General features: G+C 57.7%; 50 protein-coding genes (1 of these 50 running past the window's edge). 26 read left to right on the top strand and 24 right to left on the bottom strand.

What is annotated here, in order from left to right:
• Position 1 precedes the first annotated feature (1 nt).
• The 6 genes from ACNA0I_RS02285 to ACNA0I_RS02260 all read left to right on the top strand — a co-directional run bounded on the left by ACNA0I_RS02285 (position 2) and on the right by ACNA0I_RS02260 (position 6,434).
• On the top strand, positions 2–685 hold the full coding sequence (locus ACNA0I_RS02285) for an RraA family protein (RefSeq protein ID WP_415804439.1): 684 nt from the start codon (positions 2–4) through the stop codon (positions 683–685).
• Positions 686–696: 11 nt separating this feature from the next.
• Positions 697–2,079, top strand: a complete 1,383-nt coding sequence (locus tag ACNA0I_RS02280; RefSeq protein ID WP_415804438.1) for an amidase — start codon at positions 697–699, stop codon at positions 2,077–2,079.
• 30 nt (positions 2,080–2,109) lie between these two features.
• Positions 2,110–3,144: a TRAP transporter substrate-binding protein gene (locus tag ACNA0I_RS02275; RefSeq protein ID WP_415804437.1), complete on the top strand. Its 1,035-nt coding sequence runs from the start codon at positions 2,110–2,112 to the stop codon at positions 3,142–3,144.
• Positions 3,145–3,167: 23 nt separating this feature from the next.
• On the top strand, positions 3,168–3,818 hold the full coding sequence (locus ACNA0I_RS02270; protein WP_415804436.1) for a TRAP transporter small permease subunit: 651 nt from the start codon (positions 3,168–3,170) through the stop codon (positions 3,816–3,818).
• Between the two features lie 9 nt (positions 3,819–3,827).
• Entirely contained in the window at positions 3,828–5,117 is a 1,290-nt protein-coding gene (locus ACNA0I_RS02265) for a TRAP transporter large permease (protein ID WP_415804435.1), read from the top strand.
• 135 nt (positions 5,118–5,252) lie between these two features.
• Positions 5,253–6,434 carry an MFS transporter gene (locus ACNA0I_RS02260; RefSeq protein WP_415804434.1) on the top strand — a complete coding sequence of 394 codons (1,182 nt, stop codon included), beginning with the start codon at positions 5,253–5,255 and terminating at the stop codon, positions 6,432–6,434.
• 4 nt (positions 6,435–6,438) lie between these two features.
• Here the strand turns inward: ACNA0I_RS02260 and ACNA0I_RS02255 are convergent, their stop codons facing one another.
• Together ACNA0I_RS02255 and ACNA0I_RS02250 are read right to left on the bottom strand one after the other, a co-directional pair.
• A complete protein-coding gene (locus tag ACNA0I_RS02255) occupies positions 6,439–7,674 on the bottom strand; it encodes a type II toxin-antitoxin system HipA family toxin (RefSeq protein ID WP_415804433.1) in 1,236 nt (411 codons plus the stop codon).
• The gene (locus tag ACNA0I_RS02250) at positions 7,674–7,979 is read right to left on the bottom strand and encodes a helix-turn-helix domain-containing protein (RefSeq protein WP_415804432.1); all 306 of its coding nucleotides are present in this window, start codon (positions 7,977–7,979) and stop codon (positions 7,674–7,676) included. The genes ACNA0I_RS02255 and ACNA0I_RS02250 overlap by 1 nt, the downstream gene beginning before the upstream one ends.
• Positions 7,980–8,124: 145 nt before the next feature.
• Between ACNA0I_RS02250 and ACNA0I_RS02245 the strand changes: the two genes are divergently transcribed.
• Entirely contained in the window at positions 8,125–8,934 is an 810-nt protein-coding gene (locus ACNA0I_RS02245; RefSeq protein ID WP_415804431.1) for a helix-turn-helix domain-containing protein, read from the top strand.
• 88 nt (positions 8,935–9,022) lie between these two features.
• Complete coding sequence (locus ACNA0I_RS02240; protein ID WP_415804430.1) at positions 9,023–9,373, top strand: DUF1330 domain-containing protein; 351 nt, start codon at positions 9,023–9,025, stop codon at positions 9,371–9,373.
• Positions 9,374–9,403: 30 nt separating this feature from the next.
• On the opposite strand, the gene ACNA0I_RS02235 is transcribed toward ACNA0I_RS02240, so the two are convergent.
• Positions 9,404–10,300: a LysR family transcriptional regulator gene (locus ACNA0I_RS02235; protein ID WP_415804429.1), complete on the bottom strand. Its 897-nt coding sequence runs from the start codon at positions 10,298–10,300 to the stop codon at positions 9,404–9,406.
• Between the two features lie 103 nt (positions 10,301–10,403).
• Between ACNA0I_RS02235 and ACNA0I_RS02230 the strand changes: the two genes are divergently transcribed.
• Complete coding sequence (locus ACNA0I_RS02230; protein WP_415804428.1) at positions 10,404–11,825, top strand: CoA transferase; 1,422 nt, start codon at positions 10,404–10,406, stop codon at positions 11,823–11,825.
• A gap of 45 nt (positions 11,826–11,870) precedes the next feature.
• A complete protein-coding gene (locus ACNA0I_RS02225) occupies positions 11,871–12,857 on the top strand; it encodes a Bug family tripartite tricarboxylate transporter substrate binding protein (RefSeq protein WP_415804427.1) in 987 nt (328 codons plus the stop codon).
• A 38-nt stretch (positions 12,858–12,895) separates the two neighbouring features.
• On the opposite strand, the gene ACNA0I_RS02220 is transcribed toward ACNA0I_RS02225, so the two are convergent.
• A complete protein-coding gene (locus tag ACNA0I_RS02220; RefSeq protein ID WP_415804426.1) occupies positions 12,896–13,972 on the bottom strand; it encodes a tartrate dehydrogenase in 1,077 nt (358 codons plus the stop codon).
• Positions 13,973–14,069: 97 nt separating this feature from the next.
• Between ACNA0I_RS02220 and ACNA0I_RS02215 the strand changes: the two genes are divergently transcribed.
• The 3 genes from ACNA0I_RS02215 to ACNA0I_RS02205 all read left to right on the top strand — a co-directional run bounded on the left by ACNA0I_RS02215 (position 14,070) and on the right by ACNA0I_RS02205 (position 17,422).
• A complete protein-coding gene (locus tag ACNA0I_RS02215; RefSeq protein WP_415804425.1) occupies positions 14,070–14,981 on the top strand; it encodes a LysR substrate-binding domain-containing protein in 912 nt (303 codons plus the stop codon).
• 138 nt (positions 14,982–15,119) lie between these two features.
• Positions 15,120–16,106 carry a ketopantoate reductase family protein gene (locus ACNA0I_RS02210; RefSeq protein WP_415804424.1) on the top strand — a complete coding sequence of 329 codons (987 nt, stop codon included), beginning with the start codon at positions 15,120–15,122 and terminating at the stop codon, positions 16,104–16,106.
• Positions 16,107–16,393: 287 nt separating this feature from the next.
• Positions 16,394–17,422: a glycosyltransferase family 9 protein gene (locus tag ACNA0I_RS02205; RefSeq protein ID WP_415804423.1), complete on the top strand. Its 1,029-nt coding sequence runs from the start codon at positions 16,394–16,396 to the stop codon at positions 17,420–17,422.
• Here ACNA0I_RS02205 and ACNA0I_RS02200 read toward each other — a convergent pair.
• From ACNA0I_RS02200 to ACNA0I_RS02185, 4 genes are all read right to left on the bottom strand, one after another.
• Entirely contained in the window at positions 17,393–18,910 is a 1,518-nt protein-coding gene (locus ACNA0I_RS02200; RefSeq protein ID WP_415804422.1) for a tripartite tricarboxylate transporter permease, read from the bottom strand. The genes ACNA0I_RS02205 and ACNA0I_RS02200 overlap by 30 nt on opposite strands.
• A 22-nt stretch (positions 18,911–18,932) precedes the next feature.
• A complete protein-coding gene (locus tag ACNA0I_RS02195) occupies positions 18,933–19,448 on the bottom strand; it encodes a tripartite tricarboxylate transporter TctB family protein (protein ID WP_415804421.1) in 516 nt (171 codons plus the stop codon).
• 15 nt (positions 19,449–19,463) lie between these two features.
• Positions 19,464–20,537 (bottom strand): Bug family tripartite tricarboxylate transporter substrate binding protein, encoded by a 1,074-nt coding sequence (locus ACNA0I_RS02190; protein ID WP_415804420.1) that lies wholly within the window; start codon positions 20,535–20,537, stop codon positions 19,464–19,466.
• 158 nt (positions 20,538–20,695) lie between these two features.
• Positions 20,696–21,892, bottom strand: a complete 1,197-nt coding sequence (locus tag ACNA0I_RS02185; RefSeq protein ID WP_415804419.1) for a pyridoxal-phosphate-dependent aminotransferase family protein — start codon at positions 21,890–21,892, stop codon at positions 20,696–20,698.
• Between the two features lie 206 nt (positions 21,893–22,098).
• Here ACNA0I_RS02185 and ACNA0I_RS02180 point away from each other — a divergent pair, with 206 nt between their 5' ends.
• The 5 genes from ACNA0I_RS02180 to ACNA0I_RS02160 all read left to right on the top strand — a co-directional run bounded on the left by ACNA0I_RS02180 (position 22,099) and on the right by ACNA0I_RS02160 (position 28,611).
• Positions 22,099–22,875: a GntR family transcriptional regulator gene (locus ACNA0I_RS02180; RefSeq protein WP_415804418.1), complete on the top strand. Its 777-nt coding sequence runs from the start codon at positions 22,099–22,101 to the stop codon at positions 22,873–22,875.
• 31 nt (positions 22,876–22,906) lie between these two features.
• Positions 22,907–25,936 (top strand): FAD-binding and (Fe-S)-binding domain-containing protein, encoded by a 3,030-nt coding sequence (locus ACNA0I_RS02175; protein ID WP_415804417.1) that lies wholly within the window; start codon positions 22,907–22,909, stop codon positions 25,934–25,936.
• Positions 25,903–26,487, top strand: a complete 585-nt coding sequence (locus ACNA0I_RS02170) for a dihydrodipicolinate synthase family protein (protein ID WP_415804416.1) — start codon at positions 25,903–25,905, stop codon at positions 26,485–26,487. Before ACNA0I_RS02175 ends, ACNA0I_RS02170 begins: the two co-directional genes overlap by 34 nt.
• Positions 26,488–26,502: 15 nt before the next feature.
• Positions 26,503–26,853 carry a GFA family protein gene (locus tag ACNA0I_RS02165; protein ID WP_415804415.1) on the top strand — a complete coding sequence of 117 codons (351 nt, stop codon included), beginning with the start codon at positions 26,503–26,505 and terminating at the stop codon, positions 26,851–26,853.
• 84 nt (positions 26,854–26,937) lie between these two features.
• Positions 26,938–28,611 (top strand): ABC-F family ATP-binding cassette domain-containing protein, encoded by a 1,674-nt coding sequence (locus ACNA0I_RS02160; protein WP_415804414.1) that lies wholly within the window; start codon positions 26,938–26,940, stop codon positions 28,609–28,611.
• A 43-nt stretch (positions 28,612–28,654) separates the two neighbouring features.
• Here ACNA0I_RS02160 and ACNA0I_RS02155 read toward each other — a convergent pair whose 3' ends face one another.
• Positions 28,655–29,479 carry a TauD/TfdA dioxygenase family protein gene (locus tag ACNA0I_RS02155; RefSeq protein ID WP_415804413.1) on the bottom strand — a complete coding sequence of 275 codons (825 nt, stop codon included), beginning with the start codon at positions 29,477–29,479 and terminating at the stop codon, positions 28,655–28,657.
• Positions 29,480–29,568: 89 nt separating this feature from the next.
• Here ACNA0I_RS02155 and ACNA0I_RS02150 point away from each other — a divergent pair, with 89 nt between their 5' ends.
• Positions 29,569–30,537, top strand: a complete 969-nt coding sequence (locus ACNA0I_RS02150) for a Bug family tripartite tricarboxylate transporter substrate binding protein (RefSeq protein WP_415804412.1) — start codon at positions 29,569–29,571, stop codon at positions 30,535–30,537.
• Between the two features lie 89 nt (positions 30,538–30,626).
• Here the strand turns inward: ACNA0I_RS02150 and ACNA0I_RS02145 are convergent, their stop codons facing one another.
• The 5 genes from ACNA0I_RS02145 to ACNA0I_RS02125 form a co-directional block, all read right to left on the bottom strand.
• The gene (locus ACNA0I_RS02145) at positions 30,627–32,315 is read right to left on the bottom strand and encodes an FAD-binding oxidoreductase (protein ID WP_415804411.1); all 1,689 of its coding nucleotides are present in this window, start codon (positions 32,313–32,315) and stop codon (positions 30,627–30,629) included.
• A 7-nt stretch (positions 32,316–32,322) separates the two neighbouring features.
• Entirely contained in the window at positions 32,323–35,526 is a 3,204-nt protein-coding gene (locus ACNA0I_RS02140; protein ID WP_415804410.1) for an FHA domain-containing protein, read from the bottom strand.
• Between the two features lie 29 nt (positions 35,527–35,555).
• Positions 35,556–36,536, bottom strand: a complete 981-nt coding sequence (locus ACNA0I_RS02135) for a response regulator (RefSeq protein WP_415804409.1) — start codon at positions 36,534–36,536, stop codon at positions 35,556–35,558.
• Positions 36,533–38,260 carry a DAHL domain-containing protein gene (locus ACNA0I_RS02130; RefSeq protein WP_415804407.1) on the bottom strand — a complete coding sequence of 576 codons (1,728 nt, stop codon included), beginning with the start codon at positions 38,258–38,260 and terminating at the stop codon, positions 36,533–36,535. Before ACNA0I_RS02130 ends, ACNA0I_RS02135 begins: the two co-directional genes overlap by 4 nt.
• Positions 38,261–38,340: 80 nt before the next feature.
• Positions 38,341–39,357: a cytochrome-c peroxidase gene (locus ACNA0I_RS02125; RefSeq protein WP_415804406.1), complete on the bottom strand. Its 1,017-nt coding sequence runs from the start codon at positions 39,355–39,357 to the stop codon at positions 38,341–38,343.
• A gap of 455 nt (positions 39,358–39,812) precedes the next feature.
• Here ACNA0I_RS02125 and ACNA0I_RS02120 point away from each other — a divergent pair, with 455 nt between their 5' ends.
• From ACNA0I_RS02120 to ACNA0I_RS02105, 4 genes are all read left to right on the top strand, one after another.
• Positions 39,813–40,319, top strand: a complete 507-nt coding sequence (locus ACNA0I_RS02120; RefSeq protein ID WP_415804405.1) for a DUF1097 domain-containing protein — start codon at positions 39,813–39,815, stop codon at positions 40,317–40,319.
• 9 nt (positions 40,320–40,328) lie between these two features.
• Entirely contained in the window at positions 40,329–40,841 is a 513-nt protein-coding gene (locus ACNA0I_RS02115) for a DoxX family protein (protein WP_415804404.1), read from the top strand.
• Positions 40,842–40,932: 91 nt separating this feature from the next.
• Positions 40,933–42,159 carry an alpha/beta hydrolase gene (locus tag ACNA0I_RS02110; protein ID WP_415804403.1) on the top strand — a complete coding sequence of 409 codons (1,227 nt, stop codon included), beginning with the start codon at positions 40,933–40,935 and terminating at the stop codon, positions 42,157–42,159.
• A gap of 32 nt (positions 42,160–42,191) precedes the next feature.
• Entirely contained in the window at positions 42,192–43,106 is a 915-nt protein-coding gene (locus ACNA0I_RS02105; RefSeq protein ID WP_415804402.1) for a LysR family transcriptional regulator, read from the top strand.
• 20 nt (positions 43,107–43,126) lie between these two features.
• On the opposite strand, the gene ACNA0I_RS02100 is transcribed toward ACNA0I_RS02105, so the two are convergent.
• Complete coding sequence (locus ACNA0I_RS02100; RefSeq protein WP_415804401.1) at positions 43,127–44,095, bottom strand: Bug family tripartite tricarboxylate transporter substrate binding protein; 969 nt, start codon at positions 44,093–44,095, stop codon at positions 43,127–43,129.
• A gap of 69 nt (positions 44,096–44,164) precedes the next feature.
• Positions 44,165–45,040 carry a fumarylacetoacetate hydrolase family protein gene (locus tag ACNA0I_RS02095; protein ID WP_415804400.1) on the bottom strand — a complete coding sequence of 292 codons (876 nt, stop codon included), beginning with the start codon at positions 45,038–45,040 and terminating at the stop codon, positions 44,165–44,167.
• A gap of 227 nt (positions 45,041–45,267) precedes the next feature.
• Here ACNA0I_RS02095 and ACNA0I_RS02090 point away from each other — a divergent pair, with 227 nt between their 5' ends.
• Entirely contained in the window at positions 45,268–45,987 is a 720-nt protein-coding gene (locus ACNA0I_RS02090) for a FadR/GntR family transcriptional regulator (protein ID WP_415804398.1), read from the top strand.
• A 41-nt stretch (positions 45,988–46,028) separates the two neighbouring features.
• Here the strand turns inward: ACNA0I_RS02090 and ACNA0I_RS02085 are convergent, their stop codons facing one another.
• From ACNA0I_RS02085 to ACNA0I_RS02060, 6 genes are all read right to left on the bottom strand, one after another.
• On the bottom strand, positions 46,029–46,547 hold the full coding sequence (locus ACNA0I_RS02085) for a GNAT family N-acetyltransferase (RefSeq protein WP_415804396.1): 519 nt from the start codon (positions 46,545–46,547) through the stop codon (positions 46,029–46,031).
• A gap of 95 nt (positions 46,548–46,642) precedes the next feature.
• Entirely contained in the window at positions 46,643–49,006 is a 2,364-nt protein-coding gene (locus tag ACNA0I_RS02080; RefSeq protein ID WP_415804395.1) for a TonB-dependent siderophore receptor, read from the bottom strand.
• A 180-nt stretch (positions 49,007–49,186) separates the two neighbouring features.
• Complete coding sequence (locus tag ACNA0I_RS02075; RefSeq protein ID WP_415804394.1) at positions 49,187–50,161, bottom strand: FecR domain-containing protein; 975 nt, start codon at positions 50,159–50,161, stop codon at positions 49,187–49,189.
• 7 nt (positions 50,162–50,168) lie between these two features.
• Positions 50,169–50,717, bottom strand: coding sequence for a sigma-70 family RNA polymerase sigma factor (locus ACNA0I_RS02070; RefSeq protein WP_415804393.1), 549 nt, complete (start codon positions 50,715–50,717; stop codon positions 50,169–50,171).
• Between the two features lie 64 nt (positions 50,718–50,781).
• Positions 50,782–52,893, bottom strand: coding sequence for a TonB-dependent receptor (locus ACNA0I_RS02065; protein ID WP_415804392.1), 2,112 nt, complete (start codon positions 52,891–52,893; stop codon positions 50,782–50,784).
• 50 nt (positions 52,894–52,943) lie between these two features.
• Entirely contained in the window at positions 52,944–53,924 is a 981-nt protein-coding gene (locus tag ACNA0I_RS02060) for a CobW family GTP-binding protein (protein ID WP_415804391.1), read from the bottom strand.
• Between the two features lie 314 nt (positions 53,925–54,238).
• On the opposite strand from ACNA0I_RS02060, the gene ACNA0I_RS02055 reads away from it, so the two are divergent.
• Positions 54,239–55,366 (top strand): aminotransferase class V-fold PLP-dependent enzyme, encoded by a 1,128-nt coding sequence (locus ACNA0I_RS02055; RefSeq protein WP_415804390.1) that lies wholly within the window; start codon positions 54,239–54,241, stop codon positions 55,364–55,366.
• A gap of 199 nt (positions 55,367–55,565) precedes the next feature.
• A complete protein-coding gene (locus ACNA0I_RS02050; RefSeq protein ID WP_415804389.1) occupies positions 55,566–56,207 on the top strand; it encodes an HD domain-containing protein in 642 nt (213 codons plus the stop codon).
• A 99-nt stretch (positions 56,208–56,306) separates the two neighbouring features.
• On the opposite strand, the gene ACNA0I_RS02045 is transcribed toward ACNA0I_RS02050, so the two are convergent.
• Positions 56,307–57,269, bottom strand: coding sequence for a GlxA family transcriptional regulator (locus ACNA0I_RS02045; RefSeq protein ID WP_415804388.1), 963 nt, complete (start codon positions 57,267–57,269; stop codon positions 56,307–56,309).
• 58 nt (positions 57,270–57,327) lie between these two features.
• Positions 57,328–57,671 carry the 3' portion of a TetR/AcrR family transcriptional regulator gene (locus ACNA0I_RS02040; protein WP_415804387.1) on the bottom strand. It continues 280 nt past the right edge of the window, so only the last 344 of its 624 coding nucleotides appear in the window; the start codon falls outside the window, past its right edge; it ends in the stop codon at positions 57,328–57,330.

The raw sequence follows: 57,671 nt of genomic DNA, 5'->3' as shown, positions 1-57,671 counted from the left end.
GATGTATCAGATCAATCCGTTGCCCGAACAGGTGGCGCCCGAGGATTTGGCGCTATTGCTGCAGGCCGAGCCGGCCACGATTGGGCACTTTCAGGCTAGTGGTATTTTGCGCGCGGATATCCGCGCGCATCAGCAGGACACGCGTGTAGCAGGGACAGCCGTGACGGTGCGTATGCCCGGTGTCGACGGCGGCATTTTGCACTACGCAATGGGGTGCGTGCGTCCTGGGGATGTGTTGGTGATTGATCGTTGCGGTGAGTCCGTGACGGCGGCACTCGGAGGTGCCATGGCGTTTGCGGCACGTCAGGCTGGTGTGGCGGCGATCATCGTCGACGGATTGGTCACGGATCTGGGAGAGCTACGTCAACACGGGGTGCCCGTGTGGTCAAAAGGCCCTTCGGCCGTGACGACCCGTGTGCTGGGGATAGAGGGCGCATTCTGCGACACGATCAGCTGCGGAGGTGTCACTACGCAGCCGGGCGACGCGGTACTGGCAGATGAAAACGGCGTCCTGATCCTGCGTCCGCATGCCTTGCGCGCTGCTGCCCAGCGCGCCATTGCGTTTCAGTTGCAAGAGCAGGCCACTCTGACTCGTCTGCGTAGTGGCGAGAAATTTCCCGATATCGTGGGCTCGCGCGCCGTGCTGGATCAAGCCATTGCCGCAGCCACTGCCGCACAACATTAACGAGATCAGTCATGAGTATTGACTTGAATGTAGCCAAACTGGCGCAGCGTATTGAACGTCGCGAGATCAGCGTCGAATCGGTGGTGCGAGCCTATCTGTCGCGCATCGATGCATTAGACGGCTGGTTGCACGCGTATGTCGATGTCTATGCCGACGAGGCACTGGATGCTGCTCGCGCGGCAGACTTGCAGTTGCGCGCGGGCGTCTATCTGGGGCCTCTGCACGGTGTGCCGATCGCGCTCAAGGACATCATCGACATTGCTGGCCAGCCTACTACGATAGGCTCGCCGATTCATGCACAGAATGTCGCGCAAAAGTCCGCGCGATTGGTCGAGCAACTGCGCCGAGCGGGCGCCATTGTGTTGGGAAAAACACATATGGTGCAGTTCGCGATGGGCGCTTGGGGGCCCAACGAGCACATGGGCACGCCGCGTAATCCTTGGGATGACGAGGTGCATCGTATTCCCGGCGGCTCGAGCAGTGGCTCGGCCGTGGCGGTCGCAGGCTGTCTGGCACCTGTGGCGATCGGCACGGATACTGGCGGCTCGGTGCGCGTGCCGGCCAGCTATTGCGGCATTACGGGATTCAAACCCACCGTGGGTCGTGTTGCGACCGATGGTGTCGTGACCTTGAGTCATACCCTGGATAGCGTGGGCGTGTTTGCACATAGCGCAGCCGATGCGCGTGTTGTGTTTGACTGTTTGGCTTCGGTACGGCCTGGGGAATGGGTTGAGCCCCTGGCCGCGTTACGGGTAGGTGTGGAGGGTTTGACATTGGGTCGCTTGCCCGACGCTTTTCTGGCGGACGTTCAGCCTAGCGTCCGTCAGGCCTACGAAGACGCGCTAGGCGTGTTTCAGTCATTAGGGGCAAAAATTGTCGTCGTGACGCCGCCCGCCAACCTCGATCAATTCAAGGCTGTCACAGGCGACATCATGATGACGGAGGGTGTTTTCTCGTTTGAACGCGAGATCACGGGCCTCGATTTACCGGTAGACAGTTCGGTCCGCCCGCGCTTGCTCGCTGGGCTGGAGGTGCCTGCTGTACGTTATCTCGCGGCATTGCGCGAACGTGATCGGCTCCAGGCCGACATGTTGCAGCGACTGCATGGTATTGCGGGGTTACTCACGCCCACCACGCTGACCACTGCCGTACCCCTGACGTCTGTCGATCACGGCCAGGCGCCTGTACAGTACACGCGCATCGGCAACTTGCTGCAGCTGTGCGGCGTCTCCGTGCCCAATGGCCGTGACGAGGCCGGCTTGCCCACCGGTTTGCAGATATTGTGTCCCGGCGGTGATGACCGATTGGCATTGTTCCTGGCCGAGACTTATCAACATCACACCGATTGGCATTTAGCAAGAGCAGAGCCGCAGCCTCCGGAGACGGCTCGCTGATCTGGCGTACGCAACCAACAAGGGGAAAACATGAAACGGATATTCATGGCGGCGCTGATGGCGGCCGTGGCGACTGCTGCTGTCTCGGCGGACCTGCCCGCGACGCATTTCAGGGTCATCGGCGGTGGCAGCCACAACTACACGTATTCAGCGGTCGAAAAGCCATTCTGGGAAAAGACCTTGCCCGAGGCTTCGCAGGGGCAGGTCACCGCGGAGCTGGCGGGCCTCTCCGAGAGTGGGCTGAAGGGGCCCGAGATCATTCGTCTGATGCGTGCGAACGCGTTGGACATCGGCATGGGTGTGTTCGCCTTTGTGAGCGGTGACGATGCCATGTTCGAGGGCGTCGACCTGCCGGGCATGGCGCCTGATATCGCCACGGCGCGCAAGATGGTACAAGCCTATCGTCCCGTGCTCGAGCAGCGTATGCGAGAGCGTCATGGCGTGCATCTGTTAGCGACGGTGCCCTATACCGCGCAGGTATTTTTCTGCCGTGAGCCTGTGAAGAGCCTCGCAGATCTCAAGGGACGCAAAGTGCGCACCCGAGGCAGCAACATGGCCGAACTTGTCAGTGCATTGGGGGCGGCGCCTGTGATGATCGCGTTTGCCGAGGTGATTCCCGCGCTGCAGACTGGCGTCGTGGATTGTGCCGTCACGGGCATCGGTTCCGGTAACGCGGCCAAGTGGTATGACGTTGCCAAGTATCTCTACAACCTGCCTATCGATTGGTCCATCGGTTTCTACGCCATCGGCGAAAAACGCTGGCAGCAGTTGGATCCGGCAGTACGGCAGCTGTTACAGGATCAAGCCTCGATACTCGAAAATCGGTTGTGGGAGCAGACTGCACTGGAAAACGATTACGCGATGGCGTGCAACACCGGCCAGGGCGAATGCCGCATACATTCACCCGCCGATATGCAGTCGAGCAGTCCCGTAGGGCCGGAGCGTGAGGCACTGCGCGCAGTCGCCTCTCAGGTGGCGGGTCAATGGGGCAAACGCTGCGGGCCAGATTGTGCAAAGGCCTGGAGCGACTCAGTAGGACACGCTTTGGGCGTCACGTTGCCTTGATGTCCGTCAAACAGGGAAATTCCATGTCATCTTCATCTCATGCTTCGGTGCGCTTGCTAGAGTGCATCGCCCGCGGTGGTGCCTGGATCAGCGGGCTGGGTCTGTTGGGCGCTTCGTGGTTGATTGTGGTCGATTTGATTGCGCGCAAACTATTGGGCGTATCGCTGGGCGGTGCTGACGAGATCGCCGGCTATGTGCTGGCTGTGGCGAGCGCCTGGGCCTTTCCGATTACGCTGCTGCGGCGCTCTCATATACGGGTCGACGTGCTCTATACCCATCTGTCATCCAAGGCACGTGTGGCGATCGACTTTTTCGCGTTGGCTTGCTTGAGCGTATTCGTCGGCGTGTTGACGTTTCACGCGTGGACGGTGCTGTCCGACTCGATCAGCTTTCACTCCGTTTCCAATACGCCATTGCGAATCCCTCAGTGGATTCCGCAATCTTTATGGTTCGCCGGCTATGCCTTTTTCTCGCTGACGGTAGTCGTTTTGGGAGCTTGCGCGTTGGCACGTGCCTTGGCTGGGCGTTGGCAAGACGTCAATGGACTGATTGGTATTCATTCGCTGGACGAGGAAATCGAAGCCGAAATGAAATCATCCGATCTGCACGTTATTCCCGCGGCCACCACCGCGGTCAGCGACGAACGCGCTATCCCCTTACAACCCCAACGCTAAGAACCTGCCATGTTGACTGTGACGATTTCGATGTTGTTAGGCCTGCTGGCGCTGAGCGTGACCGCCGCGGCTACGGTCGCCTTGTTGGGCCTGACATTGGCCGAGGCCTACTCTCCGCTGTCGCTCGCCAATGCCATGGGCGAACTGGCGTGGGGAACCAGTGCCGAGTTTCTGCTAGTCGCCATTCCCCTCTACGTACTGATGGGAGAGCTTTTGGTCAGCTCCGGCGTCGCCGGACGCATGTATGGCGCTGTCACGAAATGGGTCTCGTGGCTGCCCGGGGGATTAATGAACGCCAATATTGGCGCATCCGCGTTGTTTTCAGCGACCAGTGGATCCAGTGTTGCGACGGCGGCGACCATTTCGACATTAGCCCTGCCGGAGCAGCGTAAGGCTGGCTACAACGCGCCGCTTTTCCTTGGATCTATCGCGGCCGGCGGGACGTTGGGAATTCTGATACCGCCATCAATCAATATGATTGTGTACGCGCTGATCGCCAATGTCTCGGTACCGAAACTCTATCTGGCCGCCACGGTGCCCGGCGTTGTGCTGGTGATCCTGTTCATTGCGCTGATCGTCGGCCTATGCCTGTGGCGTCCCAGCTTGGCCGGCAGACGGCCATCAGTCAGCTGGGCAGAGCGGATTGCCGTATTGCCTCATTTGTTGCCGCCGCTGGCGATCTTTGCGTTGGTGATCGGCGTCATCTACGGCGGTGTCGCGACCGCCAGTGAATCCGCTGCACTGGGCGTGGTCGCCGCGACATTGTTGTGCTGGGCCAAAGGCGCCATGAGCTGGGAAATGCTGAGCCGCGCGTTTGAGGCCACATTGCGCACCACCGGCATGATCATCTTGATTACGTTGGCTGCCTTTTTTCTGAATTTTGTTCTGTCCTCTATCGGTCTCACCACGCTCCTGGTGGATCAGGTGACCGGGCTGGATCTGCCACCGCTGGGCATGATGTTGGCGATCATCGCGTTCTATATCTTGCTGGGTTGCTTCATGGATACCCTGGCGATGTTGGTGACGACTGCGCCGCTGACCGTTCCCATTGTGGTTGCGCTGGGCTATGACCCTGTCTGGTTCGGCGTCGTGTTGATTGTGTTGTGCGAAATGGGCCAGTTGACTCCTCCTTTTGGCATGAATCTGTTCGTGGTTCATAGTGTGCGAGGTGAGGGGAAGTTCATGGACGTGGTAGTGGGAGTGCTACCTTTTCTGCTGATGTTGCTGATGATGATTGCGCTGCTGCTGGCTGTTCCCGAGCTCGCGATGTGGTTGCCATCGGTGGTATCCGGCAAATAAGGACCGGGCTGGTCGATAGACCGGCCTTTTCTTTAAAGGACGCGTTCCTAAATCTCTACTGGTAATATGTATAGATTGAAAATGCATATTAGGTAATGCCCGGGCCATCTTCCGGGCATCGCTGCCTCCAGATCCATGAATCGCAATCTCTGGCTGTTATCCATCCTGCAGGGCTTGTTCCTGACCAATAACGTCACGTTCATGGCCATCAACGGCCTGGTGGGATTCTCATTGGCGCCCTACGGATGGTTGGCGACCTTGCCCGTGATGGGGTATGTCGTTGGGGGCGCGATCTGCACCGGCCCGGTGGCGTGGACGCAGCGGCGCTTCGGGCGCAAGACCAGTTTTGTGTTGGGACTGGTTGTGGCGGCAGGGTCCGCGTTGCTGTGTGCTTTTGCTGCCTACATCGAGAGTTTCTGGCTGTTGTGCACCGCTACGATGATCGCGGGTTATTACTCCGCCAATGGTCAGCTGTATCGTTTCGCATCTGCCGAGTTCGCAGCGCCAGAGGCGCGCGAGAAGGCTGTTTCGATGGTGATGGCCGGCGGTTTGCTGGGTGCTGTCTTGGGGCCTAACCTGGCCTCATATTCAAAAGCCTGGCTCGCGACCCCGTTCATGGGGGCGTATCTCGCGTTGGTGGTGGTCGCGTTGGTCGCGATGGTGCTGCTGTTCTGCATGGATTTTCCCGAGGCGCCCAAACGCGCGTCGGTATCCGGCGGGCGTCCTATGTCGGTGATCGCGCGGCAACCTACATTTCTCGTTGCGGCCGGGGCGGGTGCATTGAGCTATGGCGTCATGAACCTGTTGATGGCGGCGACGCCATTGGCCATGCAGCATCATGGCATGCCATTTGACGATGCGGCATTTGTGCTCGAATGGCACGTCATCGGGATGTTTGCGCCAGGCTTTTTCACGGGATATCTGATCAAACGATTCGGCGCGCTGTCCGTGATGGCCTGCGGCGGTTTGCTGAATCTCCTGTGCATTGCCGTAGCGCTCGCAGGTACTGACCTGCATCATTTCACCGCGTCGCTGTTCATGCTCGGTGTCGGTTGGAATTTCCTGTTCACTGGCAGCACGACTTTGTCCCTGTCGACCTACACAGCCGAGGAAAAAGACAGAGCGCAAGGCACGATGAATTTTTGCGTATTCGCAGTGATGGCCTTGAGTTCGTTGACGTCGGGAATGTTGGTCACCACGCAGGGGTGGACGATACTGAACGTCGGGTCCCTCGTTCCCATGCTTGCGATTTTGGTTGGGTTGGCGTGGTTGGGATATCGCCATAAAAAAGAGCCTAGAGCGGCGACCGTGGGCTGAGGGCTTATATCGCAGTAGAAAGTATCGGCAACGCTGCCAGATGCGTGTCTATGGTCGTTCTGACATGTTGGTCCATCGGAAGATGTTTTTTTTCCTTGCCCCAATGTTCTGTGAACAAGGCGATTGTCTCTTGTACGACATCCAAAACCAGCTTGCGCGGTAGGGCGGCTTTGGCTACGAAATGATTTAACTCGTCGATGGTGTAGCCTGAGAACTCTTTTGTTCGACTGAATTTGAGCGCAGATCTGTCTCCCGGGATATAAGCAATCGTGGAGACAAAGTCATAAGCCGGTGATAAACGCGCATGCCGTCGATCAGGATAGATGAGGGACCAGTTCTTTAAATGCATGTCGCCATTGCCGATCAGGACGTTGAACGTGATTCTGCGGATAAGCTCCGCTATGTCTTCAAGACCGGACTCGGCGGCGATCACAGTGGCCAAGTTACGGTAGTTGGCCTTGCTGTATTTTTCGGTGGGGTATACGTCGAATACCTGTGCAAAGTCTTCGATATGAACGGCGCCGTTATCTTCTTTCCGATCAAATCGTCTGATGACGAATGCTTTGCCCTCCAGGCGTTCAATACCTCGTGGCAGGTTGTCGATCGCGCGGACATCCACGAGATCTATGTCCGGCACATTGATTCCGATAGATTTGGCCAGGGTCATCATGGAAAACTCGTTCTCTGGCACATGGCTGAATTCTCGGGATGGCAGCTTTACGATCCAGTGTCCGCCGACGCCATGGGCTGGAATCGTCATGCCACCGCGTACATTCATCATCGCGGAAAATTTTAATTGCACACCCGCCAATGAGAAGTGCAACGCATGATCTTCTGTTGATTGTCGCGGCGTTCGGCTGGGAAGCGTGGTGGCCTCAGTGGGCCAGGGCTGCGTATCCGAGGGTACGACCGTGATGGCACCAGGCAAGTCCTGGCCCAATGCCCACAGCAGAGAAAACTCGCGTTCTGCGTGCACACCAACCGATGATGCAAGATACCGTCGTAGAGGACCTTCTGGTAGCAGATTGGAAAAGAACGGCATCAGCTTCATGCGATGCGGCTTGAAGTCGATCAGCAGTTGGTCAAAGGCGTCTTTGAAACGCAGCCCTAGCGTTGGCCTGTTTGAGTCATGAATGTATGACTCGTTGAATGAAAATAGTGTTTGATCATGGCCTACATGGCTTAGTGTGCCGATAGGTTGACCGTATAAGAGGACGGTTAGAAAAGAGATATCGTGCATCAGTCGTCATCCTCGTCCAAAGAGTAGGCAGGCTTTGGTTCGGAGAGCGATGATGCACTAGTCATCTGGCGTGCAATTGACTGCACCGCGGGAATGGCCTGCCGAGGGATGAGCATGACCTCCAGGCCTAACGTATTGGCGAGGGCCGCCAGGCTGGAGAGCCGCAGATCCACCTGCTTGTTTTCAATTTTGGATATGTGCGCTTGAGGCACGCCAGCGAGCTGACTGAGTTCACGTTGGCTCAGGTTTTGGGCTATGCGAACGCGCTGCAATTGCTCGGCGATCTGTTCTAGCTCGTAACGCATATTGATATCCAATAGCTAATAAAAAATCCTATATGATTAGCTAATATACATCAAAAGCTCGAAGGTGGCAGGGAGTTTGATGTTGTTTTATATATCAAATTGGGTGCTTGATGCATAAATACACATTAATAAGAGGGCTGCATAAATGGCCGATTCTTTTGCTTCGCCAGGCACTCAGCAGGTCGGTCAACTCATTCGCTTCTGGCGTCGTCGGCGTAATCTCAGTCAACTGGCGCTAGCGCTGGACGTAGGCGTTTCCACGCGTCATTTGAGCTTCGTTGAGACCGCTCGCTCCAGACCCAGCGCCGATATGCTGCTGGCCCTTACTGAGCGGTTGGATGTTCCTCTGCGAGAGCGCAATCAAATACTCGTGGCGGCCGGATATGCCCCGACGTTTACGCAACGCACGCTGCAATCCCGGGATATGCAGGCCGTGCAGGCCGCATTGAGCCGATTGCTGGATGCTCATCACCCCTATCCCGGGTTTGCGCTCGATCGGCAATGGAACGTGGTGCAAGCCAACCGCGCGGGCATGGCATTGGCTGAGTTGCTGCCGTCTTCGCTGCGAGAGCCATCGTTGAACGTCTATCGCGCGTCGCTACATCCGGAGGGGCTCGCACGGTTCACCGTCAATTTCTCTGACTGGGCTCGTCATCTGCTGCACAATCTGCGCACTGCAGTTGAAAGCAGCCACGATACGGGTTTACAGCAGTTGGAAGCCGACGTCCTCAGCTACCCCAATGTACAGGCCGTCCTGGCCTCGCGCAGCGAAAACAAAAGCACCGGTATCCACGCGCTCTTAGTTCCCTGTGTTCTCGACCTGCCCATGGGGCGTTTGTCTTTGTTTACTACGTTGACGACATTTGGCACGCCGCAGGATATTACGCTGCAGGAACTGTGTATTGAGTTGTTCTATCCGGCAGATGCCGAGACAGAGGCTCTGCTGCGTCCGTAGACCATTACCTGAGAGGTAATCGACCGCGCAATCAGGCTTCCGTATTCTGAGTATGTACTCAACATTCACGCTCACTACGGAGAATAGTATGCCTGCGTATGCCATAGGATTGCTCACCGATGTTGATTTCAACGCCGAAATCATCGAATACATCAGCACCATAGAAAGCACGATGAAGCCCTTCGATGGGCGATTTATCGTGCATGGCGCCCACGCCGAAGTCCTGGAAGGGGCCATGAACATGGATTGCATCATCATCGAGTTTCCGTCGATCGACCATGCTCGCCGATGGTATGCGTCGGACGCGTATGGCAAGTTGATCCCTTTGCGAGCACGCAATTCGAAAGGCGCGATTTTTCTGATCGACGGCGTGCCGGCAGATTATTCGTCGGTGACGCTGATCGAGAAAATGGCAGTGGGCACGGTTATTCCAACGTGACATGTCTGACGGCGACGCCGTTGCGAGCCCTTAGTGGCGCATTGCCTTCGCCACGCTCAAAAACGCCGCCAATGCCGGATTCGCATCATCGCGGCGCCATGCCAGGCCCACCTCTTGGCTCAGAAATTCGGTGGTATCCGATAAGGAGACATAACGGACTTTTGGGTGAATCAAGGATCGCAGGTTGCTGGGCACCAAAGCCACGGATAGTCCGGCAGCGACCAAACCAATGACGCTGCCGACTTGCGCACTTTCCTGATCGATGCGGGGATAAAACCCGGCGGTGGCGCAGGCCGATATCAACTGGGCGTGCGCTGCCGGTACGTGCTGCCGCGCAAACGCTACGAAAGATTCATGCTCCAAATCCCGCAATGAGATGGCTTTCCGTCGAGCCAGGCGATGATTGTGAGGCAGGGCCGCCATGAGCCGGTCATGTTGATAGGGCGTCGACGCGAGCAACGTTTCGTCGTTGGACAAAGGCGTGCGCAACATGCCCACATCCAGATATCGCCCTTTCAACCGTTCTAGTTGATCGCGTGTTGTCATCTCGAAAACGCGCAGTTTGACCTGCGGAAACTCGCGACGGAATCGCCCGATCAGTTCGGGCATGAATCCGTAGCCCGCACTGCCGATATATCCCATCGACAGCTGGCCAATCTCACCACTGGTGGCGTGTTGCGCACGCTCGATGGCCACGCGCTCGTATGCCAGCCATTGATAGGCTTCCTCCAGGAATACCTTGCCGGCCGGGGTGAGGGCCACGCTACGTTTATTGCGAATGAACAGCGGGGTGCCTACATGTGCCTCCAGTTTCTGTATGGCCTGGCTTAACGGCGATTGCGCGATGCCTGCGCGCAGCGCTGCACGGCCGTAGTGCAATTCCTCGGCCACGGCGATGAATTGGCGCAGTAATCGGCTATTCAGCATAAAGATATTTTTTGTCTCACAGAGTGCTGAATTATATGTTGGACATGAAGAAAACGTGTTCTTAGACTGAGTATCTGGATCAACACCCTAGTGGACAGACTCAATGAGCGAGACAGCTTCTTCAACCCAAGACACTTATCGCGCTATTGCTGCGTTGCTCGGAAATGATTGGGTCAAGCAGGACGCTCCGGAACGCCGGCTGCGTTTGCATGGGGTTTGTCCCACGTTCGATTCCCCGCACAAGCTGACAGTTGCGGCTGCTAGTGCCATCGGCGCCTATGCGCTCGCTGTCGAGCGTTGGCATCATTTGGCCACAGGTGTGCACCAGACCGTCGCCATTGATTGGATGCAGGCAGCCTGCTCATTGAATCCCGGGCATTTTCAGACGCAGAGTGGATTTGCCCTGCCTGCGTTGTCCTTGTTGACAGAGCTGAAGGCCGATTTCTATCAGACGGCCGACGATAAATGGTTTTTCCCCATCGGCTCGTATCCGCATTTGCGCGACGGCGTACTGGAACTGCTCGATTGCGCCAACACGGCGTCGGCACTGGCCAAGGCCATATCGCATTGGAAAGGCGACGACTTGGAGGACGCCTTCGCCGAACACAAGTTGCCGGGCATCTATGCCCGATCGCAGGATGATTGGCTAAGTCACCCTCAAGGCAGACGTCTGGCACAGTTGCCTGCCGTCGAGGTCATCAAGATCGATGATAGTGAGCCAGAGCCTGCGCGAGCGAGCCTTCGGCCCTTGGACCACTTGCGCGTGCTGGATCTAGGGCATGTGATTGCCGGACCTGTCGTGGCGCGCTCATTGGCCGAGCACGGTGCAGACGTGTTGCGCATCACCTCGCCGGCCATGCAAGACCCATTTCGTCAGACGGTCGATACCAATATTGGAAAACGGTCCGCGTTCCTCGATTTTGATACCCAACAGGGGTTGCAGACTGTGAGGGAATTAATGAGCGGCGCCGATGTTGTGGTGCAATCATGGAGGCCCGGCAGCATGAGCAGGCGCGGTCTGGGCCCGCAAGACGCAGCATTGATACGGCCTGGCATTATCTATGTGTCGGTGACAGCGTTCGGCGATGAGGGGCCGTGGGGCCAGCGTGGCGGATTCGAACAACTAGGCCAAGCGGTAAGCGGCGTCTCTGTGAGAGAAGGCGCGCAGGGAAAACCTCGCGTTGTGCCTCCCTATCTACTGAATGATTACCTGACCGGTTATCTAGGAGCTACCGGCGTGATGCAGGCATTGATCCGCCGCGCGCAAGAAGGAGGTAGCTATCACGTCAAAGTGTCATTGGCGCGCACATCGATGTGGGTGCAAGAGTTGGGGCTGTTAAGTGGCTTTGATCCCATGCAACCTCGCCGGCATTTTGCCCAAGCGTTGAATCCGGTGCTGGAAACACGGGAATCTGCTTACGGCACATTGCAGCAATTGCCGCCGGTTGCACAGTTTTCGCGTACACGTGCGCAGTGGTCGCTGCCACCTGCTCCCAATGGTGCGCACAATGCCGCATGGCAATAGCTTCCATGGTCTTGCTATACCAATAATCAGGGCGAAGGAGACATTATGAAGATCGGACGATGGGCGTGCGCACTCGCTGCCGCCACAACCACCAGCTTGGCCGGCGTGGCGTATGCCGAGTCAGCTTATCCCACCAAACCCATCACATTGATCATCGGCTTTGCCCCGGGAGGCCCGACTGATGCGATCGGGAGGGTGTTATTCAAGACCGTGTCGCAAAAGCTGAACGTTCCTATCATCATCGAAAACAAACCTGGTGCCGGCGGCAACATCGGGACGCAAGAATTGATGCGTGCCAAACCGGACGGCTATACCCTGTTGTATGGCACCTCGTCGATTACGACAGCCCCGCCTTTGTTTGGGCGGGATGATCTGAATCCCACGAAAGCGTTCGTGACAGCCAGCTGCTCAGTCAGCGTTCCGCTCATTCTTTTGACGAATAAAGCGATGAACATGACATCGGCGCCTCAGTTCTATGAGGCAATCAAAGAGAATCCCGGAAAATATTTCCAAGGTTCGTCCGGTAACGGATCGATCGATCACCTGGTGTCGATGGATATCGCGAATCGTCTGGGTCTGGATTTCCAGCATGTTCCTTATAAAGGCAATGGCCCTGCATTGACCGATCTCGTCAGTGGGAACGTGAATTTCATGTATTCGGGTTCCTTCAATAGTGCGATGCCATTCATCCAGAATGGCCAAGCCAAGGCGCTTGCCGTGACCTCGGAAAAACGATCCGTCAGTTTGACTGATGTGCCCAGCCTCAGTGAGGTCGTACCCGCGCTGAAAGGGTTCGACGCGGGTACGTGGCAAGTGCTGATCGCGCCCAAAGGCACGGATCCTGAGATACTGAAGAAACTGGACCTTGCATTGCAAGCAGCCTTGAAGGATCCTGATGTGCAGAAGAGCCTGCGGTTTCAGGGGGCGGAGCTGATGAACAAAGATCCGAAGGCCTGCCAGGATTATGTGGCGTCCGAGTATTCCCGATGGAGCGAGACGATCAAACGGCTCGGCTTGAAAGCGGGAGGCTAGCGATACCGTTGGCATCGTCAGCGCCCCGGCCAGCCAGATCAGGATCTGGCTGCAACATGCTCCGCAATCGCACGCCCGATGTCCTCGGTCCGCGCATCGCCGCCCAGGTCCGGTGTCCGCGGACCTGATTTCAAGCAGTCTTCGATCGCACGCAAAATGGCATCATGGGCGTCGTCGCTGCCCAGGAACTGCAACATCAATGCGCCCGACCAGATCATGGCGATGGGGTTGGCGATGCCTTTGCCATAGATGTCCGGCGCAGAGCCGTGCACGGGCTCGAACAGCGACGGAAACTTGCGCTCCGGGTTCAGGTTCGCCGACGGTGCGATACCGATCGTGCCTGCGCAGGCAGGGCCCAGATCCGACAAGATATCGCCAAACAGATTCGACGCCACCACCACATCAAAACGCTGTGGTTGCAACACAAAACGCGCTGCCAGGATATCGATGTGCTGCTTGTCCACCGTGATGTCGGGATAGTTTGCCGACATGGCGTTGGCGCGGCCATCCCACCAGGGCATGCTGACCGCGATGCCATTGCTCTTGGTCGCGACCGTCAGATGTTTGCGATCGCGGCTTTGGGCCAGATCGAACGCATAGCGCAGCACGCGATCCGTACCGTGGCGCGTGAATACCGATTCCTGGATCACAATCTCACGATCGGTGTCGGGGAACAGGCAGCCGCCCAGATTGGTGTATTCACCCTCGGTGTTTTCGCGCACGATATAGAAATCGATGTCGCCTGCCTTGCGGCCGGCCAAGGGGCAGGGCACACCGTCAAACAGGCGCACATGGCGCAGATTGATGTATTGATCGAACTCACGCCGGAATTTCAGCAGCGATCCCCACAGTGAGACATGATCGGGCACCGTTGCGGGCCAGCCCACCGCGCCAAAGAAAATCGCGTCAAACTCCTGCAACTGCGCTTTCCAGTCTGCCGGCATCATTTCGCCATGCTTTTCGTAATAGTCGCAGTTGGCCCAGTCGAAATGGACGATCTCCAGCGGCAGGCCGAAACGTTTCGCGGCGGCTTCGACGACGCGCAGGCCTTCGGGCAGGACTTCGTTGCCGATGCCGTCACCGGCAATGGCGGCAATTTTGAATGATTGGGTCATGGGGGCGTACTCGATAGAAGTGAAAAGCGAGCCCCATGGTAGAAGGTGCACGAAGTATCTACAATGGCCAATATTGTGAAATTAATATGCACGAATCATGAATAATGATGTTCTGCCCGCTGATCTGCGCGTATTCTGTGCGGTCGTGCGTTCGTCCAGTTTCTCCGCCGCCGCCGCAGGCCTGGGCATGTCACCGGCCTATGTCACCAAGCGGATCCGGGTGCTGGAGGAGGCGCTGGCGACTTCGCTGTTTCATCGCACCACCCGCCGCGTGGTGACGAGTGAGGCGGGCGAGCGCATCTACCACTGGGCGCAGCGCATTCTGGATGATGTCGACCATTTGATCGAAGAGGTGGGCGTGACGCGCGGCGAACCTCAAGGTTCGTTACGCGTGTGCAGCAGCTTCGGATTCGCGCGGCGCGTGGTCGCGCCTGCGTTATCCGCATTCTCGGCACAGCATCCCTCCGTCCAGGTACACCTGGAGGCATTCGACCGATTGATCGATGTCGCGGCAGAGGGCTATGACCTGGACGTTCGTGTGGGCGACGAGATCGCCCCGCATCTGATTGCGCGGCTGTTGGCTGACAACCATCGCGTGCTATGCGCATCGCCAGCGTATCTGCAGGCTCATGGTATGCCCAGGAATCTGGATGACTTGGCGGCACACGATTGTCTCGTGATCAAAGAGCGCGATCATCCCTTCGGAGTGTGGCGGCTGCAGCGTGGACGGCGCGAACACACAGTAAAGGTGCGTGGCCCTTTGTCGACCAACAATGGAGAGATGGCGGTGAACTGGGCTGTGGATGGGCGCGGCATCATCCTGCGTTCGACCTGGGATGTGAATCCGCTGATCGAGCAAGGGCGTTTAGTGCATGTGCTGCCGCAGTATCGGCAGCAAGCCAACATCTGGGCAGTGTATCCGTCGCGGTTGAACGCATCGGCCAAGGTGCGGGTATGTGTGGAATTTTTGGAGACCTATCTGCGAGAGCAGGGGATATCAGGCCGGTAGCGCTCGATAGATAGGGGTGATGCTGACGTCGGTGTGCAATCCGGCAATCGTCATGCAAGCGCGGCATCTCTACAATCGGAGATCGATTTCCCGCGACTGTAGGCGATTCCGCCATGCGGGCTTCAGCTTGAGGACGACATGAAGATTTGCGTATTCGGCGCCGGTGCGGTCGGCAGCAATGTGGCAGTGCGACTCGCTAGTGCAGGGGTGGGAGAGGTAAGTATCGTGGCGCGGGGCCCGCATTTGGCGGCTATCCGTTCGCATGGTTTGTCATTGCGCCATATCGATGGAGAGCAATGGCATGCCCATTTTGATCACGCCACTGATGACCCTGCGACGCTGCCGCCTCAGGATATCGTGCTCGTCGCGCTAAAGGCCGCGAGTGTGCCTGCACAGGCCGACGCATTGCGCCAGCTATTGACGCCTGATGGTGTCGTCGCCTTTCTGTCGAACGGCATTCCTTGGTGGTGGAACTATGGCTGGAACAAGGGGGACGGGGCGCTGCCTTTACTCGATCCCGACGGCGCGCTCTGGAATCGTCTTGGCCCAGAACGTGCGTTGGGGACCGTGATTTATTCGGCCAACGAGGTCGAGGCGCCGGGGCGTGCGCTGCATCGCGGCGTGAATCGCTATATTTTCGGCGAGCCGGATGGCCGTTTGCCGGGACGGGCGGGCAGGCTGGCCGAGTTGTTCAGCAGCGCTGGACTGGGTGGCGAGACGACTGCCGATATCCGCTACGAAATATGGCGAAAACTGCTGCGCAACGCGGTGGGCAGCCCGTTTTGTGCGTTGACGAGGCTGGCATCGGCTCATTGCTCTCAAATTCCAGGTCTACCCGACATTCAGCGCGGGCTGGCGCTTGAGGTAGCCAACATCGCGCGTACGCTCGGATCGCCAATTACCGATGAGCACGCTCTGGGGGCAGTCAATACCCAATTGGCATCCAACGGCCGGCCGTCGATGCTGCAAGACGTGCTGCTGGGCCGGCGGATCGAGGCGGAGGCGCTATTGGGGCAACCACAGCAGTTCGCCCGGGAACTAGGTATTGCGTCCCCATATCTGGATACCGTGGTGGGGCTGTTGCGCGGCCTGGATCAGGCGCTCGCATTGGGTGTGCAGAAATAGCAAAAAATCGCGAGGCGGTTATCGAACGCCGTTGCGTTCGTAACCGTCCTGCCCGATATCTTCCGTAGTGAACCCGCGATCTGGCAGAAATACATTACCGTTTGTTCATAATTGGTGCGGTGCGATCACTCGTAGATACTCAGTTCTCCTATGAAATTTCATATTTCATGCTTCGGGTAAGAACGTAAAAAATCTAACCATTTATTCATAATTCAGCAGACTTTCTGGGCTGCCCACAGCTAAAATCGGCCGCGTGATGTTCCCCGCACAGGGGTTATTCGGTACGTATGAAAGATATCGCTGTCTATATTCGCAGCCGGGCCAAGTTCGGTGATCAGATCGCCTCGTTCCCAGCGCTTTATCAACTAAAGCAATGGTGGCCGCAGGCCAGGCTGCGAGTGGTTGGACAGCATGCCGTGTCTGGCTACTATTTGCCTTTGCCCTGGGTGGACGAGTTTGTGCAGGTCGATAGCCTGTACGCCGCCGCGCGCGCAATGCCGTGGCGGGCGGACATCGCGGTGTGTCTGCACCATAGCAGCGAGCGCTACGCCATCGTCAATATGCTGCGCATGCCCAAAGTGCGGCTAGGGTTCCAAAATAACCGCCTGCTGGATTTCATCTGGACGCACGGCTGGCGCAAAGACATCAATGAATACATCGGTCTGGCTAATTTGTCCCTCCTAGGGACTTATCGGCCTGTGCAGCCCGAAATCACGGCGCGTGATTGTTTTGCGAGCATCGCCGCGCTGGCTCCGCAGCCTGGTGCCTCAGCGGATATCGTCCTGATCCCCGGTGGCGGCGATGGGGAGTTCAAGCGCTGGGGTGTAGCCAATTTCGTCGCCCTGGCCGACATGCTCAAGGCGACGTTAGGAAGCGATACCCGCTTCAGCTTTGTCCTAGGCCCTGCCGAGGCCGCCGAGCGGACTGCTCTTCAGGCATTGAATCGGCCGGATTTTGAACTCGTCGTTGGCCGTACCGTGCCGGAATTAGCCGCGCTGATGCTCAACGCACGGCTGATTGTCGCCAATGACTGCGGCCCGTCGCACATTGGGCAGGGCGTATGCGTGCCTTATGTCGGTGTGTTCAACGAAGCCAATCCCGAGTGGTTCTGGGCACGATCCTATACCGAGGCGGTGTGCCCTGAACCGGGGCGTGTCGACATTCAATTAGTCTCGCCGGGCCAAGTGGCCGCGGCGTGTTCTCGAGTGTTGCAGACGCCGCGCCCTCTTTGGCTAAGTGCCCAGGAGCGCTCCACGGAGGGACAAGCCGGCGCTTTGACGTCCGGGTCAATGCTGCGCGACCGTGTCGCGGCCTGATTTACGGACCACGCGCCACAGCAGGGATACCAACGGCCATAACAGCATGATCAGCGCCAGCGTGGTGATCGTTCCGACCAGGCCGTTGGACCAGAATACGTGCAGGCCAGTACCCGGGCCCAGCATGGATTGCCGGAAAGCGTCCTCCATGCGATCTCCCAGGACCAGCGCCAGGATCATGGGCGCCAGCGGGTACGACAGCTTTTTCAGCACATAGCCTATTACCCCGAACAGCAGCATGAACCACACATCGAGCATGGCGTTATTGACCGAATACGCGCCAATGGCGCATACGACGATGATGATGGGGGCAACGATGGCAAAGGGGATGCGCAGTATCGCGGCAAACAATGGGACAGTGCTCAGCACAATGATCAGGCCCACGAAATTGCCCAGATACATGCTGGCGATCAAGCCCCAGACGAAATCTTTTTGTTCGGTGAACAACAGCGGGCCGGGCTGCAGGCCCCAGATCATCAGACCGCCCAATAACACGGCTGCCGTGGCCGAGCCCGGGATACCCAATGCCAGCATGGGCAGCAAGGCAGATGTACCCGACGCGTGAGCGGCGGTCTCGGGTGCAATGACGCCCTCAATCTCGCCGGTGCCGAATTTATGGCCATTGCGCGAAAACCGCTGAGCCAATCCATAGCCCATGAATGACGCTGCCGTGGCGCCGCCGGGCGTCACGCCCATCCAGCAGCCGACTATCGTGCTGCGTATCAGCGTCATCCAGTATCTGGGCATTTCCTTCCAGGTTTGCAGCACCACTTTGAGATTGATGCGCCCGCTTTTGCCCTCGAATTTCAGGCCTTCTTCCATGCTGACCAGGATTTCGCCGATACCGAAAAGTCCGATCACGACGACCAGGAAATCCACGCCACGCAGCAATTCCGACCAGCCGAACGTCATGCGCAATTCGCCGCTGACAGTGTCCATGCCTATTGCCGCCAAACCAAAGCCCAACATCATGGAAATGATGGTCTTGAACGGCGTCTTTTTATCTGTGCCTACGAAACTGCAGAATGTCAGCAGAAATACGGCAAAGAATTCCGGCGGGCCAAAGCGCAAAGCGAACTTGGACACCAGGGGCGCCAGAAAAGTGATCAGCAACACGCCTGACAGCGCGCCCACAAACGAACCCGTGAACGACGCGGTCAGCGCGTTGCCGGCACGGCCCTGTTGCGCCAGCGGATAGCCATCGAAGGTGGTAGCCACCGAAGACGTTTCCCCTGGAATGTTGAAGAGAATCGATGTAATCGCGCCCGCGAATAACGATCCCCAATAGATACACGACAGCATGATGATGGCTGAGGTGGGCGGCATGGTAAAGGTCAGCGGCAGCAGGATCGCCACGCCGTTCGGGCCGCCCAGGCCGGGCAGCACGCCGATGATGACGCCTAGCACCAGGCCGATGAACATCATGCCCAGGTTGTACCAGCTGAGCACTGTAGAAAAGCCATGGAATAACGCGGTCAGTTCATCCACTTGAGGTCTCCTGTTCCTGGTTTCAGTAGCCGAACAAGGCTTCTAGCGGGCCTTTAGGCAGGGGAACCATGAACTGAACTTCGAACATCCAGAACAGCACCGCGTTTACACCAACGCTGACCAGTACCGTCTTGAGCCAGCTGATCTTGCCGAGCAGTCGCATGAAGGCAGCGATGAACAGCGCCGACGCTACGTAAATCCCCAACAATTGAATGAGCAGGATGTACAAGGCGGTAGGCAGGAGCACCAGCAGCACCAGGCGAAAGCGCGCCCAACTGACAAAAATTTCCTGATTACGATGCTTGCCGAACATTGCCTTCAGGAACACCGCAACACTGGCAATGCAGATGATGAGCCCGATGTGAAACGGGAAGTACCCAGACTCAGGTCCGTCAGCGGCCCAAGTGATGCCTATGCGGTAGTTATCCACCATCATGACTACGCCCACGGCAAAAAATACGACCGCGGTTATTGCGTCGACGGCACTATGCGACAGCCCGCCTCCCGACGGGCGTTCCTGTGTTTGCGGTTGATCCATCCTGATTCCTCGGGCTTATTTTTTGGCAGCCAGACCGGCCTCTTGCATCAAGGCTTTGTGCTTGGCCTCATCCTGCTGCAGGAACTTCACGAAATCTTCGCCGGTCCGGTAGTCACCCTTGAGCGCCTGTTTGGCCAGGTAGTCCTTCCATTCCGGTGTTTCGCTGACTTTCTTGAGCAGGTCGGCGTAGTACGCGGCCTGTTCGGCTGTGCTGTCCGGCGGCAGGAAGAACGCGCGCAGCATTTGATATTGCACGTCGTAACCGGCTTCTTTGCAGGTCGGGATGTCGGCCCAGGATTGGGTCTTGGTGACCTTTTCGGTGTAGACCATGCGCTTGTCCGAGAACACGCACAAGGCGTTGAGCTGATCCGCACGCCACTGCGCAATGTTTTCGCTGGGGTTGTTTACGTTGGACTCGGTATGCTTGCCCACGAGTTGCGTGGCGGCCTCACCGCCGCTTTTATAGGGCACGTAGGTGAATTTCACGCCAGCCGCTTTTTCCAGCGCTACGGTGATGATCTGGTCTTCGCGCTTGGCGCCTGTGCCGCCCATCTTGAACTGTCCGGGCGGCGCGGCTTTTACGGCTTTCAGATAATCGGCAGCGGTTTTGTAGGGCGCTTCGGCGTTGGTCCACAACAGAAACTCATCTTGCGCAATCATGGCCACGGGAGTCAGGTCGCGCCAATTGAACGGCAGATTCACCGCGAGAGGCAGTGTGTAGATCGCTGAAAACGCCACCATCAGCTTGTGTGGATTCTTGGGCGAAGCCTTGGTATCCATGATGCCTTCGGCTCCGCTGGCACCGCCTTTGTTCAGCACCAGCGTGGTCTGCTTCATCAGCTTATGCTTCAGGATGATGCTCTGAATCGTGCGCGCCATTTGATCGGACGCACCGCCCGCGCCTGCAGGCACGATGATCTCCACGGGACGTGTGGGTTCCCATGCGTGGGCTGGTAGCGCAGACAGGCCGGCCAGCGCACCCAGCGAGGCGATGAAAAGCGTTTTTTGGGCCAGCCGGCTCCGGGCGGTATCAGCCGCCGGTACGGTGTGAGAATGGGGCGTAGATGGTCTGTGAGTCAGGTGCTTCATGATGTCTCCTCCGGGTCATACCGCGGGAGCGTCCTGTATCGGTACGCTTAGTTTGTGAGCCTTCCTGTCTGTACAGCGAGTCCTGTTTTTATTCCCCTGTGTCGGACTTTGAATTCGATGGCGCTGCTTTATCTGTCGCCTTGCATGGCGGTCTCGGCCTACGCCGGGTACGGTTTGCTGGTTTGGGACAGATAATCCAGCGCTGCCTGCACACCGCCTGGTTTGTGCGGTACGCCGGCTTTGTTCAATCCCATTTCCACGCCCGACAGCGTGCCGCACAGCGTCAAATCATTGAAATCGCCCAAGTGGCCGATACGGAAAATCTTGTCCGAAACTTTGCTCAGGCCCTGACCCAACGACATGTTGAAGTGCGTCAGCACCGTCTTGCGGAATGCGTCCGCACTATGCCCCTCCGGCATCATCACGGCCGTCAATGCCGGACTGTATTCTTCGGGCTTGCGGCACAGAATCTCCAGCCCCCACGCTTGCACGGCGCGGCGGGTAGCTTCTCCATGCCGCTTGTGCCGCGCAAACACATTCTCCAGTCCCTCGGCGAACAGCATCTGCAATGCTTCGTACAAGCCATAAAGCAAGTTGGTCGCAGGGGTGTAGGGAAAATATCCGCTGGGATTGATTGCCAGCATTTCCTTCCAGTCCCAGTAGGAACGCAGCAGCGCGGCAGTCTCGGAGGCCTTCAAGGCCTTGGCGCTGATCGCGTTGAACGACAGTCCCGCTGGCAACATCAGGCCTTTTTGCGAGCCCGCTACGGTGACGTCGACACCCCATTCGTCGTGCCGGTAGTCGATCGATGCCAAGGAGGATATCGTGTCCACCATCAATAGTGCAGGATGCTTGGCGTCGTCGATAGCCTTGCGCACGGCGGCGACGTTGCTGACGACGCCAGTGGCCGTTTCGTTGTGCACTACGCATACCGCCTTGATCTCATGACCGCTGTCGGCAGCCAGCCGCTTGCCGATCTGTTCGGCGTCCGCGCCGTGCCGCCAATCGCCTTCCTGGAACTCCACGCGCAGCTTCAACCTTTCTGCGACCTTTTTCCACAACGTCGCAAAATGGCCGGTTTCTGCCATCAAGACTTTGTCGCCTGGCGACATCGTATTGACCAGCGCGGCTTCCCAACTGCCGGTGCCCGACGCCGGGTAGATGATCACATCCGACTCGGTCTGAAATACTTTTTTCATGCCTGCCAACACGGCTTTGCCCAGCTCACCGAATTCCGGGCCGCGATGATCGATGGTGGGATTATCGATGGCACGCAGCACACGATCAGGCACATTCGTCGGGCCCGGGATCTGCAGAAAATGACGACCGGAGGGGTGTGAATGCAATGGCAGCATGTGTAGAGCTCCTCAGGAACTTGTATACAAAATACAAATCTTGATGAAGAATACGCATCAAGGCTGCAATTTCGCAAGCAAAACTTATGCGGCACCACAGCATTTTCAGGAGGCATGAGGCCAGTAAAATAGGAAGCTCATCCGACCAGCTCCGTATGGCAACGGGCAACGCCGATGACATGCATGCCTTTTAAATTTGTATACAAATGAAAATCGACTCTGTGAGCCTACCTAATCATTCATCCTCGCCGACGGCGGAGCCCGCGCAGGCATCGGAAGCCGTGGACCGACGCACGCTGCCAGCGACCATCGCGGACCGGCTGCGCGAGATGATCATCGAGGGTGAACTGGCCGCAGGCGCGCGTCTGAATGAACGAGAACTATGTGATCGGCTGCAGGTGTCGCGTACGCCGTTACGCGAAGCTTTTCGCTTGCTATCGGCAGAGGGGCTGGTCCGCATTCAGCCTAATCGTGGCGCGCATGTGGTGGCCTTGTCGGAGAAAGACATCCGGGAAAGCTTTGAAGTTATGGGTGCGCTTGAGGCCTTGTCCGGCGAATTGGCCTGCCAACACATCACCGAGCAGGAAATTGCAGAGATCCGGGCGCTGACCTTTGAAATGCAGGCCTGCCATGCCAGGCAGAATCTCTCGTCGTACTACCACGTCAATCGAGCGATTCATGATCGCATCAATGCCGCCGGCCAGAATCATCTGCTGTCGCAGGTCTATCAGAACATAAACCTGCGCCTGCAGAACTTGCGGTTTCGCTCCAATCTGAACCACGAAAAATGGGACAGGGCCATGCGAGAGCATCTGGAAATGGTCGATGCGTTGGCGTCACGCGATGGCCCCCGGCTCGCGCAGATCATGCGCGACCATTTGCGACGCAAGGGCGAGGCCGTCCTCGAGAGTCTGAGGCTGCACGCCGATACCTTGAGCACTACCCATAACGCGGATATCCCTGACGACCCAGGCGAATCCTGATATTCCTCAATCGATCTGATGCAGGACAACCATGAACGCGCCGTTATCCTCACAAGCACAAGCCGAATTGAATCCATTGCATCTAGAGCTGGCCGCTCGCCTGCGTCGTGAAACGCAAGGTGAGGTGTTATTCGAGCGTGGCGCACGTGGACGTTATTCCACCGATGCATCCATTTATCAGATCGAACCTGTTGGGGTATTGATTCCCAGAACGAGCGCTGATGCTGCAACGGCGCTGAACGTGTGCCGTGAGCTGTCTGTGCCTGTGCTGGCGCGCGGTGCTGGTACCTCGCAATGTGGCCAGACTGTCGGGGCAGCGCTGGTCATCGACAACAGTAAATATCTCAATCGCGTCCTCGATTTCGATCTGGCGGCCATGACCGTCACAGTAGAGCCGGGCATCGTGTTGGATCATCTCAATGCATGGTTGAAGCCGCATGGCGTGTGGTTTCCGGTAGACGTCAGCACGTCGGCCCAATGCACACTGGGTGGCATGGCAGGCAACAATTCCTGTGGTTCGCGATCGATCGCCTACGGCAATATGGTGCATAACGTGCAGAGCATCGATGCATTGCTGTTGGACGGCACGGCTGCGACGTTTACTGAAGCCAGCCGCATGGGTAATGCGCCGCCACGCATACGGGCTCTCATGGAAATGCTGCAGGAGATCGCTGCACGCGAGCGCGACGAGATCGAGCGTATGGTGCCGAATGTGTTGCGTCGCGTGGGCGGCTACAACCTGGATATCTTTCATCCGCAAAGCTCGCGCCCCTATACGGCCGACGGTCAGGTCAATCTCGCTCATATGCTGGTGGGCAGCGAAGGTACGCTGGCCTATACCCGCAGCATCACGCTCAAGCTGTCGCCGTTACCCGCCGCCAAAGCGCTGGGTGTGGTGAACTTTCCCACCTTTTATCAGGCCATGGATTCGGCTCGCCACATTGTCGGGCTTGGCCCATGCGCGGTGGAGCTGGTCGACAGAACCATGATCGACCTGGCCCGCAGTAATCCCGCTTTTCGTCCTGTCATCGAGAAAGCACTGATCGGTGAACCCGAAGCCATTCTGTTGGTCGAGTTCGCAGGTGAATCGCAAGATGAACAATTGGCCAGCTTGGCAAAATTGGTCGAACTGATGGGCGATCTCGGGCTGCCAGGTTCGGTGGTGGAAATGCCGGAGGCCGCAGCCCAGAAAGCACTATGGGACGTCCGCAAGGCAGGGCTCAACATCATGATGAGCATGCGCGGAGACGGCAAGCCGGTTTCCTTTATCGAAGACTGTGCGGTACCGCTGGAGCACCTGGCCGAATACACCAGTCAGTTGACCGATGTGTTTTCCAAGCACGGCACGAAAGGGACCTGGTATGCGCACGCCTCAGTGGGCACGCTGCATGTCAGGCCCATTCTGGACATGCGCCGGGACGGCGCGGCAAAGATGCGCGCGATTGCCGAAGAGGCCGGAGAGTTGGTGCGGCGATACAAGGGCGCCTTTTCCGGCGAGCATGGCGATGGCCTGGTGCGTAGCGAATGGGTGGCATGGCAGTTCGGGCCTCAGCTCACGCGTGCGTTCGAAGCCATCAAGGACGCTTTTGATCCGGACAGATTGATGAATCCGGGCAAGATCGTGCGCAGCACAAAGATGGATGATCGGCCCCTGTTTCGCTTCAAACCCGATTATCGCGTCATCCCGCTCACACCCGTACTGGATTGGTCCGCCTGGAACGTGAACAACGATCCTGCCTCGGATACGGTCAGCGATCCTGGCACCGGAGGTGATCCCGCGCAGGGCCTGGCCAAGGCAGTGGAGATGTGCAACAACAATGGACACTGCCGCAAGTTCGATGCGGGCACCATGTGCCCCAGCTATCGCGTCACGCGTGACGAACAGCACCTGACCCGCGGCCGCGCCAACACGTTGCGACTGGCTTTGTCGGGCCAACTCGGACAGGATGCGTTCACCTCTGATGAGATGCGCGCCACTATGGATCTATGTGTCAGTTGCAAAGGCTGCAAGCGCGATTGCCCCACTGGCATCGACATGGCGCGCATGAAAATCGAATTCATGAGCCAATGGCGGCAGAAAAGAGGACTGGCGCTGAAAGACAAACTCATTGCCACGCTGCCGCGCTGGGCGCCCTGGGCTGCCCGTTTTTCGTTCGTGTTTAATTTGCGCAATACCATGCCGGGGGCGGCCTGTCTATCCGAGCGCCTGTTGGGATTTTCCTCGAAGCGGACGCTGCCGACCTGGCGCAATGACGTCTTCACCGATCGGGCTGCGTCGGTGGATGCGGACACGGCCGACGTCGTGCTGTTTGCCGATACGTTTAACAACTACTTTGAATCCGAGAACGCCCGTGCCGCGCTTGCCGTCCTGCAAGCCGCTGGCTATCGAGTTCATGTCGCAAGTCCAGCGGTAGATGATGCCGAGCCAAATCGTCCGTTATGTTGCGGCCGGACCTACCTGTCGGCAGGCATGGTCGATCACGCGAAAGCCGAAGCACGCCGTGTCGTGAATGCACTGCAACCGTTCGTCGCCCGAGGCGTGCCCATCGTGGGCCTGGAACCCTCCTGTCTGCTGTCGCTGCGCGATGAGTTTCTGGTCATGGGGTTGGGTGATGATGCGCAGGCGCTGTCTCAGCAAGCCTATCTATTCGAAGAATTCCTGGCCAACGAACTCAAGGCGGGCCGTCTCGACCTGAAACTGAATCCGTTGCCGCAAAAGCGCGCATTGCTGCATGGCCATTGTCACCAAAAGGCCTTCGACGCCGTCAAACCGGTTCAGCAGATACTGGCATTGATTCCCGAGCTAAAGGTGGAATTGATCGAATCGAGTTGCTGCGGAATGGCTGGCAGCTTTGGCTACGAGGCGTCGCACTATGAGACCTCTATGAAAATGGCCGAGCTCTCGTTGTTGCCTGCCGTGCGTCAGGCGGGCGCTGACACTTTGCTGGTTGCTGATGGCACCAGTTGCCGTCATCAGATTGCCGATGGCACTCAAAAGGAAGGTGGCTTGCGGGCTGAGCATGTGGCATGCGTATTGCAGAGGGCATTGACTGTACCGTGACCGAGCCGGTCATATCCCGGCCTCAGGGGGCGGGTGCTGTCGATACGCGAACCATGTGTTTGGGTATTCGGAAACTGGACCGATTAAAAATCAATGCGCTCTGTGGGGAAGACATTGCCTTTTTCGATCACTGTCTGCTAGGCGGAAGTGGCGCCATTTCCGCATCTGCCCATATACGGCCGGATATATTTGTGGCGGTGATGGCTCTCACGAAATTGGGCCATCATGACGAAGCTGCGATGCTGTTTGCGTCGTTAAAGCCGATGATCAGACTGCTGTTCCAAGAGCCTAACCCAAGTCCTATTAAACAGGTCTTGTCCTCTTTGGGCGTCTGCGCGAACGAGTTGCGCTTGCCGATGACGCCAGTCAGTGAGGTGTTAGCCAAGAGATTGGGGCTGGCTTTAGCGAGATTGCCGTCCATAGAGGACGTCGCTGCGCATTTGGCGCGCAGCCGGACGGATGCACGCCTCCCACATGTAGACTCACCCAAGCGGCAAGAGAATTCATGCGCACGCTATTTGCTACAGTATCGGCAAGCACATCCCCAATGATCCGGAGGAACGGTCATGTCATTCGAAGGAAGCTGCCATTGCGGCGCAGTCAGATTTGAAGTCCAGGCCCCCATTCCGACGCAGGCGATCAGTTGTAACTGTTCGCACTGCCGGCGCAAGGGCTTCCTGCTGTCTTTCTTTCCTGAGGCACAATTTACCCTGTTACAGGGCGAGTCGTCGTTAGGCTCGTACCGATTCAACACCCACAAGATCAACCATCGTTTTTGCCAGGCCTGCGGCACTCAGGCTTTTGCCGAGGGAGCGAATCCGGATGGCTCCGCTGTACGCGCCGTGAATCTGCGGTGTGTGCCGTCGATCGATCTGGATGCGTTGTCATTGCAGAAATATGATGGGGCAAAGGCCTAGGGTTCGCGCCACTTTCGTCACGCAGTACCGTTTAAAATAAAAAAAGATTCGCGTGCCACGCGTGTAAGAAAAGACCCAGCCTCAATGATCATCCTCAAGAACGTGACCTTGCGTCGCGGCAGCAAAGTATTGCTCGACAAAACCTCAGTTACGCTCAATCCCGGGGAAAAAGTGGGTTTGGTTGGCCGTAACGGTGCAGGAAAATCTTCATTATTTGCAGTCCTCAACGGCACTTTGCACGAGGATAGCGGCGAGTTTTCCATTCCCGCGCAATGGCGCATGTCGCAGGTCGCGCAAGATATGCCGGAAACCGAACAGAGCGCAACGGACTTCGTCGTGGAGGGCGACACCCTCCTGATGGCGGCGCAAGCCGAAGTCGCCGCCTCCGAGGCCAGCGAGGATGGCATGCGCATGGCATATGCCTATACTGCGTTGCACGACGCCGGGGCGCACGATGCGCCGGCTCGCGCGCAGGCGCTTATTTTGGGGCTGGGTTTCAGCGTGGCTGAGCTCGATCGACCCGTGAATAGCTTTTCGGGCGGGTGGCGTATGCGCCTGCAACTGGCGCGCGCGTTGATGTGCCCGTCGGATTTGCTGCTGCTTGACGAGCCCACCAACCACCTGGATTTGGACGCCTTGGTGTGGCTGGAAGCCTGGCTCAAGAATTATGCGGGGACGATGGTGGTGATCAGCCATGATCGTGAGTTCCTCGATGCCGTCACTGGCGTCACGCTACATATCGATCACGGCAAACTGGTGCGCTATGGCGGCAATTACAGCAAGTTCGAGGACATGCGAGCCGAGCAAATGCTGCTGCAACAGGCCGCGCATGCCAAGCAGCTGGAAAAAGCCGCGCATCTGCAGAAATTCATCGACCGCTTCAAGGCAAAAGCCAGCAAGGCCAAGCAGGCACAGAGCCGTGTCAAGGCGCTCGAGCGCATGGAAAAGATCGCACCCGTCCTGGCAGATGCCGAATTCCAGTTCGAATTCAAAGAGCCCTTTAGCCGGCCCAACCCTATGCTGGCCATGTCCGCGACGAGCTGTGGTTACCCGCCGCCGCCAGACACGCCGGATGGCGCAAAGCCCATCGTCATCGTGCAGAATATCAATCGTTCTGTGTTGGCGGGGCAGCGCATCGGTATTCTGGGCGCCAACGGACAGGGCAAATCCACACTCGTGAAAACCATCGCCGGCGCATTGCAGCCGATCGCGGGCGAGATCATTACGGGCAAGGGCTTGAATATCGGCTATTTCTCGCAACAAGAGCTGGATGTCTTGCGGCCTGCCGATAACCCGTTGGAGCACATGATCCGTCTCGTGCGAGACACCCCGGCCAGCGTACGCCCCAGCGCCATGGATTGTCGCGAGCAAGGGCTACGTAATTTTCTGGGGACGTTCAATTTCAGCGGCGATATGGTCAAGCAGCCTGTCGGCAGCATGAGCGGAGGCGAGAAAGCCCGTCTGGTTTTATGCATGATCGTTTGGCAGCGGCCCAATCTGCTGCTGCTCGACGAGCCGACCAACCACCTGGATCTGGCGACCCGCGAGGCACTGGGCGTCGCCTTGAATGAATTCGAAGGCTCCGTGATGCTGGTCAGCCATGATCGTGCGTTGCTGCGTTCCGTTTGCGACGAATTCTGGATGGTGTCGCGTGGCGGCGTGACGGACTTCGACGGGGATCTGGATGATTACCAGGTTTATCTGCTGGAGGAGGCCAAGCGTCAACGAGAAGCAGCCAGCTCGGTACGACCGCGCTAGGCTTTTGTTGTTAATCGCACGTTCGGGCCGGGCCGCTACCTCGTCAGCTGGGCCGGTCGCCTTTTAGCGTGATGCGGTGCATGACACGGCGAAACCCGTGATAGTCATTGATGGGATTGTGCATGGTGCAGCGATTGTCCCAGAACGCGATCGCGTTGGGCGACCAGACAAATCGACAGGTGAATTCCGGCTTGACCTGGTGCTCGAACAGGAACGCGAGCAGCGACGCGCTTTCCTGATCGCTCATGCCTTTGATCCCCGCGGTGTGTGCCACGTTCAGATATAGCGATTTGCGGCCCGTTTCCGGGTGCGTACGCACAATGGGATGCTCGGCGGTATAGTTTTGAGGGGCTTCTTTTTTGCCATCGGACTTGATGCGGTCTTCGCGGGTGCGGGACACGTCTGCCTTGGCAGATGTACTGATGCCTTGCAATCCATCCAGTAGACGTTTCATCGTGTCCGATAGGGTCTCGTAGGCCAGGTATTGATTGGCAAACAGCGTATCGCCACCATAGGGCGGGATCTCGCGCGACAGAAGCATGGAGCCCATTGGGGGCTCTTCCAGATAGGTGGTGTCAGAGTGCCAGATCCCACCGAAATTCGACCGCTCGTCTTCCAGTTTTTTGACTTCGATGATTTGGGGAAACCCATCCAGCCCGTTGACAAAGGGATATTCGATCGGCGTTCCCATGGCGTTGGCGAAGTCCAGAAACTGCTGTTGAGTCAGGTCTTGGTTCCGCAGAAAGATGACCTGATGATCAAGCAGCGCTTGGCGCACAGCGCGGGCTTGCGAGCTGTCGAGCTTCTGGCGCAAGTCGATTCCGCTGATCTCTGCTCCCAATGCGCCTGCAATTTTCCGGGTTTCCATAGTGTCTCCGTATTTGGCGTGCGGGTTCCGAACGACCGCCTGCCATGTGTATGATTGATAGACACAACGATAAATCATACGGAGACAAGATGCGAGTGATCCTGAAAATGGCGAGTTCAGTTGTGGCTGCCGCCTGTATGCTGGGGCCGGCCATCGCCGCCGAGACCTTTCCCGACAAACCTGTCCATCTGGTCGTGCCGCAAGCGCCCGGTGGTGCATCGGATACGCTGGCCCGCATCATGGCACAAGCGTTGGGACAGAAATGGAAACAACCGGTGGTTGTGGAAAATCGGGCAGGCGCTGGCGGCAATATCGGTATGGAATATGTGGTGAACGCCGGCGATGACGGGTACACCTTGTTGATGAGCTATGAGGGTTCGCACGCGATCAATCCGGCGCTGTACAAGAGCCTGCCGTTTGATGTGAAGAAAGACTTCACGCCCGTTGCGACCCTGGCGACCTTGCCATTCGTTGCCGTGACCAGTCCCAAATCCGGCATCAAGAGTCTGCCCGACCTGGTCGAGGCCGCTAAAAAAGGCCGTGTGACTTATGGCTCGGCCGGCAACGGGTCGGTCAATCACCTGCTCGGAGAAATGTTCAATTCCGCCGCCGATGTCAAAATGGCGCACGTACCGTATCGAGGCGCGGCACCGGCGATTCAGGACTTGCTGGGCGGCCAGATCGACGTGGTGTTCACCAGTCTGCCTTCAGTCAAGGGCTATATCGATTCGAAGACGCTGGTGCCGTTGGCCGTGACCAGTGCGAAGCGATCCGCCAACGCTCCCGATATTCCCACGATTGCGGAACAGGGCTATCCCTCATTCGATGTGAACCCTTGGTTTGGATTGTTCACGGCGTCTGGGGTCAGTGCGGACAAGATTCAGTTCATGAACCGCGATATCGGTGCGTTGTTGAATACCCCGGAGATCCAGCAAAAATTCGCGGCGCAAGGCGCTGTCGTATATATCACCGCACCAGAGGATTTTGGCCGGCAGGTCGATGTGGCATTGGCGCGCTGGGCAGAGGTCGTAAAGGCCTCGGGTGCGCGCGTCGAGTGATATGTGAATGATCGGACTGGCATCGGGGTTTGCTGGGTAACGGCGGGTGCGGCTACGGGAAAGTCGAACATAGGAAGAGCGGTGGTCGCTCAGCAGTCCAGCACGACGCGGCCATAGGCGCGCCCCGTGCATGCCAGGATATAGCCTTCTTCGATATGGCTGCTGCTCAGCACGGTGCCCTCGGGCATGCGGATGTCGCCGTCGAGTTTGCGTATCCGGCACGCGCCGCAAATGCCCGCGCGGCATCCGCTGGTGAGCGGGATGCCGTTTTGCTCGGCGGCTTCCAGCACGACGATTCCATCGTCGCAAAGCACTTCCGTGCCACTTTGCTCGAAGATCAGGCGGCACGCTCCCTCTTTGCTGGCGGGCGATATCGTCTGAGGTGCCGGTGTGCCACGGGGTTCATCGCTTCGGGGCGTCGCGACGGGGGCAGGAGCCTTTTGCGCCGTTGGTTTGGCGGGCGCCCCCCCGAAGCTTTCTTGGAAAAATTGCGAGGCCGGCAGGCCCAGGCCGGCAGTGATCCGCTGGGCTTCTTTCATGTAGCCATCAGGTCCGCACACGAACACGTCCCGTTCGCTCAGGTCGGGCGCCAATGTCTGCAACGCCGATTGTCCAAGCCTGCCTGTGGGTCCTACCCAGTCTGTACCTTGGGCCGAAGCCGGCACAATGATGATGCGCGAACTGGGGAGCTGCGTGGCCAGCAAACGCAGCTCGGCGCCGAAAATGACGTCGGCTGGCGTGCGTACGTGGTTGATCATGATGACGTCGCGCGCGTCGCCGGTATCGGCCATCCAGCGCATCATGGACATGATGGGAGTAATGCCACTGCCTGCTGCCAACAGGAGTAAGCGAGAGTTGTCGGATCGCCCCAAGTGGAACTCGCCATGAGGCCCGCTGAGCTTGACTTCCGTGCCTGGGGCCATGTTATCGAACAGCCAGTTGGACATCCACCCCTTGGGCACGCGTTTGACGGTGATCGCCAGTGTTCTGGGGCGCGATGGCGAGGACGAAATGGTGTAGCTGCGGCGTAAGACGCGCTCACCGACGTCGACGTCGATCAACACGAACTGTCCAGGGAGATAGTTGTAGAACGCTACCTCTTCGCTGGCATAGATATAGGTCTTGGTATCGTGAGTCTCTTGGCGCACAGCGAGACAGTATGCAGTTACGGAGCGCTGATCCCACGGCGAGGGGACTCCCGCCGCAACGCTGCTTATCTTCGGTCTTTGTGCCGGAGCGAGCTGCGGCAGGTTATCCTGCGCGGACGCCGTGTTGAGAGGTGTCGGAAGCGATGCGGCGGCGGACTCGCTATTGGCCGGCGTGTTCCCTATGGCGGATTTGCGTTCGCCGTGCCGCAACAGGTCGTCGATTTGGCGCCGATTCTGTTCGCGCGCTGTGTCCGAACCGCTCCGTCCCAGTCTTCCCAGCGCAAGGGTGTTTATGTTCTCGAACTTATCGACAAAGGTCGATAATGCCTGCTTTATTTCAGCCGTGCGCTCCGATCCTGCGTGTTGCAGTACGTCGTCAAGCAGGCGCGCGACGACCTCGACGTCTATCTGTAGCTTGCTGCTGCTGTATTCGGTCCACAACGTCGAGTAACCATGGCGCAGCGCACCCAGGCTTTGTATAGCGTAGTGACTATCGCACCAGCGCGTATCCGACATCAAGTCGTGAAGCCGTTCGATATCGGCGGGAGTGACGTTCTTACGGGTATCTGTCAGGAACGCGAACGTAACGAAGAAAAGGCGGGCTAGAGGGGGAAGATGGAGGGGCGTCATATGTATCTCAACCGAGCATTGCGGGCCATACCAACACGTCGGCATGCGCCGAGTGCACGCGATATCCGGAAATCGTTTCGCCAGTGGCGGGATCTTCTTCTAGCGCCAGCTGTGTGGGCCAAGTGATTTCCAGCCAATCCTCATGGCTTTCGCCGGGTGCGGGGGACAGCGCGGAATCGCCGTCGTGGAGGACATGCGCTGGGATACGCACGGGGACAAGGTGGCCGGCGAGCGCTGCGCAGATATCGCCGGCCGGAAGGCTGCGCTTGGTGATAAGTGCGCCGCGAGTGTAGCGCCTGACCGAGGCCTGACGAGCGAGCTCGGACATGCCGGGCAAAGCGCGCGCGTCGCTTGATGTGGCCAACTGGCAGGCGTTGAGTGCCGCCAGCTTTTCCACCGTCGACACGGGGAGTTCGGCATAGGGAGCATTGGTGTCAGGTACGGTGAGCACCAATTCGTAGCGCGCCGGAGATTCCGCCGTCAACGCCAGGATATCGCCTGACTGGATAATGGTGTCAGTCTGGATCTGGTTACCGTTGATCCAGGCACGACCAGCACCCAGCGGTCCGCCCACGACACGATGGTTCTGTATACGGATAAGAAAATGTAGAGATTCGATCATGTCGTCTTCCAGACACAGGTCGCATTCCGGCGAAGAGCCAATGCGAAGTAGCGCGTCATGGAAGGTATGGCGGGTCTCGGCCCATTCGGCGTAGACACCCTCCCGCGTTGCGTCCTGTTCAGTGCGACGCGTACGCAACGCAACGATGATAGGCGCGCTTGGCACGGCCGACGCATGGCTTGCTTTGGGCAGTTCAGTTGCCGAGATGTCTTTTGTCACGTCGGCGACCAGCCAGTGATGCGCCAGATCAAAGCGATGGACCAGAACGTCATCGCATAGTGATCGGGCGCTTTGAGGCTCGATACGAGATAACGCGAATACGGCGATCGCATAGGACAGAGGGCCACCCTCCGACGCGAGCATGTAAAGCGCGCGCTCGGCATCGCACGTAGCTGCAGCGGCCGCCGTCCCCTCGATGCGCTGGCTCATGCCCGATGCCACGGCCTCGACCAGTGAGGCATCCAGCACATTCTTCCAGACCAAGTCGGACTGCGTCCCTGCAGGCATCATCATGACGTCAACGAGGCGATCCGCGCAGAGGCCGGCGCTCTCGCTTGCCGCGCGCAGCGACGCAGGGTTCGCGCCTACCGCGTGCAGCAGGGCCAGCATGGCCCGGCATAACGAGAGAATGCGCTCGTTTATCACAATGCGCAGCAAGACCATCAATGGCCCTGATAACGATTGGACGGCCGAGGCATGCTGCAGAATTCCAAATTTCAACGCGGTGAGCATACGCATCTGGTCGAGCACATCATCAATGCGCTTTGTCCACATGCCATCGAGGGCGGCGAGGTTTTCCAACACCGATTTATGTTCGAGCTCATCGATCTGAAAACTGGCGCGTAGCGTTGAGACCAGGGAGTCCACTTCCGGCTCGGTTAATACGGCGGCTAGCAAATTGCCTTCTTCCAAGCGCTTGGTCAGCGCTCGCCCCACCAGTTCCGAATAGCTCGCCAGACTCTGTTCTCGTTCGCGCGCGCTGACGACGGAAGGGTCCAGTTCCATCGCGTGGTCGTGTCCCAACGCATCGACGAGGCGTTGATGTTCATCGTTAGTGACCCCCATTTCCGCGCGCAAGTCTTTCAGTATGCTCAGCCCTTCGGCAGATCTGGTTTTGCGCTGTGCAATCATCTCGTCAAGCATGTTCGAGTAGACCTGCACTTTTTGCTCGCGGGTGTAGGCAGGCAGGACCTTGGACAGGACGTAGACCTCGTCAGGTTGCAGATCGTCGATAGTGCGGCCCTCCATGTACCGGGAAACGTCCACATTCAACTTCTTGAGCTGGCCGAGCAAACTGGCGGCCAGACCCTCGCGCCGGTATTTGAACGGCGTGCGATTCACAGCGGTAAAGAGCCACAATGCGCTGAGTGCGACGATCAAAAAATCCACGAAATGCAACGCAGCAGATGGCAGCATCAGCAGATTGGGACGTCCGCCGAACAGGTAGAACGTGTTGATCGAAAGAAATGCCGTAAAGCTCAGACAGTGGTTGATAATCTCAACTTCGGAGACGCGGCGCTTTCGATTTCGGATCCACCGGTAAATTTGCTCCATGACTTTGCCGAGTCCGAGCGACAGCGCGCCGAACAGCAAGAGCGTCAGGGGCGCTGCCACCAGCTTGGGTATCGGTACTGCGTAACCGCCTATGTAATAACCGGGCGCCATCAGGTGGGAAATCTGATCTATCTCTCGGGTCCAGTAACCGGAAAAGTAATAGCCCCAAGAGCCCGCATACAGGTAGTAGTACGTGTAGAAACCCCAGATCAAGCCATAGAAAATGTAGTAGACGTTGCGCTTTGACGGACGCAGCAGTGTTTCCCAGTAAGCCCCTTCCAGGTCAATGTCGCCGCATGGCGCGGTACACCCGACGCACGCGAGTTTGTCGCCGCCTTTGGCAGGCGTGCGGCAACTGGACTGGCCCAGCGATGCGCTCTCCAAATGAGGGGTGCTCTCCAGCAGACCACGAGGCTCCGTATAGATCTTCTGAACGACGTTGACCGGACAGAAGTAGTTGCACCACGTCTTGCCCCCCCACAGCGTACCGACGAGCAGCGCCGCTGCCATGACGGACAAGAGGAAAATCGCCAACCCGAGCCGGTCTCCATTGGCAAAGAGCAGCCGTACCGCGAGGCCCACGCCCAATAGGCCAATTTGCACATACGACGCATTGCGATCGAGCCAGCTTCCTGCTTTGATGCGCGCCACTCGTTTCTCGACTTGGCCGGATGCGCGCTGCACGAACGCCGTTTTGCGCACCAGGCCGAGATAGCGCGGGATCTGAGATAACAACGATAGCGGACAAATACGCCGCCATGCTTCATGGCCGAACACCATGAGGAACAGGGGTACCAGCGGCACCAGCATCGTCCACCAGATTCGCGGTCCCATGGCATAGGCTCGATCATCCGCCGTTACGTGTCCTTGAATGTCCGGCCCCACCCCCTTGGGGATAAAAGGGCTGTCCGACGCAGGGTCGGTCCACTGCGGTGTCAGGGGATCCCAGAACAGAGATAGCACGAGCACCAGCCAGCCCAATAGCAAGATCGCACGCACGATGCGCATGGTGCGTTCCGAGGTTTTTGCAAACATATTCTGTTTCCTAGAGGGGGCTCAGCCGTTTACAACGGCTTCTGGTCTCTGACCTCAGTGAATCGCTCCAGACTTTCGATGATGCGCTTAGTCATATCCACGCCCAAGCCCGCGTCGGTAGCTGTCGGCAGGTCCGTTTCTACCGGCCTGGCGCACAGCCGGTGATGTTCGCGCATGGCGGCGGAAACGGCGAGTCGGAAAACATTGGGTTGAATGGGCTTGATGGCGATTCGGTAGATTTGTGCATAGTTGATCATGCTGATGACCATATCGGAGTCTGCCACGTCGGTCAGTACGACAATGACGATGGACGGTGCATGCAACTTCAGGGCTGTCAACAAGTCCGCAGTGCGTTCACCGTTGACGAAAGTATTGGCGACCACGACGCCGATATTGTGATGTTCGATGATTTGCAAGGCTTCGGTGATGGACGAAGCGCCTAGCACATCGTAGTCGTCGGTAAACATCTCCATGAGATCGTGACGGTCGGTGGCCATGCTTTCGAGCGCAAGAAGTTTGGCTGCCGAAGCCAGTGGCTTGACGCCGCTGATTGGTGCGACGTGATCGGATACGGTCTCGGGGTGGGCAAGGGATGGCGCCGGGGCTCCGCTTGGTTGAGGCGGACTGCGCCGCTTTCTGGACAAGTCTACGCATTCGGCCAGCGTGTTCGTCAGGTCTTCTTTGCGCCAAGGCTTGTTCAGAAACCGATAGACTTCACCGTCATTGACCGCGCCGATGATCGAGACGAGGTCAGAGTAGCCCGTTAGCAGCACCCGGATGGAGTCGGGAGACACCTTGCGGACTTCCGAGAGCAGCTCAATTCCCGTCATTTCGGGCATGCGCTGATCGCTGACCACCACGTCGACATGGCCCGCTGACTGGATGATTCCCAGCGCCTGATGGCCGCTGGTGGCTGTCAGAACACGATACTTGTCCTGGAACATGAGCTTGAGCAGCTTTACGATACGTTCTTCGTCGTCGACGAAAAGGACGGTGGCGATTGGCTTCATGATGGGTTGGCGGCTGGGAAAGGGTTGTGATCGATCGAGTGCGCGGCGTCGGCGCTCGGCGGAAAGGATGTGTTTGATTCTGCATCGGTGGTGCCCGAGTTTTGACGGGTGCGCACAGGCAGGTAAATAGAAAATGTCGTACCGCTGCCTACAACAGACGTGACTTCGATTCGCCCGTCGTGGTTTTTGATGATGCGATAGCAGATGGCTAATCCGACCCCGGAGCCCTCACCCTGGGGCTTGGTCGTGAAATAGAGGTCGAAGATGCGAGGCAGGACATCCTCCGGAATGCCAGGGCCGTTGTCGCGAATGACTATCGCTATCAGGTTGTCGCCAGCCATGCGCGTTGTGATGTCGAGACGGCCTCGCTTGGCCATGGGCTGCATGGCTTGCGCGGCGTTCATGATGATGTTCAGGAAAACCTGGTTGATATGCGAAGGAGAGCCTGTGATACGGGGCACATTGCCGAAATCGGTGTGCACATCGGCTACGTTCTTCAGAGAATACCGGGCGATGTACAGTGAGCTGGTCAGGCCTTCTTCCACCGAAAATTCGGAAAGCTTGCCATGATCAAGACGGCTGAAATTCTTCAGCGACAGGATTAACTTTGATATCTGGTCGATCCCATGAATACCGTCGGCGAGTAACGTCTGGATATCATCTATATAAGCGCGTCGAGCCTCCTGAGGGTCTTCGTCGGTGAGGTGCGCTCGCCGGTCGGCTGCAGGGCCGAGAATATCAGGGACATCAATGATTTGATCGTTTAGAAACTCGAAGGTCGCTTTGACATAGGCGAGCGGCGTGTTTATCTCGTGCACGATGCCAGCCACCATTTGTCCGATTGCAGACATCTTGGCTGCCTGGATGAGCTGGGTTTCGGCTTCCGCCTTGGATATGATGAGCTCGGCGTTGGACTGGCTGAGTGAACGATTGCGGCGCGCACCATGCACGATGACATAGGTAAGCAGCGCGAGACCAATCCCTCCAAGAATGATGGACCATAGCAGCTGCATTTGCTGTTGGTTGGCATTTTCTTGCCGTTGCTTCTCGCGTTCGTTCAGGACCCGTTGTAGTGCCGGCCCAGAGAGTATGTTGCTGAAGGAGTGTGCCGAGAAACTCAAGACATCCGTGCTGCGCAACAACACGTCGACGTGTGATATGAAGAGTGCCAGATCTCCGGCGGCGTCGCCCACGACATTTGCAGCAGCGAGTGCACCAACTTGCTGTCGCAACGCCTGAGCGGCGCCAGGCAGTGGTTGTGCCTGATAGGCAATCATGCCGCTGGTTACGTTACCGACGCGCGTGATCAAATTAGCAGCCCCGCCTGCCACGGCGGCATCATTCGCCCAGAGACTGTCTTCCAGTTGTTTGAGAGCCAAGGGTAGATATGAGGCTGAATTCTGAAGTACGGCGCGGGCCGACTTCATGCGCTCGGCGAGTTGTCGCTTTTCATCCAGATGGGCCAGATAGGCGGCTGCAGCGCTTGTTTGAACTCCCGTCTTTGCAGATCCAGCCAGGCCGGCATGCTGGATCGCTCGGGACAAGGCGTCGTACGCGCTGTTGATGGTATCGTAGTTGCGGTTATAGCCAAAGGCCGCCAACATCACTTGGGCGTTCCATTGGGTCTCCAATTGTTGAACGTCACGGATAGCTTGCAGCGGTGCGTCCGGATTTTCATGCTGCGAAATGGAATTCCAGTAGCACACGCCACAGGCTACCAGCATCAAAATCGCAATGCCGAGTTGTACGTATAGGGTCGGGATGGTTCGAAAAGGCGTCACGGAGGCCCTGCTTATACGAGTGTTCATGGATGCTTGCCGCTCTCGTCCAAAGGCACTCCCCGGTGTGATCCCGTCAAGGTACCGAGGAACTTAACAATGAGCTTCACGTCGTTGTCGTCTAGCGATCTCCCCAACTGATAACGGCCCATTAGCTGCACTGCGAGATCCAGCGTAGGAACCGATCCATCGTTAAAGTAGGGCGGCCGCAATGCAACGTTGCGTAAACTGGGCACTCTGAAGACGAACTTGTCAGCGACGTCGCCGGTGACTTCGAAGCGCCCTTGATCCAGCGATGTCGCGCCGGGATTTTCCCGGAAATATGCCCCTGGCTCTCCGATGATGCCCAGCGGCTGGAACATGTTGCCGCCGACATTCACACCTTGATGGCAGGAGGCGCAACCGTACTGCTTGAACAGCTGGTAGCCGCGCAGCTCATCGAGGGTGATGGCAGTATCGTCGCCCTCCAGATAGCGGTCGAAACGTGAGCCGGGTGTCGTCAGAGTGCGCTCGTAGGCAGCGATACTGTCTTTCACGTTCTCCGCGTTGGCTTCAGCGCCATAGGCGGAATCGAATAGAGCGCGTAGCGCGGGATCGGTATTCAGGCGTTCTAAGACAGTCTTCCAGTCCGAGTTCATCACACTTTTGTCATAAATCGCCGATTCAATCTGGTCTTCTAGCGTGGCTGCACGGCCATCCCAGAGTTGAACAAAATTGTTCGATACATTGAAGATTGACGGCGTACGGCGTCGACCAGGATGACCCGGCGTGCCGATGGATTTGGGCCTGCCATCTGAGCCGCCGAGGTGTTTCATGTCATGGCAGCTGGCGCAAGATTGATCCATATTTCCGGATAGCAGCGTGCTGTTGAACAGTTTTTCCCCCAGCTCGACGATGGGCATATCGGCCGGGGAAATAGGCTCTGCAACGATGGGGCTAATGGGTTCGGACAGTTGAGAAGCCGCGCAGGCGCTCGCAATCAAAAATAAGACCGCAGTTCCAAATGAGCCACGAACACTGCCATGCAATCTGAACAGGCGCACACTGATCCTTCTCGAGTTTTGATGCACAGTAGGGGAGGGAGCCGCTGTGCTACGACATATGCCGCAACATACAGAGAGAGTGAGTCTGGTTGATGCGTGCGTCGCAGCTTACCGTTGTGTGCTGAGCGCGTAGCGACGTTTCGACGCAGTCATGAGCGCATACGCGAAGTATTTTGGTGAGCTGTCTGAGGTTCGATCGAAAGGGTGCGCACAGACCCCTCTTCGATATATACGGAACGATCCAGCTTCGGTCACATTGAAGATAAAGAATAGGGAATTACATAGCGTCGGCGCGGCCTGGGACGACGCTACTGTTGATTATTCTTGAATTAATAAGCCAATTTTGGCCTATTTATTCATTGGAGATGGAGAGCCATCATGCTTCCTATAGTTCAGATGTCGTTCGCTCCCGTCGCGTTACGCAGAGCGTGTCGATCCTTCTACTGGAGGTATCCATGGCAGGTAACTCTGCATCCACCCATTTGAAAATCGTGATTGGCGAGGCCGTCATCGCGTCGTCTGCAGCAACACTCAGCACGGCAGCGCTGGAAGTGCCGGTATGGGCCATGTTCGTAGGTTGGATTTCTTTTTTCACGCGCGGCGTGAACTTGAAGCAAGGCGCGATCAATCTGGCTTGCGTGTTGATAGGCTTGGCCCTGGGTATTGGTGCCGCACATGCAATGGCCGTACTCACTCCACTGCTGGGCGGCTACGCAATCAGTGCCGTCGTTTTCGCGGTCACCGGCGTTGCCCTCTCGTTGGCAAAGGTGCCCGTGTTCAACAATCTGCTGGGTTTCTTTCTCGGCTTGGTTGCCTATTTCGCCTCGCATCAGCCGCCGTCGATATCGGCATTCACCATGCTGACCGTGGCAGCCACTCTTGGGGCGACAGCAGCCTTTCTCGCGCATGCACTGCAAAAACGCATCCACCAGAGTGCAGGTCAACCGAAATTCGTTCCTTAGGAAGGCGGCATGCAAATCTCTCATCCCACTGCCCCAGTTTCTGCCGAAGATCCGTCGCCATCTGCCGAGCGATTGTTGTTTCCCGCACTGGGTTCGCTCTACAGCCGCGCAGAACCTGCGCTGTACGCATTACTGCGGGTGGTCTTTGGCATCGTGATGTTCACGCATGGGCTGCCCAAGGCCCTGGGTACCTCTCATGGATCCATGACTGATCCGATGGCGGGCTCCATCAACCTCATCCAGAACGTAATGGGGCTGCCGTTTGCGCCGCAATTGGCGTTTCTCGTCATGTTGCTTGAGACGGTCGGTGCGGTGATGCTGGCCATCGGGCTATGGGCACGCCTTGTAGCATTGGCCATCGCCGTGCAGATGGCCGGAATCAGCTATGCGCTGGGACCTACCTGGCCATGGATAGACCGTGGCATAGAGTTTCCCATACTGATGTTGTTTCTAGCGCTGTATATTGCAGTACGTGGCAGTGGCGATTTTGCCGTGGATCGCAAGCTCAAGGTTTCAATTTGAATCGTGTGACATTCGGCTTGCGGCTGGTCAGGGTCATGCGAGTGGCTTGGCCGCCTCCGTCGAGCGCCCTGAAAGCATAGGGAATGTCATCTTGAAAACAATCCGTCGTCTGATATACATGCCCAGCCGTGGCGCACTCGGTATTGCCGCTTTGCTGCTCACTGCCGCATGTGCTGTGACAGAGCATCAGGAGAGCTCCTCGCGTCATGTCTCCTTCGATGCATATCGGCAGGATACCGTCCAACTGTTACAGCAGCGTCGCAGCTTTCAAGGGGTGGACCACGCTGCGGAAATCGCGTGGAATGCGCCCTACGAATGGCGTCCAACTGGGCAACCCCGCAAAGGCGTGCTGCTGGTTCATGGATTGGGCGATTCTCCTTGGTCTTTTCACGATATCGGTCAGCAACTGGCCGATCAAGGCTTTCTGGTGCGCACGGTATTGCTGCCAGGCCATGGCACGCGTCCAGAGGACATGCTGGATGTGACGCTCGAGGATTGGCGCCGTGTGGTGGCAGAGCAAGTACAGGCGCTAAGCGACGATGTCGATCAGGTCTATCTGGGCGGGTTCTCGACCGGCGCTAATCTGGTCCTCGATTATGCCTATGCCCACCCCGACGTCGAAGGACTGCTGCTGTTTTCGCCCGCCTTTATGTCGAACAGTTCCTTTGACTGGTTGGCACCGCTGATCAGTTGGGCTCGCCCCTGGTTGCTGGCACCGGATAGCGGCCGGCCAATGCAGACCACTGTACGGTACATGACCGTGCCAACGAATGGCTTTGCGCAGTTCTATCGCAGCAGCCGTTCGGTACGGCAGGCGATGCATAGCGCGCCTTATGACAAGCCTGTCCTGATGGTCGTCGCCGAGAATGACTCGGTGCTCGATAGCAATTATTTGTCGAACGTATTCACCACGCATTTCACCCATCCGTCGAGTCGTCTGATCTGGTATGGAAACGAGCGCGACCTGTTTCAACAAGACCCACGGGTGTTGGTCAGGTCGGACTATCTGCCAGAATTGCAGATCAGCCAGTTTTCCCATATGGGTGTATTGTTCTCCCCAGGCAATGATTTGTATGGCGCCAACGGCAGCTTGCGTATGTGCTGGAATGGGCAGGCCGAAGCGGCGCGAGCCGAATGCGAGCAAGGGGCACCTGTCTGGTTCTCTGACTGGGGCTATATTGAGCCGGGAAAGATTCACGCGCGGCTTACCTTCAATCCTTATTTCGATTGGCAGAATCAGATCATGGCCCAAGTTCTGGACGAGTCTGCCAACGAGTTGGCTCAGCAACGTCCATCGGTGCGCACGGCGCTGGATTAGCGTGCTTTTACTAACGTAACGACTGACGCCCCATGGATCGATTTCTCACTTTGCAACTGTTCAATCGAATCGTCGAACTCGGCAGCTTTACCGAAGCCGCGGAAATGCTGAATCTGCCTCGTGCGACTGCGACACACGCCATCAAGCAGATGGAGAGCCGATTAGGGGCACGATTGCTTGATCGCACGACGCGTCACGTCAAGCCGACCCTGGATGGGCAAGCCTTCTATGAGCGGAGCAAGCGTGTCTTGGCCGAGCTCGAGGATGCCGAAGCCTCGCTGAGTACACACATTGCCAATCCGCGTGGCACACTGCGGCTTGACGTGCACGGTGTACATGCGACGATGATTCTGTTGCCGCGTATCGCCGAGTTTCGAGCGCGCTATCCGAATATCGATGTGGTGCTCAGCAGCGGTGATCGCCTGGTCGACTTGGTCAAAGAGGGTATCGACTGCGTAGTGCGGGCGGGCCAGCCGCGCGACTCTACGCTGGTCGCCAGGAAATTGGCGGACCTGCCAGAGATCATCTGCGCCAGTCCGGAATATTTGGATCAGTATGGGACGCCGAAACATCCCAGCGATCTGGAACAGCATCAAGGAATCGGTTTTTTCTCTCGCGGAAATAACTACCGTTACCCGTTCTCGGTGATCATGGACGGAGAGGTGCAAGAATTCGAAGCCAGTGGCTGGATCTCGGTCAGTGATGCCGAATGCTATACGACTGCTGCGCTGGCCGGCTGCGGATTGATCCAGGTGCCTCGGTTTCGATTGGAAGAGCACCTGAAGACCGGCAGGCTGGTCCAAGTCCTGCCGGAATGGCGTTGCCCCGATTTGCCAATTTCCGCCCTCTATCCGTTTCACCGTCAGCTTTCGCCGAGGGTGCGGGTCTTTATCGACTGGGTTCGCGAACTATATGAAGAGAGGTTCGGTGCAGTCCGTGCTCAATGACCTCAGGCAGCGTCGTCGCGTTATTCCAATTTCCCGATATCCTGTACCGCTTTTCTCAATAACGCATCGTCCTCATCCCAATACTTCTGGAATGCATCGGCGTCCAGATAGTCAATAGGGCTGCCTGCCGCCAGGATTTTTGCCTGCACGTCAGGGTCATTTGCCACAGTCTTGGCTGCATCGCGCAATCGTTTGATCACCTCGGCAGGCACATCTTTCGGCACAAAGATGCCTGACCACTGGACGAACTTCACGTCATATCCCTTGTCGGCCAAACTCGGCGTATCGGGCAATGCGTCCAGCGGCTTGTCGCCCCAATGTGCCAAGGGTCGTACCGTGCCTGCCTTGACATGCTGCAGAATGCTGGAGGGGCCGGTGGATATGGCATCGACCTGACCGCCCAGCAATGCCGCTACGGCCGGGCCCGCCCCGGTGTAGGGAACGTGGGTCATCTTGATGTTCGCGTTTTTCTCCAGCATGGCCATGGGCACGTGCATGGAGCCATAGATTCCCGAGCTGCCGTAGTCGACTTTGCCCGGCGCCTGACGGGCGGCTGCGACAAATTCATCGACGGTTTTCCAGGGGGATTTGGCAGACACTACCAGCACGGTTGGGTCCGCGGTGATACGCGCAATGGGCTTGAAGTCCGTGGTGTTGTATGCCGCTTTACGTCCCAGTATCTTGTCGGCCTCGGGCAAAATCGAGATAGACGAAAGCATCAGCAAAATGGTGTAGCCATCCGGTTTGGCGCGTGCCGCCTCTCCGGTGCCAATGGCGCCACCGGCCCCTGCCTTGTTCTCGACGACGACCTGTTGCCCTAGCGCTTTGCCGAGTGCATCGGCAATGGGGCGTGCGACCGTATCGGTCACGCCGCCAGGGGGAAATGGCACGATCATGGTGATCGGGCGTGTTGGGTAGTCGGCCCAGGCCATGCTGGAGGCCATCAGGGTCATGCCGACTGCGAGTGTTTTTAATGTAGTCGTTTTCAATGTTGTCTCCTTCACCGAATGACAAGCCTGCTGCGGGCTTTTTTTCTAATACACTGCCACTCGCACGGCCTATCTAAAGGTATTTTCGAGTGTGCCGATGCCATCGATCTGAATGCGAACGCGGTCACCGGATTTCAAGTAGCGAGGCGGATTGAACCCCATGCCCACGCCGGCAGGTGTGCCAGTCGCGATGATGTCGCCCGGGTAAAGCGATATCCCGCGCGAGCAGGTTTCGATCAACGTAGGCAAGTCGAAAATCAGGTCGCGTGTCTGACCGTCTTGCCGCAATTCGTCATTGACCCAGCAACGCACACGCGTATTGGTGGCATCGAACGCGTCAGCCGTGATCAACCATGGCCCCATGGGACAAAAGGTGTCGAACGACTTGCCCAGGTCCCATTGCTGATGCCGCATCTGCACATCGCGCGCTGTCACGTCGTTGACGATCGTGTATCCCCAGACATGGCTCACCGCATCGGCTTTGCTGATGTTCTTGCCGCCCTTGCCGATTACGACCGCCAGTTCGGCCTCGTAATCGATTTGCTCGGTGATGCCAACGGGCAGGATGACGTCCTCACCATGGGCGATGACCGTTTCGGGTACCTTGGTGAAAACGATGGGCCACGCTGCGGGATCCGCATTGTTGGCCTTGAATACCGAGCCGGAAAGCTCCTTGGCATGTGCATGGTAGTTGCGGCCGACGCAGAAAATATTGCGCCGGGGACGCGGCACAGGGGCGAGCAGCTTTACCGAATCCAGTGGCACTGCGGCAGCTCGGTTCAATGTAGCGAGCCGGGCGGGGTCTGCGAATGCCTGTATCAGGCCTAGGACACCTTGCTCGGTCGTTCCAGGAGGAATATCCAATAATGCCTGCACCGTCAGCGCATCGTCGCTGACAACGCCGACATAGCGTTGTTGATCTTTCGTGTAGGTGGCAATACGCATAGATTTCCTTCGATGGGGTGATGCCGGTGGCCTCATATAAATATGAACCATTTTTGTACCAATATCGTTTATTGGTATGGGAATTTGAGTATATGGTTCTGCAGATTACCGCGCAATCATTCTGGTTGTCGCATAAATTCCAGGAATTGGCCTTTCCCTTTGTGTGGTACCAATTGGTATAAAAATGCTATGCTGTCAGCATTGTTTCCTATGCCCATTCACTTCTCATGACATCAGACGTACTTGTATCGGGCTTGCGTAGTTCCGGAGCGCAAGCTTTGGCTGCCTATCTGCAAGCAGAGATTCGCTCGGGCAAGATTCCCGTCGGCGTGAAGCTACCTGCTGAGCGAGAGTTGAGTCAGCGCTTCAATACATCGAGAGGTTCGGTACGACGTGTATTGGCGGCGTTGAAAGATAGTGGCTGGATTACGCAAACGGTCGGCAGCGGCACATTCGCTGCGCGCCCTGCGCACGACGAATCCGTAGGTGCGGCTGGTGATGGCCTAGTATTGGATCAAACCAGTCCCGCCGAGCTCATGGAAGCCCGCCTACTGATCGAGCCGCTCATGCCGACCCTGATCGTGCGTCATGCTTCGCGCAGCGATTTTTCCCGCATGCATGAATGCCTGGTAAACGGAGAGCGCGCCCAAACGGTGGAAGAGTTCGAGCGGTGGGACGGTGAACTGCACCAGGCATTCGCACTCGCCACGCACAATCACTTCTTTCTTCAAGTGCTGGCGCTCAGTAACCGCGTCCGACAGCAGGATGATTGGGGCAGACTAAAGCGCAATTCGCTCACGCCGAAACGCCGCGCGGAGTATGAGCGTCAACATCGCGCTATCGTTGCGGCGCTGGAAGACCGCGACGCGGAAACCGCACGCGAGGCGCTGGTTGCGCATCTGGTGCAGATTCAGAAAAATCTGTTTGATCCGCCTCAAGCGGACTGAGCGCAGATTGCTACAGCATTTCCACCCTGCCTGGCGCAGTTTCAGTCTACGGCATTGAAGGCATCGCTATATTGCACGATACCTGCAGGTACTGGCCCCTGCAGGGCCAACGCCATGAAATACGCCGGGGGTACCCCCGGCAACTGCAGGTTCGAATAGCACTGAAAACCAAAGCGCGTGTAATACGCCGGCTCGCCCAGCACTACGCAGCCGGCGGCTTTGCATGTCCGGAGTTCCGTCAGCGCTTGTTTGATCAGCTGCGAGCCGAGGCCTTGTCCTTGCTTGGCCGGCAACACAGAGATCGGCCCCAGCCCGTACCAGTCGGATGTCTCATGGCCGTGATCATCGGTGATGGTGACGGGCGACAGCGCGACATGACCGACGACTTGGCCTTGTTCCTCGGCGACCAGTGAAAGCGTCAATTGGCTGTTCGCTCGCAGCGCACGCACGATAAATTGCTCGGTATGGCTCGTGTGAGCCGCATCGGCAAAGGCGGCGATGGTGACTGCGTCGATAGCGGCGATATCGTCTGGTATTTCGTGTCGGATCTGGACGGTCATGGGGTGTCGCTCTCAGCTACTGGGGCATATCGGAAATGAATCTCGCGTTCTGACCCTACTGTAGCAACATACTCGCACGGTGTATGCGCCGTGCATCAGAAATTCATTGTCGCCGAGAGCATCAGTGCGCGTCCTTCGCTCACATTCAATGTACCGGCGCCTGGGTATGTGGTCCAGAAACTCTTGTTGAACACATTGCGCAGATTCGCCCTCAGGGTGATCGGATAGCCGCCTGAATGTTCCAGCACGTAGCGCGCCCCGAGGTCCACCGTGGTCCATGGCTTGATGGACTGGGTATTGGCGGCATCAACATATTGCCGGCTGGCATGCATCACGCGCGAAGTCAGTGTCAGCCCGGTGACAAACGGTGTATCCCACTCCACACCTAGTGTGAAGTGATGGCGCGATGTGCCGGGTGCTGTTTTGCCATCATTGACACCGCCTGCGGTGTGAGTGAGTTTCGCATCCAGCAGCATGTATCCGCCCAGCACACGCAGGCCACGCCACGGCTCGCCTGCCACGTTGAGTTCTATGCCGCGATTACGTTGCTCGCCATCGCCATTCATAGTATTGGAGATGGGATCGACAATGGCTGATGCTTGTTCGATCTGGAACGCAGACAGTGTTGTGCTGAGATTTCCCCAATCGACCTTGACGCCAGCTTCGTACTGTTTTGAGAGGTACGGTTCCAGCACTTCGTTGGCATTGGCATAGCTCGCGCCAACGACGGCGCCTTGTTGCATGCCTTCGATGTAGCTCGCGTATAGCGAAACGTCGTCTGCCGGTTTGACAACCAGGCCAACCATGGGCGTGTACGCTGTCTTGTCATAGCGTGACGTGCGTTCGTTGGTCGCGATGTTGTAGTTGTCCGCCATGATTCTTTGCTTGCGCACTCCCACTGTCAATTGGGCGCGCTCATCCAGGATTGAGAGCGTGTCCGACAGCGCGTAACCTGATAGCACCGTTCTGCTGATGCGGTTGCGCGAGGGAGGATCCATGTCAGGTTTGTCCAGGAAAACAGGATCATAAATGTTGGATTTGATGGAGCCCAGCGTTATCGTTCCGGCGCTCGTGCGATCGGCTTTGTAGCCATTCACACTGAAGCTGAGGTCATGCCGCACGGGGCCGGTATCCAGCCGTGCGCGCAGTCCGGCTTCGCCGACGGTGCGTTCGATCCCGGTGAAATTCATGCGGCTGGTACTGAGGAAATCCCCGTTCTCTTGCAATTGCGTGCCGAAATCGAGGGCTTGTTTCCAATCGGTATTGCTACGGCCGACGCTGGCGTATGCGGTCAATCGTGTATTGATGTCGAACTCGCCGCGCAGCATGCCGTAGAGATCCTCGGTGTCGACGAAATTCCATGGCGACATAAAGCTCTTGTCGGCCGATGGCGGATTCGGGACGGACTGTCCGACGGCCGGCGCAATGGTGCTGTTCGCCCGGTCAGTGTGCATATTCTGGTAGCCCACATCCGCCGACAGACGGAACCGATCGCCGCGATAGTCCACACCCAGGGTAAAGGTACCGAGCCGTTGCGATTGCTGATCGACCGAGGTATCGCCGTCCCGATACATGGCGTTCAGGCGAATGCCGACACGATTTTCCGGCCCGAAACGGCGGCCAATATCTATATGGCCGCCGAACTGCGAATCGGATAAATAGCTGGCCGTGAATGACGTCAATGGGGTATCCCCGGCGCGCTTGGACACCAGGTTAATCGCCCCACCCGTACCGCTGGGCGACATGCCGTTCAGGAATGCGGTGGGACCCTTGATGACTTCTACGCGTTCGATACCTGTCAGCGTGGTCTGGTTATTCGGCGCTAAACCAAACAAACCGTTAAAGCCGACCGATCCGTTACCCAGCAAGAGTCCGCGCACCGTAAATGTATTGGCGTAACTGGCATTCGTCGGATCGACATTCAGAATGGCGGGGTCGTTGGTAACGATGTCGGCCACGCTCTGCGCTTGTTGATCCTCAATCGTTTGCAGGGTATAGCTGTTTACGGAGAACGGGATATCCATGATGTCCCGATCACCCAGCACGCCCATCCCGGCGCCGCGTGCTATCTGCCCGCCGGCATAGGGTGCGGGCAAGTCCGGACGGCCCCCGCTGGCGCCGACGACGGTGACCACCGGCAGTTCTGCAGCGCCACCCGTAGTGGGGCGCTGGCGCAATGAGTAACTGCCGTCCGGGCGCACAACCGATTCCAATTGTGTACCCGCCAATAACACCGACAAGGCTTGCGGCACGCTGTAGCGACCCTGTAACCCTGCCGTCTGTTTGCCCGCCACCAGCGCGCTATCGAACATCAGCAGGATTCCCGCCTCGTTACCGAAACGCGTTAGAGCCGGACCCAACTCACCGGGCGGCAGGTTGTAGGCAGCCTCGGCAGCTTGAGCGTACACCGGGACCACAAGCCACGTCGTCGCGAGCCCGGCAACGGTTCCGGTGAGCATCGCGCAATATGAGCGACGAACGAGGTGCCGTCCAACAAGGGCGCGCGGGGTGCGCAATAGCGATCTGTTCAGCTTGCCAGGGGTCATTCGACGTCCTTGAATCAGGTAGAAAATGAGGCTTCTATCTGTAAGGCCGAACGAAAAACGCAAACAGCTCACATAATTCAAAAAAAAACGGCGTCACGACGGACGCGCCCGCAGCGTGACCCAATAATTCGTATAGCGCCGAACGTCGACGGGCAGCTCATACTCCAGCGCGCGCAGAATCCGATCCGTATCCGCGAGCGGAAATGTTCCCGAGACCAGGAGCGAGGCGATCTCGTCTTCGCAACCCAAATGGCCGCGCCGATACCGGGATAGTTCATGCAGGAATTGGCGCAAGGGCATTTGCGTGGCCACCAGCATGCCGCGCGCCCAGGAGGCACTGGTATCCTGGGCGGGGCCGGCTGGAATGACGTGCATGCCGTCAAAGCGCGCGCGGAAACCGGCGTGTACGACTTCAGCTACAGAATCGGTACGCGTGGCACGAATCTCTACCGCGCCCTCATACACCTGCAGTTCACTATCGCCGCCATCTTGCCGTACCAAAAAACGCGTTCCCAGGGCACGTAATGTCCCATGGGCGGTTTCTACCAAAAAGGCGCGGGCGCGAGGCGCGACATCTGCGGTGGTCGTCACCAGAATTTCCCCATGCAATAGCACCAGCCTGCGCTCATTCGAGTCATAGCGCACATTGATGGCCGTGCCTGTATTCAACACGACCTTGGAGCCGTCTGGCAGCGTCAGGTGGCGAGATTCCCCGATCCGAGTGGACTCGTCGGCGCGCCAGTCGACCCAAGGCGCTAAACGCACTGTCGCTATGCCTGCGCCTGTTACGCCCGCCAGCAGCAATAGTGTCTTGATCGCTTGGCGCCGACCGGTTCCCTGGGGCGTCAATAGCGTTGCTTGCAGCAGCGGCTCAGGGACATCATGCAGTTGTCCCGTCACCGCCTGCACACGTTGCCACGCGCGCTCGTGTTCCGGATTCGCTCTGCGCCACTCCAGACATGCCTGGCGCAGCGACGCCGGAGCGCCCTCGGACTGTAGATCGACCCACCATTGGGATGCCCGGCGCACGAGGCGCGGGTCCAGGGCAGAGTGAGAGGACGAGGTCATATTGAGGTCACTGCAGCAGGCAGCACTGCGTGAGTCCGCGCACGATATGGCGTTTCACTGTCGCGATAGAGATACCTAGCTCGGTGGCGATACGTGCGTGTGTCCATCCACTGAGTTGCGACAGCAGAAACGCCCGCCGCACCGCCGACGGTAATTGCTCAAGCAATGCGTCCAGGGCGTTCAGCGCCTCTAATTGCAGCGCCCGTGTCTCCGGTGAGGGTTGCAATGGTTCCGGCAGTTGCTGCAACGCCTCCAGATAGCGTTGTTCCAGAAGCTGACGCCGGCGAAAGTCACACACCAGTCCGTTGGCGATGGTCGCGAGATAAGAACGCGGTTCGCGAATGTTGACAGGTTCGCTCTTGCTGAGGATTCGGACAAACGTGTCCTGAGCCAAATCCGCCGCATGGTGCACGCAACCTAGTTTGCTGCGTAGCCACTTTTGCAGCCAGAGGTGATTCTCGGCGTACAAATCCTCGATAGCGTGGATATCGGGTAGGGGGCCGGCAGGCATGGCAGAGGAGGGCAGGATGGAAATGGTAATAATAACCATTTTCATGAATATGGGCATCCATTTGCGCAGCAGTGAGCGCGATCTTGAACCTGGATGGAGCCCTGACTGCCTAGAATGTGGCGCGAGTCGTCAGCAAGACGGTTCGCGGCGCGCCCAGCAGCCACGTCGAGTCTGACCCGGACACGGCATAGTCGCGATCGGCCAGATTCTTGACCGTCAGCATGAAGCTCAGGTTGGACGAGTATTCGTACGTCAGCGCCGCATCCACAACGGTGTAGCTCGGCAGCCAACGGGAATTTGCTGCATTGGTTGGCCGGTCGCCGACATAGCGCACGCCCGCACCGATCTTCCACTGCGGCGCAAACTGCCATGTCGTCCAGAGATTGGCCATGCGTTCGGGGACGCCCGTGGGCACATTGCCGCTGCGCGAGACCTGTGCGTCGGAAGCCAATTCACTGAAGTCATCATAACGCGCACGGAGCAGCGCAATGTTTGCATCGATGGTCCAACCCGGGAAGGGCTCTGCCGCGAAGGCCAGCTCGATGCCGGTAGAGGACTGCCGGCCAACCTGTTGCGCGATTGTGGGATCGTCCGGATCGCGTGAAAGCAGGTCGCGCTTTTCGATACGGTAGACTGCAGCAGTCCATTGCCCCCGGATTGATGGCAATAACCCTTTGATACCGGCCTCGACCTGATGTCCGCGAGTCAGATCCAGATCCGTTGCGCCACCGGGCAACGAGAGCGCCCCGCTCAGAGGATCCGTACCCGTGGAATACTGTCCGTATAAGGACAGCGTTTCGTTTGGCGCCCACACGATACCGATCCGGCCAGTGGTGGGATCGTAGGTTTTGCCTTGATGCACGCCCGTGCGCAGGTTGTTGTCGTCGAGCCGCATATGCTCGTGGCGCAGGCCGCCCACCAGCTTCCATTCGGGCGTCAGGTCCAGTGCGTTCTCGAGAAAAAAGGCGGTAGTCTGCAGTTTGGCACGACGCCCTCGCGTGGTGGAATCAGGACTGCTAAAGTCTCCTCGCTCGAAATCATAGGGATCCACGACGCTGCTGCCGCCATATGGCGAATTGTTTGAATGCAGCAGGGTGGTGCGATACCAGTCGATACCGACGACCAGCTGATTTGGCAGTCTCCCGATATTGCCATTGAGCGTCATATCGAACCGATTACCCGTTTGTTCCTGGTTGTGCAGGATCTCTAGATAGTCTTCACGAATGATCGAAGTGCCGGCGGTGTCGAATCCATAGGACTCCGCGTTGCGCCAGTGGCGTTTGGACGTCAAGTAGTACGTCTCGTTGCGCAATTGCAGGTTGGGGCTGACGTCATATTCCACTTTGGCGCGCCAAATGCGGTCGTCGTAATGCACCACGGCGTCGGAGACGTTGTAGTTCATGCGTTTCAGGCTGTCGTCGAAGTTGCCATCGCGCAATGGTGTTCCGAAATACCGCGCATCGTCATTGACGCCGCCATCGAGGGAAAAGGTCGCCTTCAATCGGGACGTCGGTTTTACCGAAAGCGCCAATGCGTAGTTGCGTCGTTGGACGTCTTCCAGTGCGCGGTATCCGTCGCTGCGCTCGCCATCGACATAGATCGAATACGCGACCATATCGTTGACAGGTCCGCGCAGGCCGACGCCACCCTGCACTACGCCATACGAGCCTACTCCCAGAAAGGCCTCGCGCTGCGTTTCATCCCAGATCGGTTTCTTGGTGACGTAGTTCACCGCCGCGCCGATCGCTCCATCTCCGTAGAGCACCGACGCTGGTCCGCGCAGGACCTCTACGGATTCGAGCGGCCAAGTGGAAAAGGGATAGGTAACGGTTCCCGCGGCGACGACTTGGCGCGTGCCATCGACGAGTTGCGCGATCGAACTATGACCGACAAAGCCTCTGGCCACCAAGGAAGTGCCCCCATTGCCCGGCGAAGGGGCTTCCGTGATGCCCGGCATGCGTATCGCGGCATCCTGCGCGCGCGTGAGACCGCGGTCTGCCATTTCGACACTGTTCATGACACTGATGCTGGCAGGTGTTTCCAGCGGCGACAAGCCTAGCCTCGATCCGACCTGCTCTGGAATATCTAATCCCAGTGAGCTGCCCGGCGCGACGTATACGCCTTGGACTTCGACCGGCGCCAGTGTTGCCGCCGGGGTTGCGCCCTCTTGAGCCAAAGCTACGCTGCTGCCGAGCAGCGCGGCAATACCGATGATTCGCATGACTATGTATTGTTGTTGTGACGGCGCCATGGCCGCAGCTGTATCGGACCTTAGTGCGAGGACACCAGGGCCTGCGTCAGACCACGTTCGAGTACCTCGCGGGGCAGTCGGCGGCCGATGAAGACAAGTCGGCTTTCACGGGCTTCGCCTGGTTTCCATGGCGCTCCGGGTTCCGAGCCCACCATCATGTGTACGCCCTGCAATACCATGCGCCGGCTCGAGCCCTTCACCGACAGCACGCCCTTGTAGCGCAGCAGGTCATTGCCGTAGACCTGAACCAGGCCGCCAAAGAAATCTTCCAGCAATAAAGGGTCAAACGGTTTCTTGGATTCAAAGACGAAGCTGCCGACATCGTCATCGTGCTCGTGGTCCGTATCGGTCAAAAATTCCGGTTCGATTTCGAGGATGGCATTCAGGTTGAAACCACGGATGTCCAGAATCTCAGCAATCGCCGTTTCGCCAAAATGGACGCGAGAGATCGGTGCCCGTGCATTCATACGGCGCAGCCGTTGCTCCAGGCCCTCTGCGTCCTGGGAGTCAACGAGATCAGTCTTCGATAGCAGGATTCGATCAGCAAAGCCGACCTGTTCTTGCGCCTCATGATGCTCGTCCAACTGTTGGGGGGCATGCTTGGCATCGACAACCGTGACGATAGCGTCGAGTAAATAGGCCTCGGCAATCTCATCGTCGACGAAGAATGTCTGCGCCACTGGTGCGGGGTCGGCCAAGCCAGTCGTTTCGATGATGACACGTTCGAACGCTGCCTCGCCTGCTGCCTGCCGTCGCGCCAAATCCCCCAATATGCGGACCAGGTCGCCACGCACAGTGCAGCATATGCAACCATTGTTCATCTCGATAATCTGCTCGTTGGCTTCTTGGACGATCAGCTCGTTGTCGATCCCGGTTTCGCCAAATTCATTTTCGATCACCGCGATGCGGTGGCCGTGGTTCTCTTGCAGGATGCGGTTGAGCAGGGTGGTTTTGCCGCTGCCGAGAAAACCGGTAAGGATGGTGACTGGGATTTGCGCCATGGTCAGGCCTCGATAGGTCAGGAGATACAGAAACGCCGCGCCATTACGCTGCGGCCAGCAGAAAAAGCGAGCTGGCTGGCGATTGGTCGCCGCATACGTTGTCCAAATTGATATGTTATAACATAACATCATTTGGATGATCGGCTGCCTGGGTCGGAGCTCTATTGCGGATAACGCAATGAGCCGCTCTTCATTAGCGGAAGGCGCTCTTTTAAACGCGACATGTCATTTTCAGGTCGGTATAAACTGGGTCGAAAGCCAGCCGCCCTGATTGCTGTGGGGGCGGCACTCGTACCACACTTAGGAGAGAGAACATGCCCAGTCTGTTGCCCGACGTTGACCCGGACGGTTTGCTGGAATACTCGGTGGTGTACACCGATCGTGCCGTCAATCACATGTCGAACGCTTTCCAGGGCGTGATGAAAGACATTTCAAGAGTGTTGAAGCAAACCTACAACGCCTCGGCCGCCATCGTTGTGCCCGGCAGCGGCACCTTTGGCATGGAGGCTGTCGCACGTCAATTTGCCACCAACAAGCGTTGCCTGGTCATCCGTAATGGTTGGTTCAGCTATCGTTGGACGCAGATCTTCGATATGGGAAGCATTCCCTCGGAATCGGTAGTGCTCAAGGCGCGTCCCGTCAGCGCTGGCAGGCAGGCGCCTTTTGCGCCTGCGCCGGTGGACGAGGTCGTGGCGGCCATCAAACAACACAAACCCGATCTGGTATTCGCCCCGCACGTCGAGACCGCATCAGGCATCATCCTGCCCGACGATTACCTGCGCAAAGTCGCCGACGCCGTGCACGCCGAGGGCGGACTCTTTGTGCTGGACTGTATTGCGTCGGGCGCCATATGGGTCGACATGAAGGCGGCCGGCGTTGATATCCTGATCAGCGCTCCGCAGAAGGGCTGGTCGGCATCGGCATGCTGCGGCCTGGTCATGTTGGGCGAAACTGCGCGTCAGCGTATTGGCGACACTGTCAGTACCAGCTTTGCGGCTGATTTGCGTAAATGGCTGCAAATCATGGAGGCGTACGAAGGCGGCGGACATGCCTACCATGCGACCTTACCGACGGATTCATTGACGGTTTTGCGCGATGCGATGTTGGAACTCGAGGCCTATGGCGTCGATAAAGTCCGCGCGGAACAGCAGGCGCTGGGCGACGCCGTGCGTGCGTTGTTGCGGGAAAAGGGCTTTAAAAGCGTGGCGGCCGATGGTTTTGCTGCGCCCGGCGTTGTCGTGAGTTATACCGATGATGACGGCATCCATTCGACTCGCAAATTCGCTGCGGTAGGTATACAGGCGGCCGCGGGTGTGCCGTTGCAGTGCGACGAACCCAGTGACTTCAAGACGTTCCGGTTGGGGTTGTTCGGTTTGGACAAGCTGCACAATCTGGACCGTACCGTGGGGAGTTTGAAGCGGGCGTTGGATGCCATGTCGTGATGGCGCTTTAACCGTACGGTGATGAGCACGACGAGCCTGCTGGAAAACCGCTTTCCAGCAGGACGGCGCGGTCCGGCCCAGGTATAAAACGACGCAAGTTTGTCCAATTTCGCTGTAACGCGCTCGTTGTGGACCGCCAGGCCGAGTGATGAAATGAAGATCCGTTGTCAGATTGTTAACTCACTCGGAGCATTCGTTCATGACCGAAACTATCGCCGGTATCCACATCCCGGACAGTGCTATCGCACGCGCCGCCACTCAACTCGTTCGCGACACGGAGGATGATCTTCTCTATCACCACAGTCGGCGAGTGTTCTGTTGGGGGGCGTTGACTGGGGAGCGTCGTGGCCTGGATTTTGATCCGGAGCTGCTGTATCTGGGTGCCATGTTTCACGATATGGGGCTGGCAAAAACATATTCCAGTCCCGATTTGCGCTTTGAGGTTGATGGTGCGAACGCCGCGCGCGACTTCATGAAGAGCTATGGCGTTTCCGAACGCGACATCGAAGATGTCTGGACGGCGATCGCATTACATACGACACCAGGAATCCCCGAGCATATGCGACCCACCGTTGCCCTGGTAACGGCTGGGGTAGAAATGGATGTGCTCGGCATTGCTTATAACGATTTCACTCATGACCAGCGCGAGCACGTATGTAAGTGTCATCCGCGCGGGCTGAACTTTAAAGAAAATATCATTGATCATTTTGCGGACGGCATACGCCATAAGCCGCTGACGACGTTCGGCAACGTGAAAGCTGATGTGCTCGAGCTCAAGGACCAGAGCTACCAGAGAATGAATTTCTGCTCAATTATTCGAGGCTCAGCCTGGCCAAGCTGACCTAATGGGCTAGGCGCTCCTCGAACGCCGAGTGTATACCGAGAATCAGGGCGCGCGGCAGATCTGCTTTCTCCACGACGCGTTCGAGGCAGGCTTCACTCATTGTCTGAAGCTGGCGCGATACTGCGCAGGCGTCACGCCTAGCCGTTCCTTGAAAACAATGCGCATGCGATCCGCAGCGCCGAAACCGCAGGCATAGGCGACTGACTTCAGAGGGCTATCGCTTGCTTCCAGTATCGTGCGCGCAGCATCGACACGTATGCGTTGTATAAATTCGTGCGGCGTAACGCCGGTTTCCTGTATGAAATGCCGAGTGAGATTACGGGGGCTCATCGATACCTCAGCCGCCAGCGACGCAAGGGTGTGTCGTTTTTGAATGTCTGCCGTGATTAACGTCTGGATCCGCGCCACGGGCGAGTCTGGATCCTGAGTTGCAGTCAGGAAGGGACTGAATTGCGATTGGCCGCCCTGACGCTGTGCCACCACGACCAACCGCTTGGCCACTGCCAGGGCAATGTCGCGCCCATGGAATTCGCGGATGAGCGCGAGTGTCATGTCTATCCCGGCCGTGACACCGGCGGACGTGATCAGGCGGCCGTCGCGGATGTAGATGGCATCGGCTTCGACGTTTGACCCGGGAAACATGGTTGCCAATTTCCCTGCGTTCTGCCAGTGTGTCGTGACGCGATGTTGTTCGAGCAGTCCTGCGTGGCCCAAGATAAAGGCGCCGGTGCAGATAGAACCATAGAGCTCGGCATGGCTTGCCGCTCGTCGCAGCCACTCGTTGAGCTGAAGGTCCGGCGCCGCGTCTGGCAATGCAGGCCCGCCAGCGACTAGCACGATATCGAACGGCCGCGAGGCTTCGCCAAACGTCATATCTGCGATCAACCGCATTCGATTGGAAGCATGAAGGGGAGCTCGACTAGCCGCAACGAGGACTATTTCATACCGGTCCTCATCTTTCAAATGGCCATTGGCCTCATGAAATGTGTCGACCGGGCCTGCAACATCCAACGCCTGTACGCCCTCGTGAATGACGATAGCGACCGATCTGTTTTTCACCTTGCGCTCCTTGCGTTGCATATTTTTATCCGGGCGGCACTGTTGTTCCGGGATGCTCTTACTTGCTGCGCTTGACCATCGCACGGATGGTTTCCGCCAACTCGTCCTGCGCTTGTTGTTCGCTGATGTCTCCGACGACGGCCGCCTGAGAAAGCGCATCGGCGGCCCCAAGCATCGCCCATAGACTGGTCTGCGACACGCCTTGCGTACCAGAAAAAGGTGCAAGGATCTGCTTGCACTTTTCGATGAATGCCAGTTGGTACTGGCGCTTGACCACAGCGAGTTCTGCAGAGCCGCTGAGGGCTGCGAGCAGTTCTGGAATCTCGCGCCCCTGGGTCAGCACGCAATTAACGTAGCTGGCGGCGATAACGCGCGCCTTTTCGTTCAAGCTCGGTTTGCTCG

It is taken from the genome of Bordetella muralis (assembly GCF_965139205.1).
Lineage (GTDB): Bacteria > Pseudomonadota > Gammaproteobacteria > Burkholderiales > Burkholderiaceae_B > Bordetella_A > Bordetella_A muralis.
This window is presented reverse-complemented; position numbering and strand designations above follow the sequence as displayed.

Bases quoted from the DNA above. Each gene is read 5' to 3' on its own strand.
- ACNA0I_RS02285 (WP_415804439.1), top strand. From the start codon at position 2: ATGTATCAGATCAATCCGTTGCCCGAACAGGTGGCGCCCGAGGATTTG.
- ACNA0I_RS02280 (WP_415804438.1), top strand. From the start codon at position 697: ATGAGTATTGACTTGAATGTAGCCAAACTGGCGCAGCGTATTGAACGT.
- ACNA0I_RS02275 (WP_415804437.1), top strand. From the start codon at position 2,110: ATGAAACGGATATTCATGGCGGCGCTGATGGCGGCCGTGGCGACTGCT.
- ACNA0I_RS02270 (WP_415804436.1), top strand. From the start codon at position 3,168: ATGTCATCTTCATCTCATGCTTCGGTGCGCTTGCTAGAGTGCATCGCC.
- ACNA0I_RS02265 (WP_415804435.1), top strand. From the start codon at position 3,828: ATGTTGACTGTGACGATTTCGATGTTGTTAGGCCTGCTGGCGCTGAGC.
- ACNA0I_RS02260 (WP_415804434.1), top strand. From the start codon at position 5,253: ATGAATCGCAATCTCTGGCTGTTATCCATCCTGCAGGGCTTGTTCCTG.
- ACNA0I_RS02255 (WP_415804433.1), bottom strand. From the start codon at position 7,674: ATGCACGATATCTCTTTTCTAACCGTCCTCTTATACGGTCAACCTATC.
- ACNA0I_RS02250 (WP_415804432.1), bottom strand. From the start codon at position 7,979: ATGCGTTACGAGCTAGAACAGATCGCCGAGCAATTGCAGCGCGTTCGC.
- ACNA0I_RS02245 (WP_415804431.1), top strand. From the start codon at position 8,125: ATGGCCGATTCTTTTGCTTCGCCAGGCACTCAGCAGGTCGGTCAACTC.
- ACNA0I_RS02240 (WP_415804430.1), top strand. From the start codon at position 9,023: ATGCCTGCGTATGCCATAGGATTGCTCACCGATGTTGATTTCAACGCC.
- ACNA0I_RS02235 (WP_415804429.1), bottom strand. From the start codon at position 10,300: ATGCTGAATAGCCGATTACTGCGCCAATTCATCGCCGTGGCCGAGGAA.
- ACNA0I_RS02230 (WP_415804428.1), top strand. From the start codon at position 10,404: ATGAGCGAGACAGCTTCTTCAACCCAAGACACTTATCGCGCTATTGCT.
- ACNA0I_RS02225 (WP_415804427.1), top strand. From the start codon at position 11,871: ATGAAGATCGGACGATGGGCGTGCGCACTCGCTGCCGCCACAACCACC.
- ACNA0I_RS02220 (WP_415804426.1), bottom strand. From the start codon at position 13,972: ATGACCCAATCATTCAAAATTGCCGCCATTGCCGGTGACGGCATCGGC.
- ACNA0I_RS02215 (WP_415804425.1), top strand. From the start codon at position 14,070: ATGAATAATGATGTTCTGCCCGCTGATCTGCGCGTATTCTGTGCGGTC.
- ACNA0I_RS02210 (WP_415804424.1), top strand. From the start codon at position 15,120: ATGAAGATTTGCGTATTCGGCGCCGGTGCGGTCGGCAGCAATGTGGCA.
- ACNA0I_RS02205 (WP_415804423.1), top strand. From the start codon at position 16,394: ATGAAAGATATCGCTGTCTATATTCGCAGCCGGGCCAAGTTCGGTGAT.
- ACNA0I_RS02195 (WP_415804421.1), bottom strand. From the start codon at position 19,448: ATGGATCAACCGCAAACACAGGAACGCCCGTCGGGAGGCGGGCTGTCG.
- ACNA0I_RS02190 (WP_415804420.1), bottom strand. From the start codon at position 20,537: ATGAAGCACCTGACTCACAGACCATCTACGCCCCATTCTCACACCGTA.
- ACNA0I_RS02185 (WP_415804419.1), bottom strand. From the start codon at position 21,892: ATGCTGCCATTGCATTCACACCCCTCCGGTCGTCATTTTCTGCAGATC.
- ACNA0I_RS02180 (WP_415804418.1), top strand. From the start codon at position 22,099: ATGAAAATCGACTCTGTGAGCCTACCTAATCATTCATCCTCGCCGACG.
- ACNA0I_RS02175 (WP_415804417.1), top strand. From the start codon at position 22,907: ATGAACGCGCCGTTATCCTCACAAGCACAAGCCGAATTGAATCCATTG.
- ACNA0I_RS02170 (WP_415804416.1), top strand. From the start codon at position 25,903: ATGCGTATTGCAGAGGGCATTGACTGTACCGTGACCGAGCCGGTCATA.
- ACNA0I_RS02165 (WP_415804415.1), top strand. From the start codon at position 26,503: ATGTCATTCGAAGGAAGCTGCCATTGCGGCGCAGTCAGATTTGAAGTC.
- ACNA0I_RS02160 (WP_415804414.1), top strand. From the start codon at position 26,938: ATGATCATCCTCAAGAACGTGACCTTGCGTCGCGGCAGCAAAGTATTG.
- ACNA0I_RS02155 (WP_415804413.1), bottom strand. From the start codon at position 29,479: ATGGAAACCCGGAAAATTGCAGGCGCATTGGGAGCAGAGATCAGCGGA.
- ACNA0I_RS02150 (WP_415804412.1), top strand. From the start codon at position 29,569: ATGCGAGTGATCCTGAAAATGGCGAGTTCAGTTGTGGCTGCCGCCTGT.
- ACNA0I_RS02145 (WP_415804411.1), bottom strand. From the start codon at position 32,315: ATGACGCCCCTCCATCTTCCCCCTCTAGCCCGCCTTTTCTTCGTTACG.
- ACNA0I_RS02140 (WP_415804410.1), bottom strand. From the start codon at position 35,526: ATGTTTGCAAAAACCTCGGAACGCACCATGCGCATCGTGCGTGCGATC.
- ACNA0I_RS02135 (WP_415804409.1), bottom strand. From the start codon at position 36,536: ATGAAGCCAATCGCCACCGTCCTTTTCGTCGACGACGAAGAACGTATC.
- ACNA0I_RS02130 (WP_415804407.1), bottom strand. From the start codon at position 38,260: ATGCTGGTAGCCTGTGGCGTGTGCTACTGGAATTCCATTTCGCAGCAT.
- ACNA0I_RS02120 (WP_415804405.1), top strand. From the start codon at position 39,813: ATGGCAGGTAACTCTGCATCCACCCATTTGAAAATCGTGATTGGCGAG.
- ACNA0I_RS02115 (WP_415804404.1), top strand. From the start codon at position 40,329: ATGCAAATCTCTCATCCCACTGCCCCAGTTTCTGCCGAAGATCCGTCG.
- ACNA0I_RS02105 (WP_415804402.1), top strand. From the start codon at position 42,192: ATGGATCGATTTCTCACTTTGCAACTGTTCAATCGAATCGTCGAACTC.
- ACNA0I_RS02095 (WP_415804400.1), bottom strand. From the start codon at position 45,040: ATGCGTATTGCCACCTACACGAAAGATCAACAACGCTATGTCGGCGTT.
- ACNA0I_RS02090 (WP_415804398.1), top strand. From the start codon at position 45,268: ATGACATCAGACGTACTTGTATCGGGCTTGCGTAGTTCCGGAGCGCAA.
- ACNA0I_RS02085 (WP_415804396.1), bottom strand. From the start codon at position 46,547: ATGACCGTCCAGATCCGACACGAAATACCAGACGATATCGCCGCTATC.
- ACNA0I_RS02080 (WP_415804395.1), bottom strand. From the start codon at position 49,006: ATGCTCACCGGAACCGTTGCCGGGCTCGCGACGACGTGGCTTGTGGTC.
- ACNA0I_RS02075 (WP_415804394.1), bottom strand. From the start codon at position 50,161: ATGACCTCGTCCTCTCACTCTGCCCTGGACCCGCGCCTCGTGCGCCGG.
- ACNA0I_RS02070 (WP_415804393.1), bottom strand. From the start codon at position 50,717: ATGAAAATGGTTATTATTACCATTTCCATCCTGCCCTCCTCTGCCATG.
- ACNA0I_RS02065 (WP_415804392.1), bottom strand. From the start codon at position 52,893: ATGCGAATCATCGGTATTGCCGCGCTGCTCGGCAGCAGCGTAGCTTTG.
- ACNA0I_RS02060 (WP_415804391.1), bottom strand. From the start codon at position 53,924: ATGGCGCAAATCCCAGTCACCATCCTTACCGGTTTTCTCGGCAGCGGC.
- ACNA0I_RS02055 (WP_415804390.1), top strand. From the start codon at position 54,239: ATGCCCAGTCTGTTGCCCGACGTTGACCCGGACGGTTTGCTGGAATAC.
- ACNA0I_RS02050 (WP_415804389.1), top strand. From the start codon at position 55,566: ATGACCGAAACTATCGCCGGTATCCACATCCCGGACAGTGCTATCGCA.